The 57,671-nt window shown below is 71.7% G+C and carries 44 protein-coding genes (1 of these 44 running past the window's edge); 28 read left to right on the top strand and 16 right to left on the bottom strand.

Annotated elements, in window-relative coordinates; genetic code table 11:
* On the top strand, nt 1–2,289 hold the 3' portion of the coding sequence (locus tag H0H10_RS18070) for a helix-turn-helix transcriptional regulator (RefSeq protein ID WP_188182086.1). Its footprint begins 804 nt before the window's first position; only the last 2,289 of its 3,093 coding nucleotides appear in the window; its start codon lies beyond the left edge, outside the window; it ends in the stop codon at nt 2,287–2,289.
* 9 nt (nt 2,290–2,298) lie between these two features.
* Here H0H10_RS18070 and H0H10_RS18065 read toward each other — a convergent pair whose 3' ends face one another.
* Both H0H10_RS18065 and H0H10_RS18060 read right to left on the bottom strand, forming a co-directional pair.
* Entirely contained in the window at nt 2,299–3,447 is a 1,149-nt protein-coding gene (locus H0H10_RS18065; protein WP_188182026.1) for a PQQ-dependent sugar dehydrogenase, read from the bottom strand.
* Nucleotides 3,448–4,215: 768 nt separating this feature from the next.
* Nucleotides 4,216–5,214, bottom strand: coding sequence for an aldo/keto reductase (locus tag H0H10_RS18060; RefSeq protein ID WP_188182025.1), 999 nt, complete (start codon nt 5,212–5,214; stop codon nt 4,216–4,218).
* Nucleotides 5,215–5,290: 76 nt separating this feature from the next.
* Between H0H10_RS18060 and H0H10_RS18055 the strand changes: the two genes are divergently transcribed.
* The 6 genes from H0H10_RS18055 to serA all read left to right on the top strand — a co-directional run bounded on the left by H0H10_RS18055 (nt 5,291) and on the right by serA (nt 15,318).
* A complete protein-coding gene (locus H0H10_RS18055) occupies nt 5,291–6,232 on the top strand; it encodes a 2-hydroxyacid dehydrogenase (protein WP_188182024.1) in 942 nt (313 codons plus the stop codon).
* A 392-nt stretch (nt 6,233–6,624) separates the two neighbouring features.
* A complete protein-coding gene (locus H0H10_RS18050; protein WP_188182023.1) occupies nt 6,625–9,705 on the top strand; it encodes a putative bifunctional diguanylate cyclase/phosphodiesterase in 3,081 nt (1,026 codons plus the stop codon).
* 243 nt (nt 9,706–9,948) lie between these two features.
* Nucleotides 9,949–11,796 carry an acetolactate synthase large subunit gene (locus H0H10_RS18045; RefSeq protein WP_188182022.1) on the top strand — a complete coding sequence of 616 codons (1,848 nt, stop codon included), beginning with the start codon at nt 9,949–9,951 and terminating at the stop codon, nt 11,794–11,796.
* Between the two features lie 20 nt (nt 11,797–11,816).
* Nucleotides 11,817–12,341 carry an acetolactate synthase small subunit gene (gene ilvN, locus H0H10_RS18040; protein WP_010048631.1) on the top strand — a complete coding sequence of 175 codons (525 nt, stop codon included), beginning with the start codon at nt 11,817–11,819 and terminating at the stop codon, nt 12,339–12,341.
* Between the two features lie 121 nt (nt 12,342–12,462).
* Nucleotides 12,463–13,461, top strand: coding sequence for a ketol-acid reductoisomerase (ilvC, locus tag H0H10_RS18035; RefSeq protein ID WP_188182021.1), 999 nt, complete (start codon nt 12,463–12,465; stop codon nt 13,459–13,461).
* A 267-nt stretch (nt 13,462–13,728) separates the two neighbouring features.
* Nucleotides 13,729–15,318, top strand: a complete 1,590-nt coding sequence (serA, locus tag H0H10_RS18030) for a phosphoglycerate dehydrogenase (protein ID WP_188182020.1) — start codon at nt 13,729–13,731, stop codon at nt 15,316–15,318.
* Between the two features lie 63 nt (nt 15,319–15,381).
* On the opposite strand, the gene H0H10_RS18025 is transcribed toward serA, so the two are convergent.
* Nucleotides 15,382–16,947: an MFS transporter gene (locus H0H10_RS18025; protein ID WP_188182019.1), complete on the bottom strand. Its 1,566-nt coding sequence runs from the start codon at nt 16,945–16,947 to the stop codon at nt 15,382–15,384.
* Nucleotides 16,948–17,013: 66 nt separating this feature from the next.
* On the opposite strand from H0H10_RS18025, the gene H0H10_RS18020 reads away from it, so the two are divergent.
* Nucleotides 17,014–17,601, top strand: a complete 588-nt coding sequence (locus H0H10_RS18020; protein ID WP_188182018.1) for a TetR/AcrR family transcriptional regulator — start codon at nt 17,014–17,016, stop codon at nt 17,599–17,601.
* Here H0H10_RS18020 and H0H10_RS18015 read toward each other — a convergent pair.
* The gene (locus tag H0H10_RS18015) at nt 17,582–18,817 is read right to left on the bottom strand and encodes a PucR family transcriptional regulator (RefSeq protein ID WP_188182017.1); all 1,236 of its coding nucleotides are present in this window, start codon (nt 18,815–18,817) and stop codon (nt 17,582–17,584) included. The two genes, H0H10_RS18020 and H0H10_RS18015, sit on opposite strands and share 20 nt — an antisense overlap.
* Before the next feature lie 173 nt (nt 18,818–18,990).
* Between H0H10_RS18015 and H0H10_RS18010 the strand changes: the two genes are divergently transcribed.
* Both H0H10_RS18010 and pruA read left to right on the top strand, forming a co-directional pair.
* Nucleotides 18,991–19,917 carry a proline dehydrogenase family protein gene (locus tag H0H10_RS18010; protein ID WP_188182016.1) on the top strand — a complete coding sequence of 309 codons (927 nt, stop codon included), beginning with the start codon at nt 18,991–18,993 and terminating at the stop codon, nt 19,915–19,917.
* A 50-nt stretch (nt 19,918–19,967) separates the two neighbouring features.
* Complete coding sequence (pruA, locus tag H0H10_RS18005; protein WP_188182015.1) at nt 19,968–21,599, top strand: L-glutamate gamma-semialdehyde dehydrogenase; 1,632 nt, start codon at nt 19,968–19,970, stop codon at nt 21,597–21,599.
* A gap of 69 nt (nt 21,600–21,668) precedes the next feature.
* Here the strand turns inward: pruA and H0H10_RS18000 are convergent, their stop codons facing one another.
* Nucleotides 21,669–21,875: a DUF5988 family protein gene (locus H0H10_RS18000; protein ID WP_188182014.1), complete on the bottom strand. Its 207-nt coding sequence runs from the start codon at nt 21,873–21,875 to the stop codon at nt 21,669–21,671.
* Nucleotides 21,876–22,199: 324 nt separating this feature from the next.
* On the opposite strand from H0H10_RS18000, the gene H0H10_RS40545 reads away from it, so the two are divergent.
* From H0H10_RS40545 to H0H10_RS17955, 10 genes are all read left to right on the top strand, one after another.
* Complete coding sequence (locus H0H10_RS40545) at nt 22,200–22,331, top strand: hypothetical protein (protein ID WP_262506273.1); 132 nt, start codon at nt 22,200–22,202, stop codon at nt 22,329–22,331.
* Nucleotides 22,332–22,405: 74 nt separating this feature from the next.
* Nucleotides 22,406–23,449, top strand: a complete 1,044-nt coding sequence (locus tag H0H10_RS17995) for a 3-isopropylmalate dehydrogenase (protein ID WP_188182013.1) — start codon at nt 22,406–22,408, stop codon at nt 23,447–23,449.
* Nucleotides 23,450–23,708: 259 nt separating this feature from the next.
* On the top strand, nt 23,709–24,797 hold the full coding sequence (locus tag H0H10_RS17990; RefSeq protein ID WP_188182012.1) for a branched-chain amino acid aminotransferase: 1,089 nt from the start codon (nt 23,709–23,711) through the stop codon (nt 24,795–24,797).
* A gap of 217 nt (nt 24,798–25,014) precedes the next feature.
* A complete protein-coding gene (gene ureA / locus H0H10_RS17985) occupies nt 25,015–25,710 on the top strand; it encodes an urease subunit gamma (RefSeq protein WP_188182011.1) in 696 nt (231 codons plus the stop codon).
* Nucleotides 25,707–27,419: an urease subunit alpha gene (locus H0H10_RS17980; protein WP_188182010.1), complete on the top strand. Its 1,713-nt coding sequence runs from the start codon at nt 25,707–25,709 to the stop codon at nt 27,417–27,419. Before ureA ends, H0H10_RS17980 begins: the two co-directional genes overlap by 4 nt.
* Before the next feature lie 20 nt (nt 27,420–27,439).
* Entirely contained in the window at nt 27,440–28,477 is a 1,038-nt protein-coding gene (locus H0H10_RS17975; protein WP_188182009.1) for an agmatine deiminase family protein, read from the top strand.
* A gap of 9 nt (nt 28,478–28,486) precedes the next feature.
* On the top strand, nt 28,487–29,086 hold the full coding sequence (locus H0H10_RS17970) for a TetR/AcrR family transcriptional regulator (protein WP_188182008.1): 600 nt from the start codon (nt 28,487–28,489) through the stop codon (nt 29,084–29,086).
* Between the two features lie 134 nt (nt 29,087–29,220).
* Nucleotides 29,221–30,486 (top strand): TolB family protein, encoded by a 1,266-nt coding sequence (locus H0H10_RS17965; RefSeq protein ID WP_188182007.1) that lies wholly within the window; start codon nt 29,221–29,223, stop codon nt 30,484–30,486.
* Nucleotides 30,487–30,789: 303 nt separating this feature from the next.
* The gene (gene cimA / locus H0H10_RS17960; RefSeq protein WP_188182006.1) at nt 30,790–32,394 is read left to right on the top strand and encodes a citramalate synthase; all 1,605 of its coding nucleotides are present in this window, start codon (nt 30,790–30,792) and stop codon (nt 32,392–32,394) included.
* Between the two features lie 133 nt (nt 32,395–32,527).
* The gene (locus H0H10_RS17955) at nt 32,528–33,874 is read left to right on the top strand and encodes a hypothetical protein (RefSeq protein WP_188182005.1); all 1,347 of its coding nucleotides are present in this window, start codon (nt 32,528–32,530) and stop codon (nt 33,872–33,874) included.
* An 18-nt stretch (nt 33,875–33,892) separates the two neighbouring features.
* Here H0H10_RS17955 and H0H10_RS17950 read toward each other — a convergent pair whose 3' ends face one another.
* A complete protein-coding gene (locus H0H10_RS17950; RefSeq protein WP_188182004.1) occupies nt 33,893–35,065 on the bottom strand; it encodes a Cmx/CmrA family chloramphenicol efflux MFS transporter in 1,173 nt (390 codons plus the stop codon).
* A 331-nt stretch (nt 35,066–35,396) separates the two neighbouring features.
* Between H0H10_RS17950 and H0H10_RS17945 the strand changes: the two genes are divergently transcribed.
* Complete coding sequence (locus tag H0H10_RS17945) at nt 35,397–35,945, top strand: cysteine hydrolase family protein (RefSeq protein WP_188182003.1); 549 nt, start codon at nt 35,397–35,399, stop codon at nt 35,943–35,945.
* Here H0H10_RS17945 and H0H10_RS17940 read toward each other — a convergent pair.
* Nucleotides 35,932–36,531 (bottom strand): YceI family protein, encoded by a 600-nt coding sequence (locus H0H10_RS17940; RefSeq protein ID WP_188182002.1) that lies wholly within the window; start codon nt 36,529–36,531, stop codon nt 35,932–35,934. The genes H0H10_RS17945 and H0H10_RS17940 overlap by 14 nt on opposite strands.
* 134 nt (nt 36,532–36,665) lie before the next feature.
* Nucleotides 36,666–38,147, bottom strand: a complete 1,482-nt coding sequence (gene hpnR, locus H0H10_RS17935; RefSeq protein WP_188182085.1) for a hopanoid C-3 methylase HpnR — start codon at nt 38,145–38,147, stop codon at nt 36,666–36,668.
* 214 nt (nt 38,148–38,361) lie between these two features.
* On the opposite strand from hpnR, the gene H0H10_RS17930 reads away from it, so the two are divergent.
* The 3 genes from H0H10_RS17930 (at nt 38,362) to H0H10_RS17920 (ending at nt 42,678) form a co-directional block, all read left to right on the top strand.
* Nucleotides 38,362–40,722 carry a polysaccharide lyase 8 family protein gene (locus H0H10_RS17930; protein ID WP_373566852.1) on the top strand — a complete coding sequence of 787 codons (2,361 nt, stop codon included), beginning with the start codon at nt 38,362–38,364 and terminating at the stop codon, nt 40,720–40,722.
* Between the two features lie 154 nt (nt 40,723–40,876).
* Nucleotides 40,877–42,460 (top strand): acyl-CoA carboxylase subunit beta, encoded by a 1,584-nt coding sequence (locus H0H10_RS17925; protein ID WP_188182000.1) that lies wholly within the window; start codon nt 40,877–40,879, stop codon nt 42,458–42,460.
* Between the two features lie 23 nt (nt 42,461–42,483).
* Nucleotides 42,484–42,678 carry an acyl-CoA carboxylase subunit epsilon gene (locus tag H0H10_RS17920; RefSeq protein WP_188181999.1) on the top strand — a complete coding sequence of 65 codons (195 nt, stop codon included), beginning with the start codon at nt 42,484–42,486 and terminating at the stop codon, nt 42,676–42,678.
* A 243-nt stretch (nt 42,679–42,921) separates the two neighbouring features.
* Here H0H10_RS17920 and H0H10_RS17915 read toward each other — a convergent pair whose 3' ends face one another.
* The 8 genes from H0H10_RS17915 to H0H10_RS17880 form a co-directional block, all read right to left on the bottom strand.
* Entirely contained in the window at nt 42,922–43,503 is a 582-nt protein-coding gene (locus tag H0H10_RS17915) for a GTP-binding protein (protein ID WP_026243582.1), read from the bottom strand.
* The gene (locus H0H10_RS17910) at nt 43,484–44,056 is read right to left on the bottom strand and encodes a DUF742 domain-containing protein (RefSeq protein WP_188181998.1); all 573 of its coding nucleotides are present in this window, start codon (nt 44,054–44,056) and stop codon (nt 43,484–43,486) included. Before H0H10_RS17910 ends, H0H10_RS17915 begins: the two co-directional genes overlap by 20 nt.
* A 94-nt stretch (nt 44,057–44,150) precedes the next feature.
* On the bottom strand, nt 44,151–44,564 hold the full coding sequence (locus H0H10_RS17905) for a roadblock/LC7 domain-containing protein (RefSeq protein ID WP_004983065.1): 414 nt from the start codon (nt 44,562–44,564) through the stop codon (nt 44,151–44,153).
* Nucleotides 44,565–44,574: 10 nt separating this feature from the next.
* Nucleotides 44,575–47,808: a sensor histidine kinase gene (locus H0H10_RS17900; RefSeq protein WP_188181997.1), complete on the bottom strand. Its 3,234-nt coding sequence runs from the start codon at nt 47,806–47,808 to the stop codon at nt 44,575–44,577.
* A 388-nt stretch (nt 47,809–48,196) separates the two neighbouring features.
* Nucleotides 48,197–48,772, bottom strand: a complete 576-nt coding sequence (locus H0H10_RS17895) for a GTP-binding protein (protein ID WP_188181996.1) — start codon at nt 48,770–48,772, stop codon at nt 48,197–48,199.
* On the bottom strand, nt 48,753–49,151 hold the full coding sequence (locus H0H10_RS17890; protein ID WP_188181995.1) for a DUF742 domain-containing protein: 399 nt from the start codon (nt 49,149–49,151) through the stop codon (nt 48,753–48,755). The genes H0H10_RS17895 and H0H10_RS17890 overlap by 20 nt, the downstream gene beginning before the upstream one ends.
* A gap of 112 nt (nt 49,152–49,263) precedes the next feature.
* Nucleotides 49,264–49,677: a roadblock/LC7 domain-containing protein gene (locus H0H10_RS17885; protein WP_003973453.1), complete on the bottom strand. Its 414-nt coding sequence runs from the start codon at nt 49,675–49,677 to the stop codon at nt 49,264–49,266.
* A gap of 9 nt (nt 49,678–49,686) precedes the next feature.
* Entirely contained in the window at nt 49,687–53,475 is a 3,789-nt protein-coding gene (locus H0H10_RS17880) for a sensor histidine kinase (RefSeq protein ID WP_188181994.1), read from the bottom strand.
* Nucleotides 53,476–54,074: 599 nt separating this feature from the next.
* On the opposite strand from H0H10_RS17880, the gene H0H10_RS17875 reads away from it, so the two are divergent.
* The 4 genes from H0H10_RS17875 (at nt 54,075) to H0H10_RS17860 (ending at nt 57,512) form a co-directional block, all read left to right on the top strand.
* A complete protein-coding gene (locus tag H0H10_RS17875) occupies nt 54,075–54,263 on the top strand; it encodes a hypothetical protein (protein ID WP_188181993.1) in 189 nt (62 codons plus the stop codon).
* 169 nt (nt 54,264–54,432) lie between these two features.
* Entirely contained in the window at nt 54,433–55,209 is a 777-nt protein-coding gene (locus H0H10_RS17870) for a fumarylacetoacetate hydrolase family protein (RefSeq protein ID WP_188181992.1), read from the top strand.
* Nucleotides 55,202–56,686 carry a glutamate--tRNA ligase gene (gene gltX / locus H0H10_RS17865; protein ID WP_188181991.1) on the top strand — a complete coding sequence of 495 codons (1,485 nt, stop codon included), beginning with the start codon at nt 55,202–55,204 and terminating at the stop codon, nt 56,684–56,686. The genes H0H10_RS17870 and gltX overlap by 8 nt, the downstream gene beginning before the upstream one ends.
* A gap of 94 nt (nt 56,687–56,780) precedes the next feature.
* Entirely contained in the window at nt 56,781–57,512 is a 732-nt protein-coding gene (locus tag H0H10_RS17860; protein ID WP_188181990.1) for an HAD family hydrolase, read from the top strand.
* The last annotated feature ends 159 nt before the right edge of the window (nt 57,513–57,671 follow it).

The raw sequence follows: 57,671 nt of genomic DNA, 5'->3' as shown, positions 1-57,671 counted from the left end.
GGGTGCCGCACCGGACTCACCGACTCCCTGCGCGACCTGCTCCTGGTCCGGGTCGAGGCGCTGCCCGAGAGCGCGCAGCGGGTCGCCCGGATCGTCGCCGAGGGCGGCTCCACCGTGGAGTACCGGCTGCTCGCCGCCGTCGCCCGGCTCGCCGAGGACGACCTCATCGAGGCCCTGCGCGCCGCCGTCAACGCCAACATCCTCACCCCCGCCCCCGACGGCGCCGGGTACCGCTTCCGCCACTCCCTGGTGCGTGAGGCCGTGGCCGACGACCTGCTGCCCGGCGAACGCTCCCGGCTCAACCGGCGCTATGCCGAGGCCCTCGACGCCGATCCGACGCTCGTGCCCGCCGACGAGCGCGTGATGCGCCTGGCCAGCTACTGGTACCACGCGCACGACCCGGCCAAGGCCCTGCCCGCCGTCCTGGACGCCTCCGTCGAGGCACGCCGCCGCCATGCCTACTCGGAGCAGCTGCGGTTGCTGGAGCGGGCCATGGAGCTGTGGGACTCCGCCCCCGACGACGTCCGCGCCACCCTGCGCCCCGTCGACTACACGGAGGTCTACCCTCCCTGCGGCTGCGACCCGGCCACCGCACCCCTGCGCTACCTCGACCTCATGGCCGAGGCCGCCGTCGCCGGACGGCTGTGCGGAGAGCGGGAACGCGCGCTGAAGATCACCAAGCGGGCGCTGCGCCTGCTGGAGGACGAACAGGACACCGGCCCGGCCGCCCAGTCCGCCCCGGCGGGGGGAGACCCCCAGCGCGCCGCCTGGTTCTGGACCCAGCGGTCCCTGCTGGTCCAGGCGCAGGGCCGGGGCGACGGCTGGCGGGAGCTGGGCATCGCCCAGGAACTCGTCCGCGGCCTGCCGCCCTCGGAGGTGCACGCCGAGGTGCTGGCCATGGCCGCCAACTGGTCCATGCTCCACAACCCCGGACCCGACGCGGTGACCGCCGCCGAGCGCGCCGTGGAGTACGCGCGCATGGTGGGCGCCTCCGACATCGAACTCAACGCCCGGCTCACTCTGGGCGGCCTCATGGTCGACGCGGGCCACATCGACGCGGGACTCGCCGAGATGTACCAGGTCAGGGATCTGGTGGTGGCGCAGGGACGGTCCGCCGTGGTGGCCCGCAGTCATGTCAACCTGCCCTCGGTCCTGGAGAGCGTCGGACGCTCCGAGGAGGCGGTCGGCATCCTGCGCGAGGGCATCGACCTCACCCGGCGGATGGGCCTGCTGGAATCCGAGGCATGGGTGTGGGGCAACCTCGCCGAGTCGCTCATCTCACTGGGCCGCTGGAACGAGGCGATCGAGGCGGCGGCCGCGGCCGGGGCCCCGGGCCGGGGAGCGGGACCACGCGGTGGCGCCTGTCTCAAACGCGCCGCCGTCGCCCTCGCCCGGGGCGAGGTGGCCGACGCCGCCCGGCTGCTCGCCGAGGCCCGCGCCGCCTACGGCACCCACGACCCCATGCCGCAGCACAGGCTGCCGCTGACCACCCTCGCCATCGGCATCGCCGCGGCCGAGGGCCGCCTCCTCGACGCCCGCGCCGAACTCGCCCGCGCCCTGGACGCGGGCTTCCCGCCCGGCACCCAGCGCTACGGCTGGCCCCTGCTGCTGTCCGCCGCCGAGGCCGAGGCCGACGCACGCGGTCTGCCCGCCGCCGAAGAGGGCCGCGCCGACGTGCTCGAACGCCTCGCCAAGGCCGCCAAGTCGCTCACGACGGGGGCCCCGGTCTGGCTCGCCCACGAGAAATGGGTCCGCGCCGAACTCCACCGCGCCGAGGGCCGCGACACCCCGCGGACCTGGTCGGAGGCGGTCACCGCCTTCGAGTGCCTGGAACGCCCTCACGAACTGGCCCGCGTCCGGCACCGGCTGGCCGCCGCCCTCCTGGCGACCGGCGGGGAGGACGAACGGGCCCGCGCCACGGAACTGCTCCGCCTGGCCCACGCCGTCGCCGCCCACCTCGGCGCCCGTCCGCTCGCCGACGCCGTCACCCTGCTCGCCCAGCGGGCCCGGCTCGCACTGAGCCATGTCCCCGAGCCGGTCGCCGCCCCCACCGACCCGGCCGAGGCACTGGGCCTCACCAGCCGGGAACGCGATGTGCTGCGCCTGGTCTCCGACGGCCGCACCAACCGCCAGATAGCCGAGGAGCTGTTCATCTCGCCGAAGACGGCCAGCGTCCACGTCTCGAACATCCTGGCCAAGCTCGGCGTCTCGGGCCGCGGCGAGGCGGCGGCGGTGGCGCATCGGCTCGCACTGTTCAGCGGGCGGTCCCCGCTCGTGCAGGACGAGTGACGGCGCCGCCTACGTCACCTTGAGCTCCAGAATCCGGTCGTCCGCCTCCTTCGCATCGCCCCGGCCGTCCGTGTTGCTGGTCGTGAGCCACAGCTTGTCGCCACCCGCCGCGACCACGGTGCGCAGACGGCCGTACTCGCCCTCCAGGAAGGCCTGCGGGTCGGCCGCGGCCTCCGTGCCCTTCAGGGGGATGCGCCACAGTCGCTCGCCCCGCAGGCCCGCCATCCAGACGGAACCCTCGGCATGGGCGATGCCGCTGGGCGAGGCCTCGGCCGTGCCCCACTGGGCCAGCGGGTCGTGGAACCCGTCGCCGCCGGACCTGCCCTCCGCCTCCGGCCAGCCGTAGTTGTCACCCGGCTTGATCGCGTTCAGCTCGTCCCAGGTGTGCTGGCCGAACTCCGAGGCGAACAGCCGCTGCTCGGCGTCCCAGGCCAGTCCCTGCACATTGCGGTGACCGTAGGAGTACACCGGGGAGTCCGGGAACGGGTTCCCCGGTGCCGGCTCGCCCTCCGGCGTCAGGCGCAGGATCTTGCCGCCGAGGGAGTCCCTGTCCTGGGACAGCTCCCTGTCGCCGCTCTCGCCGGTGCCCGCGTACAGCATCTTGTCCGGGCCGAAGGCGATCCTGCCCCCGTTGTGGATGACGCCCTTGGGGATGCCCTTGAAGATGGTGTCCGGAGCGCCCAGTTGCTCACCGGACGGCTTCTTCGCGTCGTACAGCATGCGGACGATGCGGTTGTCGGAGGCCGAGGTGAAGTAGGCGTAGACCATGTGGTCCGAGGCGAAGTCGGGGGAGAGCGCGATACCGAGGAGGCCGCCCTCTCCGGCGGGCGACACTCCGGGCACCTCGCCCAGCTCGGTCTTCTTCCCCGTTCTCTCGTCGACCCGTGTGATCGTGCCCTCGTCGCGCGAGGAGACCAGCAGGCCGCCGTCCGGCAGCGGGGCGAGGCCCCAGGGGCTGTTCAGACCGGTGGCGACCGTGCGGACCACCTTCACGGAGCCCTTGGCCGGGGGTGTCTCCGTGGCCGGCGACCGTGCGGGCGGGGACTGCGCCGCCGTACGGCTCGGGGCGGCGCTCCCGTTCGCGCCCGGTGTCTCTCCGTCGTCGGAGGAGCAACCGGCGGTCAGCAGGAGCGTGGCGGTGGCCAACACGGCCGTCACGGCTCGACGTTGCACGATCTTGGTCCCTTCGACGCGGTGGCTTCCACTTGTCTTACACCGCCCGAGCCTTCCCGGTTCCCGACCACCGACCCCCGAATCCCGCGAAGCCGCGACCCGCACGGGGGAGCGGCCCCTCCCCGGGCGCCGGACGGGACCGGCGTGGACCCGGTGCGCGCTGCGGCCCTCGGCCGGGGCGCCGCGGTCCTTGTGTGTGGTGCGGTCCTCGGCCCGGCGCCGGCCGGGACCGGCGTGGACCCGTTGCACGGTGCGATCACAGACCCGGCGTCCGACGGGCCCGGCCCGCCCCGTCACTCCCTCGGCCCCCGGCCGGGGAGGACCTGGCCGAACTCGGCCTGCCCCCGGACGGAGCGGGCCGAGCCGGAGCTACGCGGCCCTCGGACGGAGAGCGGCGCCCTCGACACAGCACCGGACGGCGACCGGCGTGGGCCCGCGACCGGGACAGACGGGTGTGGGCCCGCTAGCGGAATACCTGCGTGGTCCGTGAACGGGACCAGCCCGGCGTGGGCCCGCGATCGGGTCGGCCCGCTGTGGCCGGCGAGCGGGATACCTGCGTGGTCCGTGAACGGGACCAGCCCGGCGTGGGCCCGCGATCGGGTCAGCCCGGCGTAGACCTGCGAACGGGGTACCCGCGTGGTCCGCGACCGGGTCAGCCCGGCGTGGGCCCGCCCGCGGGGCAAACCCGCGTGGACCGCCGACCGGACCGTCAGCGATCTCGGCCGGGCAGGACCCGGGCGTCCGTCCGGGCCGTCACTCCCACGACCCCTGTGCCGCCGGCAGGCCGCGCACCTCCGCCAGGTCCTGCGGCGTCAGCCGCAGCGCGGCCGCCCCGGCGTTCTCCGCCACCCAGCGCTCGTGCTTCGCGCCCGGCACCGGGACCACGTGCCGTCCCTGCGCCAGCACCCAGGCCAGCGCCACCTGGGCCGGCGTGACGTCGTCGCCGTGCCGGGCCGCGATCCGGCGCAGTCCGGCCACGATCGGCTGGTTGGCGGCCATCATCTCGGCGGTGAACCGGGGGTGCCGGGCGCGCAGGTCCTCCGGTTCGAAGCCCTGGCCGGGCGTCAGCGTGCCGGACAGGAACCCGTTGCCCAGCGGCATCGCGGCGAGCAGGCCGACCCCGCGCGCCTCGCACCACGGCAGCAGCGACTGCAGCGCCTCCGGCGACCACACCGACAGCTCGGCCTGCACCGCGCTCACCGGGAAGACCTGCTGCACCCGCTCCAGCTGCCGGATCGTCGCGTCGTGCAGCCGCGCCCCCGGCCGCCGGGCCGACCGCGCGCCGACCGCGCAGAGCCCCAGCGCCCGTACCTTCCCGGCCCGTACCAGCTCGGCCATCGCGCCCCAGGTCTCCTCCACGGGCACCTCGGGATCGGCGCGGTGCAGCTGGTACAGGTCGATGACGTCCGTCTGCAGCCGGCGCAGGGAGGCGTCGCAGGCGCGCCGCACATAGCCGGGGCGGCCGTTGGCCACGATGTGCTGGTCGCCGACCAGGAGACCGACCTTGGTCGACACGAAGGCGTCCGAGCGTCGCTCCTTCAACACCCGCCCCAGCAGCAGCTCGTTGGTGAACGGGCCGTACATGTCCGCCGTGTCCAGCAGGGACGAGCCCACGTCGAGCGCCCGGTGCACCGCCCTGAGCGACTCGTCACCCCGTTGCCGCGACGCGCTGTACGCCCAGCTCATCGGCATGCACCCCAGGCCGACGGCCCCCACCGCGAGTGCCGCCGCGCCGATCGTCCTGCGCTCCACCTGGTCGTGACCCTCCCTCTTCAGGTCACCCAACCTAACCTCTGCGCCTCCGCGCCCCTGACATAGCCTCCTGACCATGACTGCTGACGTGTGGCTGCCCATCCCGCCGGACGAGATCGACGGGCTCCCCGAGGGTCTCGCGTACCGCTTCTGGGACGGTGCCGAGGACTTCCCCGCGGACCCGGCCGACTGCGCGTACTACGTCGTCCCCTACATGAAGCCCGCCGGGATCGGAGTGCGCCCGCTGCCGCAGATGGGCTCCGTACAGGTCGTGCAGACGCTGTCCGCGGGCATCGACCACGTGCTGCCGGGACTGAAGCACCTGCCCGCCGGCGTGCGCCTGTGCAACGCGCGCGGGGTGCACGAGGCCAGCACCGCCGAACTCGCCCTCACGCTCATCCTCGCGTCGCTGCGCGGCGTCCCCGACTTCGTGCGGGCGCAGGACAGAGGGGAGTGGCTGGGCGGGTTCCGGCCCGCACTGGCCGACCGGAACGTGCTCATCGTGGGATACGGATCGATCGGCGCGGCGATCGAGGACCGGCTCGTGCCCTTCGAGGTCGCGCGGGTGGCGCGCGTCGCGCGCTCCGCTCGCACCACGGCGCGCGGTCCGGTGCACCCGCTCACCGAACTGCCCGCCCTGCTCCCGGAGGCGGACGTCGTCGTCCTCTCGACGCCGCTCACCGAGAGCACCCGCGGCCTGGTGAACGGCGACTTCCTGGCCCGGATGAAGGACGGTGCGCTGCTCGTCAACGTCGCCCGCGGCCCCGTCGTCGACACCAAGGCCCTGCTCGCCGAACTGGAGAGCGGCCGCATCACCGCCGCCCTCGACGTCACCGATCCCGAACCGCTGCCCCCGGGCCACCCGCTGTGGCAGGCTCCGGGAGTACTCGTCAGCCCGCACGTCGGCGGGCCGACGTCCGCCTTCCTGCCGCGCGCGAAGCGGCTGCTGGTGGACCAGTTGAACCGCTTCGTGAACCGGGAGCCACTGCGCAACGTGATGCTTACGACGGGCGAGTAATCCATTTCGGCACCCTCCGCGACCCTCCGGATGCGGTGGGTGCCCGCATTCCCCCTGGTCGTCACGGAGCGTAGAGAACCTATGTCCCTGAGTGACGGAACTGGTGTATCGTCCCGACAGGGGCTGCGCCGCGGAACGCTCGGCGCCGGGGATGGACACTGCAGACTGTGAGGGGGGCGACAGGCGATGCACGGCCTATGGACGAGCGATCCGACGCGGCGGAGCCGCCGGCGACGGCCCTGGCGCGCGGCCGCGCACACACGCGGTCGGCACGGCGGCCACCACAGCCACCACAGCCATCACCAGCGCAGGCAGGGTGTCCGCAGGAGGCATGCCCACCCGGTGCACCGGGACCCGCGGGACCCGGGAGCGGCGCGGAGCGGGAGGTACCGGTGAGTCCGCCGCCCCCCGCGCCCACCCTCGACAAAGCGCTGCTGCGGACCCGGAAGGCGCCGGGACCGCTGCCGCCCCGCCGGTCCGCCGCCTCCGCCGGACCGGCCCTGTGCCGCCAGCTCGCCCTGGCCCTCGTCTGCGCGGGGTACGCCGTCGGCTCCGCGCTCGGCTGGGGTTCGGAGCACCTGGCCAGGATCATGGGCGACTTCGGCCTCAGCGCCGCGGCCGCCGCCGCGGCCGTGTCCTGCTTCCTCTACGCCCGCTGCCACCGGGTCCCCTTCCGGCCGGCCTGGCTGCTGTTCGCCCTCTCCTCGGCGATGGCTGCCCTGGGCAACCTGGTCTGGGGGTGGTACGAGGTCGTCCTGGGACGGCCCGTGCCCAGCCCCAGCTACGCGGACCTGTTCTTCCTCTGCTTCGCGCCGCCCGCCATCGTGGGGCTGCTGGTGCTGGCCAAACGCCCGGTGACGAAGGCGGGTTGGGTCTGCCTCGTCCTGGACGCCTCGCTGATCGGCGGCTCGCTGCTCACGCTCGCCTGGAGCCTGGCGCTGGCGCAGGCGGCGCAGGCCGACGGTTCGAGTGTGGCCCACACGGCGCTGTCGCTCGCGTACCCGCTGCTCGACATCGCCCTGATCAGCATGGTGCTCGCGCTGCACTTCAGGCGTTCGCCCGCGCACCGGTCCGCGGTCAACACCGCGATCGGCGCGCTCGCCCTGACGGTGATGTGCGACGCCCTGTTCACCTCGCCGCTGCTGCACAGCAGCTACCGCTCGGGTCAGTTGCTGGACGCGGGCTGGTTCGCCGGCTCGCTGCTGCTCGCCTACGCCCCCTGGGCCGGGTGCCGGCAAGGCCGGCCCGCGGACGACCACCCGCACGCGCGCGCGGTCCACGAGTACCTGCCCGGACCGCGCACCGCCGGCCCGCACCCGGTGCCCGCACAGGGCGGGGAGCACAGCCGCTATGCGGCCGCCCGGCCCATCGCCGGCTCACTGGCCGCGCTCACCCCGTACCTCGCCGCCGCGGTCTGCACCCTGGGGATCCTCTACAACGTCCTCAACGGCCGCAGCGTCGACCGCGTCGTGCTGCTCACCGGCGGCACGGTGGTGCTCGCGCTGGTGATACGCCAGGGCATCATGCTGCTCGACAACATCACCCTCACCCAGGAACTGGCCCAGAAGGAGAACCACTTCCGCTCCCTGGTGCAGGGATCCAGCGACGTCATCATGATCGCCGCGCCGAGCGGCGTCCTCCGGTACGTCTCCCCGGCCGCCGCCGGGGTCTACGGACGCCCCGCCGAGGAACTGGTCGGCAGCGAGCTGGCCGGTCTCATCCACCCGGAGGACCTCGGCTGCGTGGTGCACGAGGTGCGCCGCTTCCTCGCCGCCAGCCCGGTCGAGGAGCCCACCACGCGCATCGAGTGCCGTTTCCGGTCCGGCGACGGCGGCTGGCTCAATGTCGAGTCGACGGTCAACCGCCACCAGGGCGGCCTGATCTTCAACAGCCGGGACGTGACCGAGAGAGTGCGCCTGCAGGCGCAGCTCCAGCACAACGCCGAGCACGACCCGCTCACCGACCTGCCCAACCGCGCCCTGTTCACCCGGCGCGTCCAGCAGGCCCTGTCCGGCCGCCGCGCCTCCGACCGGGGCTCGGCGCTGCGCGGTACGGCGGTCCTCTTCATCGATCTCGACGGCTTCAAGGCCGTCAACGACACGATCGGGCACCAGGCCGGGGACGAACTGCTGGTCCAGGCCGCCCGCAGACTCCAGGAGGCGGTCCGCAAGGGCGACACCGCGTCCAGGCTGGGCGGGGACGAGTTCGCCGCCCTGATCGTCGGGGACGGCGCCCGGGACCGGGCCGCCCGCGAACGGCACATCCTGGAGCTCGCCGACCGCCTCAGGGTGACGCTGTCGCAGCCGTACCTCATCGACGGCAACGATGTCCGTGTCAACGCCTCCATCGGGGTCGCCTTCGCCGAACCCGGCCTCGGCGCGGGCGAACTGCTGCGCAACGCCGACCTCGCCATGTACCGCGCCAAGGCGGGCGGCAAGGGACGCGTGGAGCTGTACAAGCCGCAGATGCAGCAGGACGTCGTACGCAAGGCCGAGCTGGCCACGCGGTTGCGCGCCGCGCTGCACGACGGCGAGTTCGCGCTGCTGCACCAGCCGGTGGTGTCCCTGGCGGACGGCCGGATCACCTCCGTCTGCGCCCAGGCGCGCTGGCGTTCCTCCCAAGGGGTGCTGTTCACGCCCGCCGAGTTCCTGCGCGTGGCCGAGGACGGCGACAAGACCGCCGAACTGGACCGCTGGATGCTGGAGGAGGCCGTCGAGCAGGCCGCCGAACGGGCGGCGGCGGGACTGCCGGTGCCGGTGGCCGTCCGTGTCGGCGCCCGCCGGCTGCTGGACCGCTCCATGCCGCTCGGCTCCGTGGAGGCCCTGCTGACCCGGTACGGGCTGCCGCTCGGCTCCCTGGTGATCGAGCTCGCGGACACCGACCCCCGGGTCGGCCTGGACGAGCTGGAGCGGAGGCTGAACGCCCTCCGGCGGGTCGGCGTCCGGATCGCGCTCGACGGCTTCGGCAGCGGCTACGCGGCGATCACGGCCCTCAGACGGCTCCCCGTGGACGTCCTCAAGCTCGACCGCGGCCTGGTCGAGGGCGTCGTCGAGTCGGCGCGGCTGTACAAGATCACAAGTGGTCTGCTCCGCATCGCCACCGACCTCGGGCTGAAGTCCGTGGCCGACGGGGTGGACCTGCCCGAGCAGGTCGTCGCCCTGCGCGCGATGGGCTGCACGCACGGACAGGGCATGGCCTTCTCCGGGCCGCTGGACGAGTACCGGCTGCGCAGAGCGCTCGGCACCGGCCACTACCCGGTGCCGCACGGCCCGGCGGCACCGGCGTTCGCGGGCGGCGGCACGGGCGTCTACTCCAACGGCGTGACGTCCGGCGTGGCGGCCGGCGGCACCAAGGGAGTGGGCAACGGGACGGCCGGCGGGGTCGCCAACGGCGCAGGCACGGGCCTGCCCGCCGTCCTGGGAGGCAGTACGGCCCTCCGCTCACATGATGAGACTCCCGTCCCACCCACTTGACAGTGAGTGCGTGCCGGGGGGAGGGTCAGTGCCATGCGCACCCGAATTCTCGTACTTGGAAAGCGCGTCGGCTGAAGCTGGTGACGTCCGGACCGACCCGGACTCCCAGCGACCCACACCCGGCGCGCTCCCCTCGCTTGCCTTATGGCACGAGGGGTTTTTTGTTGCACCAGCACCTGCCGTACCGCGGTCGCACACCGCGCAAACTTCGCAAAAACCCTCAGCATCGAGAAGAGAATGCCGATGACCGAGCAGGCCACCGGGGCCCATCACCCGCAGCCGCGGCCCCGATCCGGAGGACAGCAGTCCGCGCCCGAGCACGTCACGGGAGCGCAGTCCCTCATCCGCTCTCTCGAGGAGGTCGGCGCCGACACGGTATTCGGCATTCCCGGCGGCACGATCCTTCCGGCGTACGACCCGCTGATGGACTCCACCAAGGTGCGCCACGTCCTGGTCCGCCACGAGCAGGGCGCCGGCCACGCCGCCACCGGCTACGCGCAGGCCACCGGCAAGGTGGGCGTCTGCATGGCGACCTCCGGCCCCGGCGCCACCAACCTGGTCACCCCGATCGCCGACGCCAACATGGACTCCGTGCCGCTGGTCGCGATCACCGGGCAGGTGGTGTCCTCCTCGATCGGCACGGACGCCTTCCAGGAGGCGGACATCGTCGGCATCACCATGCCGATCACCAAGCACAGCTTCCTGGTCACCAAGGCCGAGGACATCCCCCGGGTGATCGCGCAGGCGTTCCACATCGCCTCCACCGGCCGCCCGGGCCCGGTGCTGGTCGACATCCCCAAGGACATCCTCCAGAAGAAGACCACCTTCTCCTGGCCGCCGGTGATGGACCTGCCCGGCTACCGCCCGGTGACCAAGCCGCACGCCAAGCAGATCCGCGAGGCCGCCAAGCTCATCACCTCCGCCAAGCGGCCCGTCCTCTACGTCGGCGGCGGCGTGCTCAAGGCGCAGGCCACCGCCGAGCTGAAGGTCCTCGCCGAACTCACCGGAGCGCCCGTCACCACCACCCTGATGGCGCTCGGCGCGTTCCCCGACAGCCACCCGCTGCACGTGGGAATGCCGGGCATGCACGGTGCGGTCACCGCCGTCACCGCGCTGCAGAAGGCCGACCTGATCGTCGCCCTCGGTGCCCGCTTCGACGACCGCGTCACCGGCAAGCTGGACAGCTTCGCCCCGTACGCCAAGATCGTCCACGCCGACATCGACCCCGCCGAGATCGGCAAGAACCGCGCCGCCGACGTGCCGATCGTCGGCGACGCCCGCGAGGTCATCGCCGACCTGATCCAGGCGGTGCAGAAGGAGCACGGCGAGGGCAACAAGGGCGACTACACCGCCTGGTGGAAGGACCTCAGCCGCTGGCGCGACACCTACCCCCTCGGTTACGACCAGCCCGAGGACGGTTCGCTCTCCCCGCAGGCGGTCATCGAGCGCATCGGGCAGCTGGCGCCCGAGGGCACGATCTTCGCGGCGGGCGTCGGCCAGCACCAGATGTGGGCCGCGCACTTCATCCAGTACGACAAGCCCGCCACCTGGCTGAACTCCGGCGGCGCCGGAACCATGGGCTACGCCGTCCCGGCCGCCATGGGCGCCAAGGCCGGCGCGCCCGACCGGACCGTCTGGGCGATCGACGGCGACGGCTGCTTCCAGATGACCAATCAGGAGCTCACCACCTGCGCCCTGAACAACATCCCCATCAAGGTCGCCATCATCAACAACGGCGCCCTCGGGATGGTCCGCCAGTGGCAGACCCTGTTCTACAACCAGCGCTACTCCAACACGGTGCTGCACTCCGGTCCCGACGACATCAACCCGGAGGCCCGGGGCACCCGGGTCCCCGACTTCGTGAAGCTGTCGGAGGCCATGGGCTGCTACGCCATCCGGTGCGAGGACCCCGCCGACCTCGACAAGGTCATCGAGGAGGCGAACTCGGTCAACGACCGGCCGGTCGTCATCGACTTCGTCGTCCACGAGGACGCCATGGTGTGGCCGATGGTCGCCGCCGGCACCTCCAACGACGAGATCATGGCCGCCCGGGACGTCCGCCCCGACTTCGGCGACAACGAAGACGACTGAGCGAGAGAGACCAAGAGACCATGTCCAAGCACACGCTCTCCGTCCTGGTGGAGAACACGCCCGGCATCCTCGCCCGGATCGCCGCCCTGTTCTCCCGCCGCGGCTTCAACATCGACTCGCTCGCCGTCGGCGTCACCGAGCACCCCGACATCTCCCGCATCACCATCGTCGTGGGGGTGGAGGACCTGCCGCTGGAGCAGGTGACCAAGCAGCTCAACAAGCTCGTCAACGTGCTCAAGATCGTCGAGCTGGAGCCCTCGCAGGCCGTGCAGCGCGAACTCGTCCTGGTGAAGGTGCGCGCGGACAACGAGACGCGCTCCCAGATCGTCGAGATCGTCCAGCTGTTCCGCGCCAAGACCGTCGACGTCTCCCCGGAGGCCGTGACGATCGAGGCCACCGGCAGCGGCGAGAAGCTGTCCGCCATGCTCAAGATGCTGGAACCGTACGGCATCAAGGAGCTGGTCCAGTCAGGCACGATCGCGATCGGCCGCGGCGCCCGTTCGATCACGGACCGCTCGCTGCGCGCGCTCGACCGCTCCGCCTGACGAGGGAGACGGGCGGCCGGCCGGACGTACCGGCCGCCCGTATTCCGAGATCCTGAAACTTCCCTTCCCCTCACCGGCATACGGTGGGACGCAACACCTGCACACAAGGAGAGAACCCAAAGTGGCCGAGCTGTTCTACGACGCCGACGCCGACCTGTCCATCATCCAGGGCCGCAAGGTCGCGGTCATCGGTTACGGCAGCCAGGGCCACGCCCACGCCCTGTCGCTGCGCGACTCCGGCGTCGACGTGCGCGTCGGTCTGCACGAGGGCTCCAAGTCCAAGGCCAAGGCCGAGGAGCAGGGCCTGCGCGTGGTGAGCCCGTCGGAGGCCGCCGCCGAGGCCGACGTCATCATGATCCTGGTCCCGGACCCGATCCAGGCCCAGGTCTACGAGGAGCACATCGCCAAGAACCTGAAGGACGGCGACGCGCTGTTCTTCGGCCACGGCCTCAACATCCGCTACGGCTTCATCAAGCCCCCGGCCGGCGTGGACGTCTGCATGGTCGCCCCCAAGGGCCCGGGCCACCTGGTGCGCCGTCAGTACGAGGAGGGCCGCGGCGTTCCCTGCATCGCCGCCGTGGAGCAGGACGCCTCCGGCAACGCCTTCGCGCTCGCCCTGTCCTACGCCAAGGGCATCGGCGGCACCCGTGCCGGCGTCATCAAGACGACCTTCACCGAGGAGACCGAGACCGACCTGTTCGGCGAGCAGGCCGTGCTCTGCGGCGGCACCGCGGCGCTGGTCAAGGCGGGCTTCGAGACCCTGGTCGAGGCCGGCTACCAGCCGGAGATCGCCTACTTCGAGTGCCTGCACGAGCTGAAGCTGATCGTCGACCTCATGTACGAGGGCGGCCTGGAGAAGATGCGCTGGTCGATCTCCGAGACCGCCGAGTGGGGCGACTACGTCACCGGCCCGCGGATCATCACCGACGCCACCAAGGCCGAGATGAAGAAGGTCCTCGCCGAGATCCAGGACGGCACCTTCGCCAAGAACTGGATGGACGAGTACCACGGCGGCCTGAAGAAGTACAACGAGTACAAGAAGCAGGACTCCGAGCACCTGCTGGAGACCACCGGCAAGGAGCTGCGCAAGCTCATGAGCTGGGTCGACGAGGAGGCGTAAGCCGCCCGCCCGAAGGGGCCGGAGCATGTTGCTCCGGCCCCTTCGGCGAACCCCGGGTAACGTCGTATGTGCGGCGTTGTCCAACCCGTCCAGCCACGGACGGGTGATCCTTCCGTAGCGGCGTAAGACGACGCCCTCGGCGCCACTACACTGCTGCACAACATACGCGTCAGGCCCACAGCGTCGTGCGTCTTCCACGCGGCTAGCAACCCTCCACCGCCTGCGGCCGTCGGGACGGCCGTCCGCATTGGACTTGTGAGGACTCACGTGAGCTCGAAACCCGTCGTACTCATCGCTGAAGAGCTGTCGCCCGCGACCGTGGACGCGCTTGGCCCGGACTTCGAGATCCGCCACTGCAACGGCGCGGACCGGGCCGAACTGCTCCCCGCCATCGCCGACGTGGACGCGATCCTGGTCCGTTCCGCCACCAAGGTCGACGCCGAGGCCATCGCCGCCGCCGGCAAGCTGAAGGTCGTCGCGCGTGCCGGCGTCGGCCTGGACAACGTCGACGTCTCCGCCGCCACCAAGGCCGGCGTGATGGTCGTCAACGCCCCCACCTCCAACATCGTGACCGCCGCCGAGCTGGCCTGCGGTCTGCTCATCGCCACCGCCCGCAACATCCCGCAGGCCAACGCCGCGCTGAAGAACGGCGAGTGGAAGCGCAGCAAGTACACCGGCGTCGAGCTGGCCGAGAAGACCCTCGGTGTCGTGGGCCTGGGCCGCATCGGCGCCCTCGTCGCGCAGCGCATGTCCGCCTTCGGCATGAAGGTCGTCGCCTACGACCCCTACGTGCAGCCCGCGCGGGCCGCGCAGATGGGCGTCAAGGTGCTGTCGCTGGACGAGCTGCTGGAGGTCTCCGACTTCATCACCGTCCACCTGCCGAAGACCCCCGAGACCCTCGGCCTGATCGGCGACGAGGCGCTGCGCAAGGTCAAGCCGAGCGTCCGCATCGTCAACGCCGCGCGCGGCGGCATCGTGGACGAGGAGGCGCTGTACTCGGCGCTGAAGGAGGGCCGCGTCGCCGGTGCCGGGCTCGACGTGTACGCCAAGGAGCCCTGCACGGACTCGCCGCTGTTCGAGTTCGACCAGGTCGTCTGCACTCCGCACCTCGGCGCCTCCACCGACGAGGCGCAGGAGAAGGCCGGCATCGCCGTCGCCAAGTCGGTGCGCCTCGCCCTCGCCGGTGAGCTGGTCCCCGACGCGGTCAACGTCCAGGGCGGTGTCATCGCCGAGGACGTCAAGCCGGGCCTGCCGCTCGCCGAGCGCCTCGGCCGCATCTTCACCGCGCTCGCCGGCGAGGTCGCCGTCCGCCTCGATGTCGAGGTCTACGGCGAGATCACCCAGCACGACGTGAAGGTGCTGGAGCTCTCCGCACTCAAGGGCGTCTTCGAGGACGTCGTCGACGAGACCGTGTCGTACGTCAACGCGCCGCTGTTCGCCCAGGAGCGGGGCGTCGAGGTCCGCCTGACCACCAGCTCGGAGTCGGCCGACCACCGCAACGTCGTCACCGTGCGCGGCACGCTCTCGGACGGCGAGGAGGTGTCGGTGTCCGGCACGCTGGCCGGCCCGAAGCACCTGCAGAAGCTCGTCGCGGTCGGCGACTACGACGTCGACCTCGCGCTCGCCGACCACATGGTGGTGCTGCGCTACGAGGACCGTCCGGGTGTCGTCGGCACCGTCGGCCGGATCATCGGCGAGGCGGGCATCAACATCGCCGGCATGCAGGTCGCCCGCGCGACGGTCGGCGGCGAGGCGCTCGCGGTGCTCACGGTCGACGACACGGTGCCCGCCGGGGTGCTGGCCGAGGTCGCGGCGGAGATCGGCGCGACGTCCGCCCGGTCGGTCAACCTGGTCTGAGGTGACCGTCGCTCCGGGGGCTGCCGCCCCCGGGGCCCGCTTCGGCCCTGAACGGGCCTCGTCCTAGACGCCGGACGGACTGACTCGGTCGGCCTGTCCGGCGTTTTCCGTGTCCGCAGCCTTGCGCACCCGGATCCCGCGCAGTCCCTTCGCCGCCAGTCCCGCGGCAGCGGCGAGCACCACCGCCCCCGCGATCGCCGCCCCCTGCATCCCGCTCGTGAATGCCTCCCGTGCCGCCGTCGCCAGGGCGTCTCCCGCGCGCCCCGGGAGTTCGGCGGCGACGGCGAGTGCGCCGCCCAGGGTCTCCTGGGCCGGGGCGGGGGCCGAGGCCGGGATCTCGTGGCGGTAGACGGCCGTGCCGATGGAGCCGAGGGCGGCCATGCCCATGGCGCCGCCGAACTCCGTGCCGGTCTCCAGCAGGGAGGAGGCCGACCCCGCCTTCTCCACCGGCGCCGAAACCAGGGCCAGGTCCGTGACCAGGGACATCACGACCACGATGCCGGCGGCCAGGACACCGCACCCGGCCAGCACCAGCCACAGGGAGTCCGTACCGGCGAGCGCCAGCAGGCCGTAGCCGGCCGCAGCGGTCACGAACCCGCCCGTCACCACGTACGCACGCTCGGCGCCCCGCTGGACGAGCTGCGCGGCGACCGGTGCGGCGGCACCGATCAGCACCGACGGCAGCAGGCTCCACAGCGCGGCCTCCAGCGCGCTCTTGCCGAGGACCGACTGCAGGTACTGGGTGGTGAAGTAGGCCGAGCCCATCATCCCGAACGCCGACACCGTGTTGAGGACGACCGCCGGGGTGAAGCCGTGCCCGCGGAACAGCGCGGGGGAGATCATCGGCGAGGCCACCGTGCGCTGGCGGTGCACGAACAGCGCCGCGAACAGCAGGCCGACGGTGATGGAGACGACGTAGCGGACGTTCCAGCCCTCCGAGGGCAGCTCCTTCAGGCCGTAGACGACGGGGAGCACGGCCGCCATGGAGAGCGGGATGCCGAGCAGGTCGAAGCGGCCGGGGGCGGGGTTCCGGGACTCCGGGAGCAGGAGCGGGCCGAGGAGCAGCAGCAGGGCCATCGCGGGCAGGTTCACCAGGAAGACCGAGCCCCACCAGAAGTGCTCCACGAGCACGCCGCTCATCACCGAGCCGAGTGCGACGCCGGCGGTCATCACCCCGGACCACAGGCCGATCGCCTTCGCCCGCTGGACGGGGTCGGTGAACATCGTGCGGACCAGCGCCATCGTCGACGGCATCAGGGTCGCGCCGCCGATGCCGAGGAGTGCGCGGGCCGCGATCAGGGTCTCGGCGCTGTGCGCGTAGGCCGCGAGCAGGGAGGCGGTGCCGAAGGCCGCCGCGCCGATCAGCAGGAGCCTGCGGCGGCCGATGCGGTCGCCGAGCGCGCCCATCGTCATCAGCAGGCCCGCCAGCACGAAGCCGTAGATGTCGAAGATCCACAGCTGCTGGGTGCCGGTCGGTTCGAGGTCCGCGCTGATCTGCGGGATGGCGAAGTAGAGGACGGAGACGTCCATGGAGACCAGCAGCAGCGGGAGCATCAGCACGCCGAGCGCGGTCCATTCGCGGCGCCCGGCACGGGTCGGGTTCGTTGTCATGCCGGTGACTGTACGCATGTCTTATACGACTGTCTAGAACAAGCGTATAAGACGCGTGTACAGGCAGGTGGGTAGGCTGGCGCCATGGGACACCGTGAGGATCTGCTCGAGGGCGCCAAGCGCTGCCTGCTCGACAAGGGCTTCATGCGCACGACGGCGCGTGACATCGTCAAGGAGTCGGGGACCAACCTGGCGTCCATCGGCTACCACTACGGGTCCAAGGACGCGCTGCTCGCCCAGGCGTACATCTCGTTGGTGGCGGACACGGGCGACGCCTTCGAGGGCGATGTGGACGGCAGCGAGCCCGGCTCCCTCGAACGCTTTCAGCAGGTGTGGACGAACATCATCGGCACCATGAAGGATCCAGGCTCGGTCTGGCGGCTCAGCATGGAGGCCCTCGCCTTCGGCGACCGGCTCCCCGAGGTCCGCGACCACCTGGCGGCGCTCCAGCGGGAGGCCGGGCGCGGGCTGATCCCGCTGCTGATGGGCGGCCGTGAGGAGGACGTGTCCGACGAGACCGCGGACACCCTCGGCATGTTCTACGTGACCCTGATGACGGGCCTCATCGCCCAGTGGACCTTCGATCCGAAGTCGGCGCCCGGCAGCGAGCAGCTGACGGCCGGTCTGCGCCAGGTGGTCGAGGCCGCCCGGGCTACAGGCGGTGCGCCTTGAGCGCCATGTGCAGCAGCAGCCGGTCCTCGCCGTCGTCCAGGTCCAGGCCCGTGAGCTGCTCGACCCGGGACAGCCGGTAGTACAGGGTCTGGCGGTGGATGCCCAGTGCGGCGGCCGCACGGCCGGCCTGGCCCGCGCAGTCGAGGTACACCTCGGCGGTGCGGGCGAGTTCGCGGTGGGCGGGGGGCAGCAGCGCCCTGACGGCGGGGTCGTGGGCTGCCTGTGCGGGCAGGGCGGTCAACAGCCGGAACGGACCGATGGACGCCCACTCGGCCACCGGACCGAGCCGGCTCTCCGCGAGCGCCGCCCGGGCCGCCCCCGACGCCTCCCGCCAGGCCGCCCCCAGCTCCGCCAGCCCGGTGCGCGGGGCCGCGATCCCGGCCGCGGCGCCGGGTGCCCCGCCCGTCCCGCGCGCCCGTTCCAGCAGCCGCCCCGCCGCCGAGGTCGCCGGAGTCAGCACCTCCGCCGAGCGCAGCCGGACCAGCAGCGCCAGGGACTGGACCGCCGCCCCCGTCACGCCGCGCGCAGCGGAGGAGCCGCTGTCCCACGGCACCGTGCACAGGGCCGTCGCCCCCGGAACCGTGCGGACCGAGGGCGCGTCCTCCGGGTCGGCGGAAGGCCAGGGGGTCACGCACACCACCGTGTGCAGGCTGTCGGCGCGTGAGCCGAGGGCGGTGCGCAGCTCGGCGACCGCCATGTCCCGCTGCCAGTCCCGCTCCGCCGTCAGCACCGCCCGCAGCTCCCTGCTGAGGTCGGCGCCGTGCTGCGCCTCGTCCGCGAGCAGCGCGCCGATCCGGGCCGTGACGTCCATGGCCGCCGCCAGCTGGCGGTCGGTGGGGCCCGGGTCGGTGTCCAGCAGCCAGACGTAGCCGAGGACGACGCCCCGGTGGCGTACCGGCAGGCAGGTGCGCCCCCGGTACACGCCGGCCTCCGGGGTCGGCGGGATGCGGACCGGGCCGGTCGCGCGCGCGATGCCGAAGCCCTCGAACCAGGCCCGGACGGCCGCCGTCGAGCGGCGGGTGAGGATCGAACGGGTGCGCACCGGGTCCAGGGCCGACGGGTCGAGGTCGCCCTCGCTGTCGTAGGCGCCGAAGGCGATCAGCTCGAAGTGGCGGTTCTCCAGGGTCGCGGGCGCGCCCAGCAGCTCCGAGATCTCGTCGACCAGCTCCTGGTAGTCGCCCTTGAATTCCGACGTCACCCGGGCATTCTGCCCCATTCACCCAGCGCCTTCATACACCTGTCTGAGATCTGCGGCACGGATGCGTGACAGCTGTCGATGGCTGACGATCGGGGGGATCCTTAGATTTCACGGTGGTTCTCCGTGCCGTCCCGAAAAACCCGGTCTTCGCGGCGCGGCCTCGTGTTGTTCTGCAAGGTGGAGGTGCCCCCGTGCTGGGTCCCGTGATTCTCGCCGCGTCGCGCAGCGACAAGATGCGACGTCTGGTCTCGGCCGCGCCGGTGACCAAACCGGTCGTCGACCGTTTCATCCCCGGCGAGACCGTCGACGAGATCCTGCCGATCATCCGGCGCCTGACCGAGCAGGGCCTGGAGCTGACGATGGACGTCGTCGGCGAGGACATCACGAAGCCCGAGCAGGCCGAGGCGGCCCGGGACGCGTACCTGGAGCTGATCGACCGGCTCAAGCCGCTGGACCTCGGCACGCGCGCCGAGATGTCGGTGAAGCTGTCGATGTTCGGCCAGGCGCTGGACGGGGGCCACGAGCTGGCCCTGAAGAACGTCCGCCCGGTCGTCGAGGCCGCCGCCGAGATCGGCACCACGGTCACCCTCGACGCCGAGGACCACACCACCCTCGACTCGATGTTCGCCATCCACGAGGAACTGCGCAAGGACGTCCCGCAGACCGGCTGCGTGATCCAGGCGTACCTCTTCCGCACCGAGGCCGACGCGCGCCGGCTCGCCGACAGCGGCAGTCGCGTACGGTTGGTGAAGGGCGCCTACAAGGAGCCCGCCGAGGTCGCCTACCAGCAGAAGCAGGAGATCGACAAGGCGTACGTGCGGATCCTGCGGACGCTGATGGAGGGCGAGGGTTACCCGATGATCGGGTCCCACGACCCGCGCCTGATCTCCATCGCCCAGGAACTCGCCCGGCGCGCCGGGCGCAAGCTCGACGAGTACGAGTTCCAGATGCTGTACGGCATCCGCAGCGACGAGCACCTGCGACTGGCCGCCGAGGGCCACCGCATGCGCGTCTACACGGCCTACGGCACCGACTGGTACGGCTACTTCATGCGCCGTCTGGCGGAGAAGCCGGCGAACCTGCGCTTCTTCGTCCGCTCGATGGTCAGCAAGGGCTGAGCCCGCACCCCAGCTCGAAACACCGCTCAAGTCAAGGAGTCCCGGAACCCATGGACGCTGTGACCCAGGTCCCCACCCCCGTCAACGAGCCGGTGCACGGCTACGCCCCCGGCTCGCCCGAGCGTGCCCGTCTGGAGGCCAAGCTCAAGGAGCTGGCCGACAACCCGATCGACCTGCCCTGCACCATCGGCGGCGTCAAGCGGATGGGCGGCGGCGAGCGCTTCGACGTCGTGCAGCCGCACAACCACAAGGCGCGCCTGGGCACGTACGCGAACGCCACCCAGCAGGACGCCCAGGACGCGATCGACGCCGCCCTGGCCGCCGCCCCGGCGTGGCGCGCGATGTCCTTCGACGACCGCGCGGCGATCATCCTGCGCGCCGCCGAGCTGCTGGCCGGCCCGTGGCGCGAGACCATCGCCGCCTCCACCATGCTCGGCCAGTCCAAGACGGCCCAGCAGGCCGAGATCGACAGCCCCTGCGAGCTGGTCGACTTCTGGCGCTTCAACGTCCACTACGCCCGCCAGATCCTGGCCGAGCAGCCCCCGGCCAACTCGCCGGGCGTGTGGAACCGCCTGGACCACCGCCCGCTGGAGGGCTTCGTCTACGCGATCACGCCGTTCAACTTCAGCGCCATCGCGGCCAACCTGCCCACCGCCCCGGCGCTCATGGGCAACGTCGTGGTCTGGAAGCCGTCCCCGACCCAGACCCACGCCGCCGTGCTGCTGATGGAGCTGCTGGAGGAGGCCGGTCTGCCCAAGGGCGTGATCAACCTCGTCACCGGTGACGGCATCGAGGTCTCCAAGGTCGCCCTGGAGCACCGCGACCTCGCGGGCATCCACTTCACCGGCTCGACCAAGACCTTCCAGCACCTGTGGAAGACGGTCGGCAACAACATCGAGAAGTACCGCACCTACCCGCGCCTGGTCGGCGAGACCGGCGGCAAGGACTTCCTGGTCGCCCACCCGAGCGCGGACCGCGCGGTGCTGAAGACCGCCCTGACCCGCGGTGCCTTCGAGTACCAGGGCCAGAAGTGCAGCGCCACCTCGCGCGCGTACATCCCGGCGTCGATCTGGAACGACGGCTTCAAGGAGGAGTTCGCCGCCGAGATCGACTACCTCACCATGGGTGACGTCACCGACCTGTCGAACTTCATCGGCGCCGTCATCGACGAGCGGTCCTTCGCCAAGAACAAGGCCGCCATCGACCGCGCCAAGGAGGACGACACCTGCACGATCGTCGCGGGCGGCTCCTACGACGACTCGGTCGGCTACTTCGTCCGCCCGACCGTCATCGAGTGCACCGACCCGGAGAACGAGGTCTTCCGCACCGAGTACTTCGGCCCGATCCTCGCCGTGTACGTCTACGAGGACGACAAGTACGACGAGATGCTGACCCAGATGGAGTCGGTCTCCGACTACGCCCTCACCGGCTCGGTCATCTCCAACGACCGCGCGGCGGCGGCGTACACGATGGAGAAGCTGCGCTACGCGGCCGGCAACTTCTACATCAACGACAAGTCGACCGGTGCCGTCGTCGGCCAGCAGCCCTTCGGCGGCGGCCGTGCCTCCGGCACCAACGACAAGGCCGGCGCCCCGCAGAACCTGATGCGCTGGACCCTGACCCGCGCCATCAAGGAGACGCTGGTCGCCCCGACCGACTACACCTACCCGCACATGGGCTGACACCCCGACGCACCCCGGACGGGCCAGGTCTTCGGACCTGGCCCGTCCGCGTGCTTCCGGGCCCAGGGCCTAGCCGGGCATCTCCGTCCGCTCCCACCACTCGTACACCCGGAGCCTGCCCTCCGGTGTGTCCGCGTGGCGGTCGGTGGGCCTGAAGTGCTCGTAGCCGTTGCGCAGCTCGATCTTCAGGTCCTCTCCGGGCGTCGTGATCGGGACGACCCGTTCGGGCAGGTCCTGCGGGCCGCCCTCGAGAAGTGCCTTGGCCGTGTCGCTCATGCCCTCACCGTTCCCTCGGCCGGAGCCCGGTGCCACACCCCGCGCGGAGGATCAGTCGTGTGGGCTAGGCCGCGAAACCGCAGGTCGGCGCCGTGTGACCCACTCCACCGTCTCAGATAGTAGGAAGCCCAAGTAATTGTGCAGACAGGAGCGCGCCGCTCCCTTAGTTTTGTAGGAGCCGAACGTCTCGCTCGATCAAGCGAATGGCGGTCGTGAGCCGGGCCCCGTGCAGGCAACCCCTGCGGCCCGTGGCTCCCCGCCCCTTCCGGCGTCTCGTAATCCCCTTTCCGCACTCCACATCTGTGTCGAAGGAGTCGATTCCCCATGGCCGAGACGACCGTCCGCCGCCGAGTCCGTCACATCTCCCGCACCGGCGACTCCGACCGCAAGAACGCCGCCGCCGCCCTCCAGCGCGCCCTCGACCGCCGCGACAACGGCGGCGAGACCGGCCACTGACGGGCGCGACACATGCGGTGTCCGGATGGCGGACGCCGCATGTCATCCCGTGGGACGAGGAGTAGGGTGCCGCCATGTCTCGCAGCATCAATCTCGCAGTGATCCCCGGTGACGGCATCGGCCAGGAAGTCGTGGCCGAAGGTCTCAAGGTCCTCTCCGCCGTCCTTCCGCAGGATGTGAAGCTGGAGACCAAGGAGTACGACTTCGGCGCCAAGCGCTACCACGCCACCGGTGAGACCCTCACCGACGCCGACCTCGACGCCCTCAAGGCGCACGACGCGATCCTGCTCGGCGCCATCGGCGACCCGTCGGTGCCCTCCGGCGTCCTGGAGCGCGGCTTCCTGCTCAAGCTCCGCTTCGCCTTCGACCACCACGTCAACCTGCGCCCGAGCAAGCTCCTGCCCGGCGTGGCCACCCCGCTCGCCGGCCAGCCGGAGATCGACTTCGTCGTCGTCCGCGAGGGCACCGAGGGCCCGTACACCGGCAACGGCGGCACCATCCGCAAGGGCACCGAGCACGAGGTCGCCACCGAGGTCTCCGTCAACACGGCCTACGGTGTCGAGCGCGTGGTCCGCGACGCCTTCGCCCGCGCGCAGGCCCGCCCCCGCAAGAAGCTCGCGCTGATCCACAAGAACAACGTGCTGACCTTCGCCGGCCACCTGTGGACGAACGTCTTCAACAAGGTGGCCGAGGAGTACCCCGAGGTCACCACCGAGTACATGCACGTGGACGCGGCGACGATCTACCTCGTCACCCAGCCCGAGCGCTTCGACGTGATCGTCACCGACAACCTCTTCGGCGACATCATCACCGACCTCGCCGCGGCCGTCTCCGGCGGCATCGGCGTCGCCGCGAGCGGGAACATCAACCCGTCCGGCGAGTTCCCCTCGATGTTCGAGCCGGTGCACGGCTCCGCGCCCGACATCGCCGGCCAGGGCAAGGCCGACCCCACCGCCACGGTCCTGTCCGTCGCCCTGCTGCTGCGCCACCTCGGCTACGACGCCGAGGCGACCCGGATCGAGGACGCGGTCGCCGCCGACCTCGGCGAGCGCGGCGACAAGCCCGCCCGCAGCACCTCCGAGATCGGCGACGCACTCGCCGTACGAGTAGCCGGCTGACCCCGGCGCACTCGAAATCCAACCTTTCGAAGCCGCCGGGTCCGAAAAACAAGGCACCCGGCGGCTTTCTCCTGCGTCCGCCAGGTGCGACCATCGAACCCTGGGCCGCATTCACCCCGTTTCATCCGTCGCTGCCCGCGCGCGATAATCGAACGCGAAGCCGCGACATGAGGGAATGCTCGGACGTCCTAGCACTGGCCACCGGCCGTACGGGCGTGACCGCGGCCCGTCACAACCGACCGGTGAAGGACATCTACCCATGACGACGCCCACGATCGAGCTCAAGCCCTCCGCCAACCCGCTCTCCGCCGCAGAGCGCGAGGCGATCCTGGCCAACCCCGGGTTCGGCCGCCACTTCACCGATCACATGGTGACGATCAAGTGGACGGAGGGCCGCGGCTGGCACGACGGACAGCTCGTCCCGTACGCCCCGCTCTCCCTCGACCCGGCCACCATGGTCCTGCACTACGCGCAGGAGATCTTCGAGGGCCTGAAGGCCTACCGCCGGCCCGACGGATCCGTCGCCACCTTCCGCCCGGAGAAGAACGCCCAGCGCTTCCAGTCCTCCTCCCGCCGGCTCGGCATGCCGGAACTGCCGGTCGAGACGTTCATCGAGGCGTGCGACGCGCTGGTGAAGCAGGACCAGGACTGGGTGCCGGCGCACGGCGGGGAGGAGTCCCTCTACCTCCGTCCCTTCATGATCGCGACCGAGGTCGGCCTCGGCGTGAAGCCCGCCAACGAGTACCTCTTCATCGTCATCGCCTCCCCGGCCGGCGCCTACTTCCCCGGTGGCGTCAAGCCGGTCTCCATCTGGGTCTCCGAGGACCGCGTCCGCGCCGTCCCCGGCGGCATGGGCGACGCCAAGACCGGCGGCAACTACGCCGCGTCCCTGCTCGCCCAGGCCGAGGCCGCCACCAAGGGCTGCGACCAGGTCTGCTACCTCGACGCCATCGAGCGCAAGTGGGTCGAGGAACTGGGCGGCATGAACCTGTACTTCGTGTACGGCAACAAGATCATCACGCCGTCCCTCACCGGCTCCATCCTGGAGGGCGTCACCCGCGACTCCCTCCTCACCGTCGCCCGCGACCTCGGGTACGAGGCGGAGGAGGGCCGCGTCTCCGTCGACCAGTGGCAGCGCGACTCGGAGAACGGCACCCTCACCGAGGTCTTCGCCTGCGGCACGGCGGCCGTGATCACCCCGGTCGGCACGGTCAAGCGCGCCGGCGCCGAGTGGCAGCAGAGCGGCGGCGAGCCCGGCGAGGTCACGCAGCGCCTGCGCCGTGCCCTCCTCGACATCCAGCGCGGCACCGCCGAGGACGTGCACGGCTGGATGCACACGCTGGCCTGATCTTCGCGAACGGCCGTCGGGGCCGCTTCGGACACCGTGTCCGAAGCGGCCCCGACGCGTTTCCCGGGCCGAGTCGGGCCGAGCCCCCCGACGATTTGAGCGTTGCTCAATGTGACATCCGCCAAGCTCTTCCTACATGGTTTCCGTCCTGGAGACCGGAGGTTTAGAGTCATGCTCTAAATCCTCGAAAGCGAGGAAGGCAAGGAGGTGCCGCGACGTGAGACTGACCCCCACGGAACGCGACCGGCTGCTGCTCTTCGGGGCGGCCGAGCTGGCCCGCGCCCGCCGCGCCCGGGGACTGAGGCTGAACGTCCCCGAGGCGACCGCGCTGATCGCGGACACCGTCTGCGAGGCCGCCCGCGACGGAGCACGGCTCGCGGAGGCGATCGAGCGCGCCCGGTCGGTGCTCGGCCCGGACGACGTGCTGCCGGGCGTCGCCGACGTGGTCACCGAGGTCCATGTCGAGGCGGTCTTCGACGACGGCTCGCGGCTCGCGGTCGTCTCCGACCCCATCGGGGGCGGACTCGGCGAGGACGCGCCGGGGGCGCTGCTGCCGGGACCCGACCACGCCGAGCCCGAGGCGGCGCTGCGGCTGACGGTCACCAACACCGCGACCGTGCCCGTCTCCGTCACCTCCCACTTCCACTTCTTCGAGGCCAACCCGCGCCTGGACTTCGACCGCGAACGCGCCTACGGCACGCGCCTCGCCGTCCCCGCCGGGTCCTCGGTGCGGTTCGGGCCGGGGGAGAGCGCCGAGGTCGGCCTCGTACCCATCGGCGGGCGGCGCGTCGCTATCGGGTTCGCCGGTCTCGTCGACGGACCGCTCGACGCGCCGGGCGCCAAGGAAGAGGCCCTGCGCCGCGCGGCGGCCTGCGGATATCTGGGAGTCACGCCGGAAGGAGGCGAGCGATGAGCCGCTCGAAGGGACGCGAGATCAGCGAGTCGGTCCACATCGACCCCCACGCCTACGCCGCCACCCACGGCCCGCGCGCCGGGGACCGCCTCCGCCTCGGCGACTCGGGCCTCGTCATCCGCGTCGAGTCCGACGCCCAGCGCCCCGGCGACGAGTTCCTGGCCGGCTTCGGCAAGACCGCCCGCGACGGACTGCACCTCAAGGCCGCCGCAGTACGGGAGACCTGTGACGTCGTCATCAGCAACGTCGTCGTCATCGACGCGGCCCTCGGCATCCGCAAGGTGTCCATCGGCATCCGCGAGGGCCGCATCCACGCCATCGGCCGGGCCGGGAACCCCGACACCCTCGACGGGGTCGACGTCGTGGTCGGCACGGGTACGTCCATCGTCTCCGGCGAGGGGCTCATCGCCACGGCCGGCGCGGTCGACACCCACGTGCACCTGCTGTCCCCGCGCATCATGGAGGCCTCGCTGGCCTCCGGCGTGACGACGATCATCGGGCAGGAGTTCGGCCCGGTGTGGGGCGTCGGCGTCAACTCGCCGTGGGCGCTGAAGCACGCGTTCAACGCCTTCGACGCCTGGCCGGTCAACATCGGCTTCCTGGGCCGGGGTTCGTCCTCCCACGACGCCCCGCTGATCGAGGCGCTGGCCGAGGGCGGCGCCTCGGGCTTCAAGGTGCACGAGGACATGGGCGCCCACACGCGGGCCCTCGACACCGCGCTGCGCGTCGCCGAGGAGCACGACGTCCAGGTCGCCCTGCACAGCGACGGGCTGAACGAGTGCCTGTCGGTGGAGGACACGCTCAGGGTCCTGGAAGGGCGGACCATCCACGCCTTCCACATCGAGGGCTGCGGCGGCGGACACGTCCCCAACGTGCTGAAGATGGCCGGCGTCCCCAACGTCATCGGCTCCTCCACCAACCCCACCCTGCCCTTCGGCCGGGACGCGGTCGCCGAGCACTACGGCATGATCGTCTCCGTCCACGACCTGAAGACCGACCTGCCGGGCGACGCCGCCATGGCCCGCGACCGCATCCGCGCCGGGACCATGGGCGCCGAGGACGTGCTGCACGACCTGGGCGCGATCGGCATCACCTCCTCCGACGCGCAGGGCATGGGCCGCGCCGGCGAGACCGTCCGCCGTACCTTCGCCATGGCCGGGAAGATGAAGGCCCAGTTCGGCGCCGACGGGGACGACGACAACGAGCGCGTGCTGCGCTACATGGCCAAGCTCACCATCAACCCCGCCATCGCCCACGGTCTGGCCCACGAGGTCGGCTCCATCGAGGTGGGCAAGCTCGCCGACATCGTGCTGTGGCGCCCGGAGTACTTCGGTGCCAAGCCGCAGCTCGTGCTGAAGTCCGGCTTCCCGGCGTACGGCGTGGTCGGCGACCCCAACGCGGCCACCGACACCTGCGAACCCCTCGTGCTCGGCCCGCAGTTCGGGGCCCACGGCGCCACGCCCGCGGACATCTCCGTCGCCTTCGTCGCCCAGGCCGCCCTCGACCAGGGCGGCGACACGATGCCGACCCGCCGCCGCAGGGTCGCCGTGCGCGGCACGCGCGGCATCGGCCCGGCCGACCTGCGCCTGAACTCCCGTACCGGACAGGTCGACGTCGACCGGCGCACCGGCCTGGTCACCCTCGATGGCGAGCCGCTGCGCTCCGACCCGGCCGACTCGGTCTCCCTCAACCGCCTGTACTTCCTGTGACGGACCAAAGGACCCCCCGTATGAACACGCCTGCCGCCGACGGCTTCCGCATGCCCCCCGAGTGGGCCCCGCACGAGCGCACCTGGATGGCGTGGCCCGGCCCCAACCCCACCTTCGACGACCCCGAGGACCTGGCCGCCTCGCGCCGCGCCTGGGCGTCGGTCGCCCGCGCGGTGCGCCGCTTCGAGCCGGTCACGGTGGTGTGCGGCCCCGGCCAGTCGGCCGAGGCACAGGCCTTGCTCGGCCCCGGCGTCGACACCGTCGAGCGCGAGCTGGACGACGCCTGGATGCGCGACATCGGCCCGACGTTCCTGACCGACGGCCGGGAACTCGCCGCCGTCGACTGGACGTTCAACGGCTGGGGCGCCCAGGACTGGGCCCGCTGGGAGCACGACGCGAAGATCGGCGCGTACGTGGCCGACCTCGCGGGCGCCCGGACGTACGCCTCCCGGCTCGTCAACGAGGGCGGCGGCATCCACGTCGACGGCGAGGGCACGGTGCTGCTCACCGAGACCGTGCAGCTCGGCCCCGAGCGCAACCCCGGCTGGACCAGGGAGCAGGTCGAGGCCGAGATCCACGCCCACCTCGGCACCAGCAAGGCGATCTGGCTCCCGCGCGGCCTGACCGCCGACTACCCCCCGTACGGCTACGGCACCCTGGGCCACGTCGACATCGTCGCCGCCTTCGCCGGCCCGGGCGTCGTCGTCGCCCACCACCAGCCCGACCCGGCCCACCCCGACCACGAGGTGACGAAGGAGGCCATCGGCATCCTGAAGTCCGCCACCGACGCCAGGGGCCGCCGCCTGGAGGTCGTCGAGGTGCCCGCCCCGACCGTGCTGGAGGCCGACGGCCACTGGGCCGACTACTCCTACATCAACCACTACCTCTGCAACGGCGGCGTCGTGCTCTGCGGCTTCGACGACCCGCGCGACGAACTCGCGGCCGGCATCTTCCGCCGGCTCCACCCGCAGCGCACGGTGACCCTGGTCGACGCGCGTACGATCTTCGCGGGTGGCGGAGGCATCCACTGCATCACCCAGCAGCAGCCGAGGATCTAGGAGCAGCACATGGCCGGTGGGCGCAGACAGGCGCCGCCGCGTGAGGACGTCCTCGCCGCCGCCATGGAGATGATCGCCGAGCGCGGCCTGGAGAAGCTCACCATGGCGGCGCTCGGCCGCGAGGTCGGCATGAGCAGCGGCCATCTGCTCTACTACTTCCGCTCCAAGGACGAACTGCTGCTGCAGACCCTGGAGTGGAGCGAGGGCCGCCTCGGCGCCGAACGGAGCCGGCTGCTCGCCCGCCCCGGCCCGGTCCGCGAACGCCTCGACGCCTACGTCGACCTCTACGTCCCCGCCGGCCACCGCGACCCGCACTGGACGCTGTGGCTGGAGGTGTGGAACCGCTCGCAGAACGCCGACGACGACGCCCGCGACCGGCAGGCCGCCATCGAGGGCGCCTGGCACCGCGACCTGGTCGCCCTGCTCGCCGAGGGCGTCTCGCGCGGCGAGTTCCGCCCCGTCGACCCCGACCGCTACGCGACCCGGCTGCGCGCCCTGCTCGACGGTTTCGCCATCCACGTGGCGATCGGGCTGCGCGGCACGGACCGGGACCAAGTCCTCGCCCATGTAAGGGAGTTCCTCGCACAGTCCCTCCTCGCGGACGCCTGACCCCGCGCCCGGGTTGTACGCAATACGGGCGATTGACCCCATGGCGTGCGATGCGGTTGTCTCGGGTGAGCCCTCGGCGCGGGGCCGGGGGGACAGGCGTCAACGGGGAAACAGGGGGAATCGTGCTCAGAACCATGCGTGGAGCGTCCGTCGCGGTGCTCGCGGGGGCGATGGTCGCGCTGTCGGCGACCTCGGCGGCACCGGCGCCGGGGCCGGGGACCGAGAGGGTGACGCTGGCGGCGACGGGGGAGCAGGGCGACGGCGACTCGTACGGCCCGCAGCTCAGCTCCGACGGCCGGTTCGCCGTCTTCTCGGGATACGCGTCCAACCTGGTGCCCGGCGACACCAACGCGCTCGCGGACGTCTTCGTGCGCGACCTGCGCAAGGGCACCGTCGAACGGGTCAACGTCGGCCCGGACGGCGCGCAGGCCGACGGCGACTCCTCGGCGCTCGCCGTCAGCTCCGACGGACGGTACGTCCTGTTCCGCTCCCAGGCCCGGAACCTGGTCGACTGGGAGACCCCGCCCGCGGACGCGGGGGCGTACGACATCTACCTGCACGACCGGCGCACCGGCACCACCGAGCGGATCAGCGTCGGCCTCGACGGGGGTTCCGCCTACGCGGGCGGTGCCGTCATGTCGGCCGACGCCCGCTACATCGCCTTCAACGCCAAGGCCGACCGGATGGAGCAGGACCCCGGCGACCTGTTCGGAGCCGTGTACGTCCTCGACCGGCGCACCGGCGCCGTGGAGCGGATCAGCAACCGCGACCGGCCGTCCAACCCCGCCCTGCTGCAGGCCATCAGCGCCGACGGCCGCCACGTGGCGTACACCCAGATGGTGCCGCGCAGCTCGAACGGCGCCACCTGGGTCCACGACCGCCGCACCGGCACCGAGGAGCGGGTCAACGTCAGGGCGGACGGCACCCCGGCCGAGCGGTACGCGCTGCCCGCCTCGCTCTCCGCCAACGGCCGGACCATCGCCTTCCAGTACTGGGGCGACGACCTGGTGCCCGGCGAGACCCCCGGCGACGACACCCATCTGTACGTCCGCGACCTGCGCACGGACGTCACCCGGCGCGTCGAACCCGGTCCGGCCGGCGAGGAGGGGCCGCGCCAGCCCGTGCTCAGCCCGGACGGCCGGTACCTGGCCTACCAGGCGGATCCCCGGTCGGCGGACGGGCGGCTCGGACCGGCCAACGTCTACCTCCGCGACCTGCGCACCGGCACCACCCGTACGGTCAGCGAATCCGTCGCCGGGGGCCCGGTGACCGACGCGTCCGTGTCGGTGTCCTGGGTGAGCGCGGACGCCCGGCGCATCGGCCTCGGCAGCGACTCCGCGCAACTGGTCCCGGGCGACACCAACGGCCACTACGACGGCTTCGTGCGCCGCCTGCGCTGAACGCCCTCTGTTCGCATCCTGAGACGGACGGTGAGCACGGGGACGGACTGTGCCAGACTGCCCCCGTGCTCTCGTTCGCCATGATTATTGGCAGCAGGCGCGCCGGTCCGCAGTGACCGCCACGTACGACCAGGTACGGGCGGACACCGTCGTCCTCGACCCGCGCGCAGACCTCTCGCACCCGCGAGAGGTTTTTCGTTTTCCTGGCCCACCCCCAGCCGGGAAGGGAGCGCGAGGGATCATAGGGGCGGTGGAGCCGGTCATTCCGGTAGACCGAGATCCCATATCAGGAGCCTTCAGATCATGACCGCACCCAGCGAACTCGACGATTCCTTCCACGTCTTCGACACCACGCTGCGCGACGGCGCGCAGCGCGAGGGCATCAACCTCACCGTCGCGGACAAGCTGGCCATCGCACGGCACCTGGACGACTTCGGCGTGGGCTTCATCGAGGGGGGCTGGCCCGGCGCGAACCCGCGGGACACCGAGTTCTTCGCCCGCGCCCGGCAGGAGATCGACTTCCGCCACGCCCAACTGGTCGCCTTCGGCTCCACCCGCCGCGCCGGCACCACCGCGGCCGAGGACCCGCAGGTCAGGGCACTCCTGGAGTCCGGCGCCCAGGTGATCACCCTGGTCGCGAAGTCCCACGACCGGCACGTCGAGCTCGCCCTGCGCACCACCCTCGACGAGAACCTGGCGATGGTCCGCGACACCGTCTCCTTCCTGAGGGAGCAGGGCCGCCGGGTCTTCGTCGACTGCGAGCACTTCTTCGACGGCTACCGTGCCAACCCCGAGTACGCGAAGGCGGTCGTCCGCGCGGCCTCGGAGGCCGGCGCCGACGTCGTCATCCTCTGCGACACCAACGGCGGCATGCTCCCGGCGCAGATCCAGGCCGTGGTCGCCACGGTGCTGGCCGACACCGGCGCCCGGCTCGGCATCCACGCCCAGGACGACACCGGCTGCGCGGTGGCCAACACGCTGGCCGCGGTGGACGCGGGTGCGACCCACGTCCAGTGCACGGCGAACGGCTACGGCGAGCGCGTGGGCAACGCCAACCTGTTCCCGGTGGTGGCGGCCCTGGAGCTGAAGTACGGCAAGAAGGTCCTCCCCGAGGGACACCTGCGCGAGATGACCCGCATCTCGCACGCCATCGCCGAGGTCGTGAACCTCACTCCCTCCACCCACCAGCCCTACGTCGGCGTCTCCGCCTTCGCGCACAAGGCGGGCCTGCACGCCTCCGCCATCAAGGTCGACCCGGACCTCTACCAGCACATCGACCCCGAGCTGGTCGGCAACACCATGCGGATGCTGGTCTCCGACATGGCGGGCCGGGCCTCCATCGAGCTCAAGGGCAAGGAACTCGGCATCGACCTCGGCGGCGACCGCGAACTGGTCGGCCGGGTCGTGGAGCGGGTGAAGGAGCGGGAGCTCAAGGGCTACACCTACGAGGCCGCCGACGCCAGCTTCGAACTCCTGCTGCGCGCCGAGGCCGAGGGCAGGCCCCTGACGTACTTCGACGTCGAGTCCTGGCGGGCGATCGTCGAGGACCGCCCCGACGGCACCCACGCCAACGAGGCCACCGTCAAGCTGTGGGCCAAGGGCGAGCGCATCGTCGCCACCGCCGAGGGCAACGGCCCGGTCAACGCCCTGGACCGGGCGCTGCGCGTGGCCCTGGAGAAGATCTACCCGCAGCTCGCCAAGCTGGAGCTGGTCGACTACAAGGTCCGCATCCTGGAGGGCAAGCACGGCACCCAGTCCACCACCCGCGTCCTGATCTCCACGAGCGACGGGGCGGGGGAGTGGTCCACGGTGGGTGTCGCGGACAACGTGATCGCCGCCTCCTGGCAGGCCCTGGAGGACGCCTACGCGTACGGGCTGCTGCGAGCCGGCGTGGAGCCGGCGAAGTAGCGGAGGCAGAGGCCGCGGGCAGCGGCGGAAGAGGCAGAGGGCCGGCTCCCGTCCCCGGGCCGGCCACCTGCAACCGTGTCCCTTTGTCCCCCATCCGGGTACTTTTTGTCCCGCATCGGGTACTTTCGAACGTATGAAGGGTGTGCGCACCGCATTTCTCGTACGCCTGCTGGTCCTGCCGATCGTGGCCGCACTGGCGGTGCTGACGGCCGGTGCGCCGGGCGCGCACGCGGCCACCGACGTCTCCGAGATCGCGGCGGCACTGCGCCAGAGTCCCGTGTACGTCGACCCGGCCGCCTCCGGCCAGCTGTCGCGGGCGGACGCAGAGGCGCTCGCCGACAAGATCGAGGACGCCGACAAACCCGTCTTCGTGGCGGTCCTGCCCGAGGGCTACCCCACGGACAACCTCTTCCAGAACCTCCGTACGGAGACCGGTGTCACCGGCCTGTACGGCATCCGGCTCGGCGACCGCTTCGACGCCCGCGCCGACAGCAGCGTGCTCAGCCGCCAGGGAGTGTCCAACCTGGTCACGGCCGTGCAGGACGCGGGTGACCCCAAGGCCCAGCTGAACGACTTCGTCGACGACGCGCTGCGCAGCGTGCGCGGCTCGGCCCCGGTGTCCTGGGACCCCGGTGCCGACTCCGTCCCGACCGGCGCGCTGATCGCCACGGGCGCGGTGCTGGTGGCCGGCGGCGCGGGCGCCTACGCGCTGGTGCGCCGCAACCGCCGCCGCCACGAGGAGGAGCAGCGGCAGGCGCTGGAGCGGCTGCGGGTGGTGGTGGACGAGGACATCACGGCGTTCGGCGAGGAACTGGACCGGCTGGACTTCCACCCGGCGGAACCCGGCGCGGACGACGCGATGCGCGCGGACTACGAACGGGCCCTGGACGCCTACGAACAGGCCAAGACGTACATGGCGGACGCCCGCCGGCCGGAGGACGTCCGCGCCGTCACCCAGGCGGTGGAGGACGGCCGGTTCTCGCTGGCGCAGCTCGCCGCCCGCAGGGAGGGCAGGCCGCTGCCCGAACGCCGCCCGCCCTGCTTCTTCGACCCGCGCCACGGCCCCTCCGTCGCGGACGCCACCTGGACGCCACCGGGCGGCACCACCCGCGAGGTGCCGGTCTGCGCCGCCGACCGCACCCGCCTGGCCGAGGGACGGGACCCCGAGATCCGCGAGGTGGACACCGACCACGGCCGCCGCCCGTACTGGGACGCGGGACCCGCGTACGGCCCCTGGGCCGGCGGCTACTTCGGCGGCGGCATCCTGCCCGGCCTGCTGGTGGGCACGCTGCTGGGCAGCATGATGGCCACCCCGTCCTACGCGGCCGACTACGGTGCCGGCTACGGCGACTTCGGCGGCCACCAGGGCGGTGACGTCTCCGGCGCGGACTTCGACACCGGTGACTTCGGCGGCGGCTTCGGCGACTTCGGCGGCGGCGGGTTCGGCGGAGGCGGCGGTGACTTCGGAGGCGGGTTCTGACCGCGCGCCCCGCCGGCCTCAGCGCACCAGGGCCCGGCCCCGCACCCGGGTCCCGCCGCGCCGAAGGCCCACGGCCGCCGTGCCGAGGGCGAGGGCGACGAGCCCGGCGCTGACCCACAGGGGCGACCGGTAGCCCAGTCCCGCACCGATCGCCGTACCCCCGGCCCAGGGGCCCAGCGCGGCGCCCACGTTGAACGCGGCGGTGGCGAAACCGCCGGCCAGGGTGGGGGCGCCCGGCGCCGAGTAGAGCGCCTGCGCGATCAGGGTCGAGCCGACGCCGAAGGACAGCGCACCCTGCACGAGCACGAGGCCGAGCGCGACGACCGGACGGCCGGCGCCGAGCGCCAGGGCGGCCCACCCGGCGCACAGGGCGGCCCCGCCCGCCGCCAGCACCGCCACGGGCCACCGGTCGGCGAGCCGCCCGCCGACGCTCACCCCGATGAACGACCCCACTCCGAACAGCGCCAGCACGCCGGGGACCCATCCGGCACCGAGCCCGGTGACATGGGTGGCCAGGGGGGCCAGATAGGTGAACGTGCAGAAGGTCGCCCCGTTCACCAGTGCCCCGAGCAGCAGCGTGACCAGGAGGCGCGGGCTGCGCAGGGCCTCCAGCTCGCCCCGCAGCGGGGGAGGGGCGGCATCGGCGGCCCCGCCCGGCACCGACCGGGCGACGGCCAGGACGGCGGGCACGGACAGCAGGGCCACCGCCCAGAACGCGGAGCGCCAGCCCCACACCTGCCCGAGCAGCGCCCCGGCGGGCACCCCGACCACGCAGGCCAGCGTGACCCCGCCCAGCAGTGTGGACGTGGCCCGGCCCTTGGCCTCCGGAGCGACCATGCCCGTGGCGGTCACCAGGGCGACGGCGAGGAAACCGGCGTTGGCCAGCGCCCCGACCAGCCGTGTGGCGAGCAGCACCTCGAAACTGCCGGTGACGGCACCGACGACATGTACGGCGAGGAAGACGGCCAGGAACCCCAGCAGGGCCCCGCGCCGCGACCACCGCCGGCCGAGGCCCGCCATCAGCGGTGCGCCGACGACCATTCCCACCGCGAAGGCGGAGGTCAGCGCCCCCGCCGCCGGCACGGTGACCTGTAGATCCCTCGCGATGTCCGGCACCAGCCCGGACAGCATGAACTCGGACGTTCCCTGGGCGAACACGGCAAGGCCCAGCAGAAGAAGAGCGAACGGCATGAAGAAACTCCGCACCCCGAAGTCGACGTCTGACACGACACGGCGGACGGCCGTCCGGCGGCGATCACGACGCGACGACTCCGGGTACGCGCGGAGCGCGCCCGTCAGCCCGGCATCACGAACAGCCACCGGAGGACCGGTGGCCGGAGTCTGGATGCCTCGGGGCTGTTCACGGTGGCAGGGTATCCGGCTCCCGGCGGCCGGGCCACGGATTTCCGGCCGGGAGGGGCCGGACGGGCCGGCCGAGGGGCCGCGGCGGCCGTCCGTGCGGCGCGGACGCACCGGCGGAAACCGGCGGCGGGTGCAGGTGGCGCGCGGCTACGGTGAGCCCATGCCGCACACGACCGCTCTCCTCGTCATCGACATGCAGAACGCCCTGGTCGCCATGGCGCACCGGGCCGGCGAGACCGTCGCCGCGATCGCGGGGCTGAGCGAGCGGGCCCGGGCGGCCGGCGTACCCGTGGTGACGGTGCGGCAGCGGGACGAGGAACTGGTGCCCGGGACCGAGGGCTGGCAGGTGGTGCCGGAGCTGGCGCCCCGGGAGGGGGAGCCGGTCGTCGACAAGACGACGCCGGACAGCTTCCTGGACACCGGCCTCGACGGGATGCTGCGGGCGCTCGGTGTCACCGAGGTGATCGTGACCGGGTTCGCCACGGAGATCTGCGTGGACACCACGGCGCGGCAGGCGCTGAGCCGCGGCTACGACCTGGTCTACGTCGCCGACGGGCACACCACGTCGCGGCGCGGCGCGGCGGACGCCGGCCTGGTTCCCGCGGACCGCTCGATCGCCCAGTACAACACGATCTACCGGACGATCGGCTGGCCCGGCCGCCGTATCCGGGTCCGGGCCGCCGCCGACGTGGAGCTCACGCCTGCCTGATCGCCGAGATGTCGAAGTTCAGCTTGATCTTGTCGGACACCAGCATGCCGCCCGTCTCCAGCGCCGCGTTCCAGGTCAGCCCCCACTCCGAGCGCAGGATCTCCGCCTTGCCCTCGAAGCCGACGCGCTCGTTGCCGAAGGGGTCCTTCGCGGAGCCGTTGAACTCCAGGTCGATGGTGAGGGGCTTGGTGGTGCCGAGGATGGTCAGGTCGCCGGTGATGCGGTAGTCGTCGCCGCCCAGGGCCTCGGCGCGGGTGGAGCGGAAGGTCATCGTCGGGAACTCGTCCGTCTTGAAGAAGTCCGCGCTCTTGAGGTGACCGTCGCGGTCCGCGGAGCCGGTGTCGATGCTGTCCATGACGACGTCGAGGGAGGCCGTGGACCGGGACGGGTCGGTGCCGTCCAGGTGCAGCGAGCCGCTGAAGTCGAGGAACTTGCCCTTGACGTTGGTGACCATGGCGTGGCGGGCGACGAAACCGAGCGTCGTGTGGGACGGGTCGATCGTGTAGTCGCCGGTCAGCGCGGCGAGGCCGGGGCTGACGGCGGCGGGGACGGTCTCGGTGGTTTTGCTGCGGCCGAAGATGCCCATGACGTGCTCCTGAGGGGACGGGGGCATGGCCGGAACGCCACGCCCGCTGAAGTTGAATGTTCAACCAATCGAACGCGCTCGACTGTAGCGGCATTCCGTTCAACATTCAACATCGCCCGTGGTGTGCGTCACAGTCAAGAGCGGTGCGGCGGCGAGGTCCTGGTGTGGACGTACAGCCGGCGCCGGTCGCCGACGTCGATGGGCTGCGGCAGCGGAAGCTCGTACCGCACCGGCATGCCGTGGTCGGCGAGCTGCCGGCGCGGGTTGTAGACCCGGTTGAACTTCCACAGCATCCGGGCGAAGTTGGTCTGCCCCCGCAGCAGGTTGCGGCCGAGGACGCGCGCCGCGCCGAACGCCGTGCGCAGGCCCAGGTGCTTGCGGTTGATCACGGCCTGGGTGCGGACCAGCTCCTCGTAGAAGCGCTCCAGCGGCAGCGTGGTGGGGACCACGGCGTGCTGGATGTCGAAGAGGCGGTAGTCGCGGGTGGTCAGCCGGCGCGACTCGGTGTGCCAGATCTCCGTACCGGGATAGGGGGTCATCACGGTGAAGTGCACGATCTCGGGGACCGAGAGCGCGAACTCCCGGACCACGCGGAAGCGCTCCTCGTCCCAGGCCGGATCGACGATGAGGTTGATGGCGACCTGGATGCCCATGCGGCGGGCCGCCTCCAGCGCCCGGAAGTTCTCGTCGGGGCTGACGCGCTTGCGGAACAGGTCCAGTCCCTCGGCGTCGATGGCCTCCATGCCCAGGAACATGTAGCGCAGGCCCAGCCGCGCCCACCGCTCGAAGACCTCGGGGTGGCGCAGCAGCACGTCGCTGCGCGTCTCCAGGTAGTACTGCTTGCGGATGCCGCGCCGCTCCACCTCGGCGGCGATCGCGTCGCCGTGCTCGGGCCGGATGAAGGCGACGTCGTCGACGATGAACACGTTGGGCTCGCGGATGCGCGCCAGGTCCTCGGCCGCGGCCTCGGGGGACGCCTTGCGGTAGCTGCGGCCGTAGAAGGTCCAGGCGGAGCAGAACGAGCAGTCCCAGGGGCAGCCGCGGGTGAACTCGATGGACGCGCACGGGTCCAGTTCGCCGATGAAGTACCGGCGGCGGTGCCGCATCAGGTCGCGGGCCGGGAGCGGGGAGTCGATGCCGTGCAGCATCAGCGGCGCCGGGCCCCGCCCGGCGGCGGTGACGATCCCGGGCACGCCGTCCACCCCGCCGTCGCGGACCGCCTCCAGCAGCGGCGCGATCGCCGGCTCGCCCTCGCCCCGGACCACCGCGTCCACCGTGCCCGCCGCCTGCTCCAGCACGTTCTCGGCGACGAAGGAGACGCTGTGCCCGCCCAGGAAGACGAAACAGCCCGGGGCGGCCCGCTTCACGTTCGCCGCCAGTTCGATCGCCTCCGGGATGTTCGCGAGGTAGTTCAGGGAGATGCCGAGGGCCTCCGGCCGGAACGACCGCACCTCCTCGCGCAGCGTCGCCCGGCCGAGCACCTGGAGGTCCACGACCCGGACCTCGTGCCCCGCCTCGCGGGCCGCCCCCGCCACCCGTTCCAGGCCGAGGGGTTCGAGCCGCAGGAAGATCTCGGAGTACATCAGCGCGCTGGGGTGGACGAGCAGCAAACGCATGGTCACCTCGTCACGGGATCGGCGGCGCACCGGAACGAAGGGGAACCGGAACGAACGGGACGTCTGCTCCCTTCGTATCCGGCGGGCCCGCGCACCGCACGGCCCGTACCGCCGCCTGGCGGCACCGGGCGCCCGCACGGGTGGCGCGTTCCCGTCGCCGTCGTCCCGCGGATGCTGTTCCGCATCTCCTGCCGACGTGATAGACGCCATGAACATGACCTCACTGCGGCCTCCGCGACGTCCCGCCGTCCCACCCTCCCGCCGTGCCGTCCTGCTCGCGGCGGCCCTGTCCGCCACCCTCACCCCGGCCCTCGCCCCGCCGGCCACGGCCGCCGCCGAACCTGCCGCCGACCCCTACGACACCCTCCGCGGACGCTGGCTCGACATCGCCCTCGGCACCGGCTACGACCCGGCCGCCGAACCGTACGCCTCCCGCCTGGCCCGGACCGGCGAACTCGCCCGCGGCTTCGCCGCCACCATGGCCCCGGCCCCCACCTCGCTGTGGCCCGGTCACCCCTTCGACCCGCCGGCCGGCATCACCTTCGCCTACGGCCGCCTGTGGACCATGGCCCAGGCGTACGTCCAGCAGGGCACCGGCAGCACGGGCGACGAAGCCCTGCTCGCCGACGTCCTGCGCGGCCTCGACCACCTCTCCGCCACGGTCTACCACCCGGGCACGACCCGCTACGGCAACTGGTGGGAATGGCAGATCGGCAGCCCCCGCCTCCTCATGGACATCACCGCCGCCCTGTACGACCGCCTCGGCGCCGACCGCGTCGCCGCCGCCTGCGCCGCCGTCGACCACTTCGTTCCCGACTCCGCGCTCGGCGACTACACCGGCACCTCCACCGGCGCCAACCGCGTCGACCTGTGCCGCTCCGTCGCCCTGCGCGGCATCCTCGGCCGGGACCCCGCCAAGATCGCCCTGGCCCGCGACGCGCTCTCGCCGGTCTTCCCGTACGTCACCGAGGGCGACGGCCTCCACGCCGACGGCTCGTTCGTCCAGCACACCTGGGTCGCCTACTCGGGGACGTACGGCCAGGTCCTGCTGGACGGACTCGGCCGCCTGTTCACGCTGCTCGCCGGATCGGAGTGGGAGGTCACGGACCCCGCCCGGCAGATCGTCCTGGACAGCGTCGAGCACGCCTACGCCCCGCTGATCCACGACGGGCTGGTCATGGACGCCGTCAACGGGCGCGCCATCAGCCGCGGCCTCCTCAAGAGCGACGACCTGCACGTGATGCGCAGCGACCACTTCCACGGGCAGCAGCTCATCGCGGCCATGGCGATCCTCGCCGGCGGCGCGAGCGACGCCGAGCGGCGGCGCTGGTACGCGCGGATCAAGGGCTGGATCGAACGGAATACCGTCGCCCCGGTCCTGACCGCCCCGCAGTACGGGGTCGCCGACCTGGCCCGGCTGCGGGCGATCGCCGCCTCACCGGTCGAGGCCGCGCCCGAACCCACCGGGCACCGGCTCTTCGCGGCCATGGACCGCGCCGTGCACCGCGGCACCGGCTTCACCGCCGGCCTCGCCATGGCCAGTGACCGCATCACCCACTACGAATGCGGCAACGGCGAGAACCCGCGCGGCTGGCACACCGGCGCCGGGATGCTCTCCTGGTGGGCGCACGGAGCCGGGCCGGACCAGTACACGGACTGGTTCTGGCCGACCGTCGACTGGTACCGCCTGCCCGGCACCACCGTCTCCACCCGGCGGCTGCCCGACCGGGCGGGCGGCGAATGGGGCGCGCCCAGGCCCGGCGTGCGCTGGGTCGGCGGCACGACCGACGGCGAGTACGCGGCGGTCGGGCAGCATCTCAAGGGGCTCGGCTCGACCCTCGAAGCCCGCAAGTCCTGGTACTTCCTCGACGACGCGGTGATCTGTCTGGGCGCCGGGATCACCTGCGCGGACGGCGTCCCGGTCGAGACGGTCGTCGACAACCGCAACTTGGGGGAGGGCGGCACCGCCGCCTTCGTACGCGGACCGGGCTGGGCCCACCTGGAGGCTCACGGCGGCTGGGTCGTGCCCGAGGGCGACCTGCGCACCCTGCGTGAGGACCGCACCGGCGCCTGGTCCGACATCAACGCCACCAGCACGACCGAGCGCCGCACCCGGCGCTGGCAGACCCTCTGGCTCGACCACGGCACCGACCCCGTCGACGCCGGCTACGTCTACGTCCTCATGCCGGGCGCCTCCCGGCGGGCCGTCGCCCGGCGCGCCGCGGACCGCCGCTGGATGTCCGTCCTCGCCAACGACGCCCGCCGCCAGGCGGTCGCGGTCCCCGCGCTCGGGCTGACCGCCGCCAACTTCTGGCAGGCCGGCACCGCCGGCCCCCTCACCGCGACGGCCGGCGCGAGCGTGCTGGTCCGCCGCCGGGGGCGTACCGCTACGCTCTGCGTGAGCGAGCCGCCGCGCACGGGGGAGCCGCTGGAGATCGTCTGGGACCACCCGGTGCGGGGGACGGTACGGGCCGACGAGACGGTCGAGATCCTCGCGACGGGCCGCCGACTGCGCCTCCGTGTCACTCCAGGGACGGTATGTACCACCCATGAATGTGAGGTGATTCTCAGCTGACGGCTTTGTGCGACCCCTACAAGCATCCGGGCCTCTGAGCAGTCGAAACGCCTGCATGCCGCTGTGGTTCTGTTCAGTGGTACCAGGAAAACGCGCCGGAGACTGTACGGAGTCGACGGCTCGCTTTCCGCGGTCTGCTTCGTAAGGTCACTACATGACCGTTTTGGATGAGGCGCCGGGTGAGCCGACGGATGCGCGCGGGCGAGTGGCCGAGCTGCACGAGATCCGTGCGCAGGCACTGGCCGGTCCCAGCGAGAGGGCGACCGAGGCGCAGCACGCCAAGGGCAAGCTGACCGCGCGGGAGCGCATCGAACTCCTCCTCGACCCGGACTCCTTCCGGGAGGTCGAGCAACTGCGCCGGCACCGGGCGACCGGTTTCGGACTGGAGGCCAAGAAGCCGTACACGGACGGTGTGATCACCGGCTGGGGCACGGTGGAGGGCCGTACGGTCTTCGTCTACGCCCATGACTTCCGGATCTTCGGCGGCGCGCTGGGCGAGGCCCACGCCACCAAGATCCACAAGATCATGGACATGGCCATCGCCGCGGGTGCGCCGCTGGTCTCCCTGAACGACGGCGCCGGCGCCCGCATCCAGGAGGGCGTCAGCGCCCTCGCCGGCTACGGCGGCATCTTCCAGCGCAACACCAAGGCGTCGGGTGTGATCCCGCAGATCTCGGTGATGCTGGGCCCGTGCGCGGGCGGCGCGGCCTACAGCCCCGCCCTGACGGACTTCGTGTTCATGGTCCGCGACACCTCCCAGATGTTCATCACCGGCCCGGACGTGGTCAAGGCGGTGACGGGTGAGGAGATCACCCAGAACGGCCTGGGCGGTGCGGACGTGCACGCGGAGACGAGCGGTGTCTGCCACTTCGCGTACGACGACGAGGAGACCTGCATCGCCGAGGTGCGCTACCTCCTGTCGCTCCTGCCGCAGAACAACCGGGAGAACCCGCCGCGGGTGGAGAGCACCGACCCGGTGGACCGCCGCAGCGACGTCCTGCTGGACCTGGTCCCGGCGGACGGCAACCGGCCGTACGACATGGCGAAGGTCATCGAGGAGATCGTCGACGACGGCGAGTACCTGGAGGTCCACGAGCGCTGGGCGCGCAACATCATCTGCGCGCTGGCCCGCATCGACGGCCAGGTCGTCGGCATCGTCGCCAACCAGCCGCAGACCCTCGCCGGCGTCCTCGACATCGAGGCCAGCGAGAAGGCCGCCCGCTTCGTGCAGATGTGCGACGCGTTCAACATCCCGATCATCACTCTTTTGGACGTCCCCGGCTTCCTGCCGGGCGTCGACCAGGAGCACGGTGGAATCATCCGGCACGGCGCGAAGCTGCTGTACGCCTACTGCAACGCGACGGTGCCGAGGATCTCGCTGATCCTGCGCAAGGCGTACGGAGGTGCCTACATCGTCATGGACAGCCAGTCGATCGGCGCCGACCTCACCTTCGCGTGGCCGACGAACGAGATCGCCGTGATGGGAGCGGAGGGCGCGGCCAACGTCATCTTCCGCCGCCAGATCGCCGAGGCCGAGGACCCCGACGCCATGCGGGCCCGCATGGTCAAGGAGTACAAGGCCGAGCTGATGCACCCGTACTACGCGGCCGAGCGCGGCCTCGTCGACGACGTCATCGACCCCGCCGAGACCCGCGAGGTGCTCGTCAGGTCCCTGGCGATGCTCCAGACCAAGCACGCCGACCTGCCCTCCCGCAAGCACGGCAACCCGCCCCAGTGACCCGGACAGGGAGATCGACACCCATGACCACGCCCGACATCCGCGTCGAGAAGGGCCACGCCGAGCCCGAGGAGGTCGCCGCCATCACGGCCCTCCTCATGGCCCGTGCCGCCGCCCGCCCCGCCGAGATCGCCCCGGCCCACGGCGGCCGCGTCCGTGCCGGCTGGCGCCGCCTGGAACGCGAGCCCGGCTTCCGCGCCCCGCACAGCTGGCGCTGACCGCAGCAACGCGAAGAGGCCCCTCCGCCAAGGAGGGGCCTCTTCGCGTGATGCCGGCGAGGGCAACGCCCCCAGGGGCGCGGGCGCGAGCAATCCACGACGACCGCACCCGGCAATGCAACAGCCCCCGGCAGCCCAGTGGCCGCAGGGGGCGTCGCGCAACCCGGCGCTACGGGGTGCCGCCTGCGCGCACCCGTGCCGCCCCAGGCGGCACGACTGCCCGCAGGCTCCGCGCGCGGAGCGCTAGCGCAGGCGGGCCATCAGCGCGTGCTCCACGAGAGTGATCAGCGTCGACTTCGCGTCGGCCCGATGCCGCGCGTCCGTCGTGATGATCGGCGTGTCGGGACCGATCTGCAGGGCCTCCCGGACCTCGTCCGGGTTGTACGGCTGCTGGCCGTCGAAGCCGTTCAGCGCGATGACGAAGGGCAGGCCCGAGTTCTCGAAGTAGTCGACGGCGGGGAAGCAGTCGGCGAGCCTCCGCGTGTCGACCAGGACCACCGCGCCGATGGCGCCGCGCACCAGGTCGTCCCACATGAACCAGAACCGGTCCTGGCCGGGCGTACCGAACAGGTACAGGATCAGGTCCTGGTCGAGCGTGATGCGGCCGAAGTCCATGGCGACCGTGGTGGTCGTCTTGTCCCCGGTGTGGGTGAGGTCGTCGATGCCCGCAGACGCGGATGTCATCACGGCCTCGGTGCGCAGCGGGTTGATCTCCGAGACGGCGCCGACGAACGTGGTCTTGCCCACGCCGAAGCCGCCAGCCACCACGATCTTCGCGGACGTGGTGGAGCGGGAAGGCCCTCCGCTAGAGCTTGCGAAGTCCACTGAGCACCCTTTCGAGCAGTGTCACGTCTGGCTGGCCGCCGGCGTTCTCGTCGCCGCCGGGCTGATGGATGGCGACCAGTCCCGCCTCCGCCAAGTCGGCGACGAGGATCCTGGCCACGCCGAGAGGGATCGTCAGGAGGGCCGAGATCTCGGCCACCGACTTGATTTCCCGGCAGAGGTGGCAGATCCGCTGATGCTCGGGCAGCTGGCCCTGCATCTGGTGCGGCTGCGCGGTGGTGTGCACCAGCGCCTCGATGGCGAGCTGGTACCGCGGCCTGGTGCGGCCGCCCGTCATGGCGTACGGACGCACCAGGGGGTTGTTCGACGCCCCGGCGGGCGCCGGCTCTGGGGTGCGGCGCTGCGGCTGCACGGGCTGGATGCGCGGGGCCTGCGGCTGGTCGTACGGCGAAGGGCCGGGGCCCTGTGGCGCGTACGGCTGCCGGTGGCCGGGGACGGAGGGGAAGCCGTACGGGTTTGCCGAGCCGTCGCTGTGGCCCTGTGCGGGGCCGTACGACCAGTTGCCCGAAGACGGACCGCCTGGGGGTGTTGCCACTTTCTCCTCCTCCGACTGTGCCTGGCACCCATCACTGTGGAGCCGCGTCCCGAAACCTTACGGCCACGGGACGCCAAAACGCACCGTCTGCCCGTTAGTTGAGAAGGCTCCCCTGGAGCTCCGCGCGCAGGTCCGGCGTCAGGACCGTACCGGCGCGGTCCACCAGAAGGGCCATCTCGTACCCAATGAGGCCGATGTCCGCCTCCGGGTGTGCAAGAACCGCGAGCGAGGAACCGTCGGAGATGGACATGATGAAGAGGAATCCCCTCTCCATCTCCACAACCGTCTGGTTCACGCTGCCGCCCTCGAAGATGCGCGAGGCACCGGCGGTCAGCGAGGTCAGACCGGAGGCGACGGCCGCGAGCTGATCGGCGCGGTCGCGCGGGAAGCCTTCGGACATCGCCAGAAGGAGTCCGTCGGCGGAGACCACCACCGTGTGGGACACCCCCGGGGTGTTGTCCACGAAGTTGGTGATCAACCAGTTCAGGTTCTGTGCCGCCTGGCTCATCGGGCTCACACTAACGCTCCTGGTTGTAGGTGCTGTCAGGACCGAAGCCCTGGCCGTTCGTTTCACTGCCTGCGGTGCGGCCCCGTTGGACACCGCGCCGCAGGTTGCTCAGCCTGCCCCGGACGTCCTCCGGGGCGCGGGAGACCTGGGGGCCTCCCTGGGGGGTGGTTTCGGCGGAGCCCTCGACCAGGTTGGCCCTGGGCACCCGCCGCGGCAGACCGGAGGAGGTCACTCCGCCCGCCTTGGGCTTCCTCAGCTGCGAGGCCTGCTGCCAGCGCTCGTCGTTGGCCGAACGCCAGTCGCCGTCGTCGCCCGCGGCGGAAGCCGGCGCCTCGTGGTTCCCGTGCCGCCCCGCCTCGCCCGTGCCGCCGGCGGTGGATCCGCGGCGGGGAAGCCCGGCGTCGGTCAGCTCGTGGACGGCGGAGGGGCCCGGACCCGGACGGTCGAAGCCTACGCGGTCCGGCTCGCTCACGTCAGCGGCCTGCGTGGATTCCGCTTCCTGGGCTTCCGCAGGGTACTGGGTCGGGTAGCCGTTCTGGTAGCCGTTCTGCTGCGGCCAGTCGTCCTGGTGACGGCGCTGCTCGAAGGCAGAGTACGTCTCCTGGCCGCCGGCGCCCGCCGTCGCGTGCTCCTCCTGGCCCGGCTCCGCATACGAGGGCTCGGGGTAACCGCCGGCCGCCGGGTAGCCGTCGCTCTGCGGCAGGCCGCCGTCCGGCGCGAAGTACTGCTCGTCGTACGCCTGCTGCTGCGGCTCCTGGTACGCCGTCTGCTGGTCGTACGCGGCGGGCTGCTGCTCCGGGTAGCCGCCCTGACCCTGGTCGTAGCCCTGCCCGCCGGCGAACTGGTCGGCGTACCCGGCCGTCTCGTCGGCCCCGGGGCCGTTCTGGCCCGCCGGCGCCTGCGGCTGGGGCTGCGCCTGGGCCTCCAGGGCCGCGCGGCGCTCCTCGCGCATCAGGGACCGGCCGACCGGGTCGAGCTCGCGTATGTCGTCGGGGACGTCGGCGTAGCGGCTGTCGTCGAAGCCCAGCTCGGCGGCGGTCCGCAGCGGCTGCTGCTGGCCGAAGTCCTCGCCCTGGAACTTCTGCTCGGGGATGATCTGCGAGACGGTGAACTCGTCGCGCTGCACCTGCTGCTCGCCGCCACCGCCGTGGGTGATGGCGTCCGGGAGCATGACCAGGGACGTGGTGCCCGCCTGCTCGCCGGAGGGGCGCAGCTGGACGCGGATGCCGTGCCGGTCGGACAGCCGGCCGACCACGAACAGGCCCATGCGCTGCGAGATCGCGGCGTCCACGGTGGGCGGGTTGGCCAGCTTGTGGTTGATGTCCGCGAAGTCCTCGGCGGTCAGGCCGATGCCCTTGTCGTGGATCTCGATCATCACACGGCCGTCGGGCAGCCGGGTGGCGGTGACGCGGACCTTGGTCTGCGGCGAGGAGAACGTGGTGGCGTTCTCCAGGAGCTCGGCGAGCAGGTGCACGAGGTCGGTCACGGCGCGGCCGTGGATGTCGGCCTCCGGGACGCCGGACAGCTCGATGCGCTCGTACTGCTCCACCTCGGAGGAGGCGGCGCGCAGCACGTCGACCAGCGGGACCGGCTGGTCCCAGCGGCGGCCGGGCTCCTCGCCGGCGAGGACCAGCAGGTTCTCGCCGTTGCGGCGCATGCGGGTCGCGAGGTGGTCCAGGCGGAAGAGGTTCTCCAGCTGGTCCGGGTCGGCCTCGTTGTTCTCCAGGTCCGTGATCAGGGTCAGCTGGCCCTCGATCAGGGACTGGTTGCGGCGGGAGAGGTTGGTGAAGATCGCGTTGATGTTGCCCCGCAGCAGCGCCTGTTCGGAGGCGAGCCGGACGGCCTCGCGGTGCACCTGGTCGAAGGCGCGGGCGACCTCGCCGATCTCGTCGGTCGAGGAGATCGGGATCGGCGCGACCCGGGTGTCGACCCGGCCGGGGTCGGTGCGGGAGAGCTGGTCGACCAGCATCGGCAGACGCTGCTCGGCGATGCCGAAGGCGGCGTTGCGCAGCTGCCGCATGGAGCGGCTCATCTGGCGGGCCACCATGCCGGCCAGGATGAACGCGGCGAGCAGCGCGACCACGACGATGGCACTCGTGATGTAGGTGTCCTGCTCGGCGTCGTCGGCGATGGCGGCGGCCTCGGCGACCGCCTTGTCGGCCATGTCCGCCTCGATCGTGCGGTAGGCGTCGAACTTGAGGGTGTTGACCGCCCACCAGTTCTCGGGCGTGATGCCCTGCTGGGCCAGTGCCGCGCGAGCGCTGGTGTCCGTGGAGTCCAGCTGGGCCAGCTCCGAGACCATCGTGGTGGGGTTGGACGGCGGCGGCACGTAGTCCGGGTCCTTGGCCGCGGCCTCCTTGGCCATGGCGGCGCCGTCGGACTTGACCTTCTTCTCCGCGTCCTCGAGCTTCTGCGCGTCCGCCTCGGTGCCACCGCCGAGGTACTCCTCGACGGCGATGCCCTCCAGGTAGGCGTAGGAGGACAGGGCGACGCGCTGGCTGGCGAGGTGGCTGGGCTCCGGTCCCGGCTTGACCAGCATGTGCATGCCGATGGAACGCTCCAGCGACAGCGCGGCCTTGGTCAGCGAGATGGCGTAGACGGTGCGGCCGTAGGAGGTGATGTTGCCGGTGCCGAGGCCGAGCTCGTTGGCGAACTCCATCAGGGGGTGGGCGACCTCGACGTAGCCCTCCTCCGTCTGAACGCCCTTGAGCTTGGAGGTGTAGGCGGCGGCACGCAGCGTCTGGAGCTTGGGCTCCGTCTCGCGGAACAGCTTCAGACGCCGCTCCAGGCCGGGCTTGGCCGGCATGTTCTGCGCGGCCTCGTCGAAGGTGTCGGCGGCGGCGTCCGTGGCCTGGCGGGCCTTGGCGACGGCGGAGTCCTTCTGTCCCTTGCCCTGCAGCAGCGGGGCGGCGGAGACGTCCCGCTCGTTGTAGAGGGCGTTGGCGTAGCTGAGGGAGGCCTGGACCAGGCGTGCGGTGCTCTCGGCGTCCTCGGCGTCCTGCCAGGTGTCGATCGAGCTCTTCACCTGGAAGCCGCCCATGACGAGGCCGACCAGCACGGGTATGAGCAGGATCGCGTTCAGCCGGGTGGTCACCCGCCAGTTGCGCGGGGAGAGACGGCCGCCGCTCTGGGCAGGCGCGGCCGTCGGTTCCGAACCGGGCACGGGGGCGGGCGCCGCTGTGCGCGGCGGCGGGGTGAAGTTGCCCCGGGCCGATGGCTCGGGACTGTTCTTGCTTCGCCTCACTCGACCAACAACCTCTCGGCGGTCGGCACCTTCGTCGTGCCGCAGTGTCTCAGAGCCCAGTCCGTCATCGAGTACGCGCTACTGCTGAGTACGTCTTTGACCATTGGGCAGTTCTGGCATTCCAGCACGACGACCTGCGCTCTTCCAAACACTGGAACGCGGGGATTACACGTGATGTAAGCCCCAGATAAAACGGTCATAAAGAGCGAGGCCCGTCAAAAGACGGGCTGTTCGTGCGCGCAGCGACACCGATTGACCGCGACGCGTGTCGGTACCACCCGATTCCTCTGCCGAAACGTTATGAACACCGGAGCCGACCGTGTCAAAGGACACAGTCGGTTCCGCCGCATCTACGGCAACTGCCGTATCCCGCCTACCGACTTGGGTGTCACCTCAGCCGTGCCATCAGCGCATGCTCCACCAGCGTGATCAGCGCACTCTTGGCGTCGGCCCGGTGCCGGGCGTCGGTGGTGATGATCGGGGTGTCGGGGCCGATCTGCAGCGCCTCGCGCACCTCGTCCGGGGTGTACGGCTGCTGGCCGTCGAAGCCGTTGAGGGCGACGACGAAGGGCAGGCCCGAGTTCTCGAAGTAGTCCACGGCCGGGAAGCAGTCGGCCAGCCGCCGGGTGTCGACCAGGACCACCGCGCCGATGGCGCCGCGCACCAGGTCGTCCCACATGAACCAGAACCGGTCCTGGCCGGGCGTACCGAACAGGTACAGGATCAGGTCCTGGTCGAGCGTGATGCGGCCGAAGTCCATGGCGACCGTGGTGGTCGTCTTGTCCCCGGCGTGCGTGAGGTCGTCGATCCCGGCGCTGGCGGAGGTCATCACGGCCTCGGTGCGCAGCGGATTGATCTCGGAGACGGCGCCGACGAACGTGGTCTTGCCCACGCCGAAGCCGCCGGCCACCACGATCTTCGCGGAGGTGGTCGCCCGACCCCCGTCAGAGCTTGCGAAGTCCACTGAGCACCCTTTCGAGCAGTGTCACGTCCGGCGCACCGCCGTTGTTCTCGTCGCCGCCCGGCTGGTGGACGGCCACGAGTCCGGCCTCGGCGAGGTCCGCCACCAGGATCCGGGCCACGCCCAGCGGCATCGACAGCAGAGCCGACACCTCGGCCACCGACTTCACCTCACGGCACAGGTGGCAGATGCGCTGGTGCTCGGGAAGCAGCCCCATGAGCGCTGCCGGATCGGCCGTCGTGCTGATCAGCGCCTCGATGGCGAGCTGATAGCGCGGCCTCGTCCGGCCGCCGGTCATCGCGTACGGACGTACCAGCGGCTGGTCGCCCTCGTCCTCGTACGGCTCCGCGTACGGATCATGAGAGGCGGTGGGCGGGGTCATGAATCCTCCGGGCGGGACAGCAAGTCGGTCAGTCGTGACCGTCTGACGAGGCCGGTGGGGGGATTGTGGCGGCCGGACGGTGATTTGGTGAGACGGGTGGTGCCGGGGCCGGTCAGTGGAGCAGACTTCCCTGTAGTTCGGCGCGCAGGTCGGGCGTGAGCACCGCGCCCGCGCGGTCGACGAGGAGTGCCATCTCGTAGCCGACGAGGCCGATGTCGCACTCCGGATGGGCGAGGACGGCCAGGGAAGAGCCGTCCGAGACGGACATGAGGAAGAGGAACCCGCGTTCCATCTCCACGACCGTCTGTGCCACGTTGCCGCCCTCGAAGATCCGGGACGCCCCGGCGGTCAGTGAGGTCAGCCCCGAGGCGACGGCCGCCAGTTGGTCGGCGCGGTCGCGCGGGAAGCCCTCGGACATCGCCAGAAGGAGTCCGTCGGCGGACACGACGACGGTGTGGGACACCCCCGGGGTGTTGTCCACGAAATTCGTGATCAACCAGTTGAGGTTCTGTGCCGCCTGGCTCATCGGGCTCAACTAACGCTCCTGCTGGTGAGTGGGCCGCGGGTAGCTGCCGGTCTGGTTGCTGCCGGCCTGACGGCCCTGTGCGATTCCCCGACGGAGATTGGTCAGCCGGCCGCGCACGTCGTCGGGCGCGCGCGAGACCTGCGGACCGCTCTGGTGCGACTGCTGCTGAGCCGTGCCCGGGACCAGGTTGGCCCGGGGCACCCGGCGCGGCAGGCCGGAGGTGGTGACCCCGCCCGCGGCCGGCTGCCGGACGCGCTCGGCCTGCCGGACGAGGTCGTCGTTCGGCGAGCTGCGCCAGGCGGAGGTGGTGCTCCGCTGGGGCGCGGAGGGGGACTGCTGTGCCGCGGGGGCCTGCGGCTCCTGGGCGTTGCCCTGCGTCCTCGCCGCACGGTCGCCGTGGAACCAGTTGGTCTCCAGCGTGTCGTACAGCGGGGTGCGCCCGTCACCGGGGCCGGACGCCGGCGGCAGGGCCTCGGGCTCCTGGCGCACGGGGCGGCGCTGCGGGGCCGGGGCCTGCGGGGCGCCGAAGTCGCCGCCGTGCTGGGCGCCGTTGACCTGCGGACGCTCGAACTGGCCGGTGGCGGACGGGTTGTGCCGGTCCGGCAGGGCGTGCTGCCCGGTGGAGCCGTTGTCGTACGCCTGCGGGGCCGCGAACTGACCGGTCGTGGCCGGGTCGTTGGGCACGCCCTGCCCGCCGAAGATGTCCTGGCGGACGAACTGCCCGTTGTCCGCCTGCGGAGCGGGCGGCGCGGCGGGGGCGAACCGGTCGCCCTGCGGGGCGTTCGTCCCGGGACGGCCGTAGTGCTCGGGGCCGGCCTGGGCGAACTGGCCCGTGTTCTGCGGGGCGGCGGGAGGTGCCGGGGCGTCGAAGTCGGGGCGGGCGAACTCGGCCGTGGAGCCGGGGCCCTGGTGCTCGTCGAACCGGGGGACCGCCGGAATCTCCGCGGTCGAACCCGGGCCCTGCCGGTCGTCGAAGCGCGGCGTCCGGTCGGTCCGGGAGGAGTCCGGCTCCTCGTGGCCGCGCGGGGTGTCCAGCGAGGCGCGCGGCACGGGCGGCTGCGCGTTCTCGTCGCTCCAGCTGGGCACGCGGGGCTGCGGGTTGCCGCCGGGCAGCTCGGCCCGCGGGCCGCCGCGCGGCGGAAGCTGCGGACGACGGTCCTGTCCGGCCTCGCCGTTGCCGTTGTTCCTGCGCCTGCCGCGCTGCGGGGACGGGGACGGCCCACGACCGCCGCCGAAGGCGTCCTGGCCCTGCGGCGCGTTGTTCTGCGGTGCGTTGCCCTGCGGCGCGTTCATGCCCGCGGCCTGCAGGCCCTGCGGGGCACCCGGCGCCTGACCGGCACCGGCGGGAGCGGGGCGGCCCTGCTGAGGAGCGGCCGGGGCCTGCGGTCCGCGCGCTCCTCCCGGAGCACCCGGACGGCCGCCCGCGTCGCGCCCGGGCAGCGCGGCCCGCGGGCCCTGACCGGCGCCGAGCCGGCCGCCGCCCGGTGCACCGGCGCCGAGGGCGCCGCCACCGAGACCACCGCCACCACCGAGGCCACCGCCCTGGCCGCCGCGCCGGGCCGCCGCGGCACCGGCCGCGGCCTGCGCGGCCGCCGGACCGCCGCCGCCCACGGCCGGCTGACCCGGCTTGGGCTGCGGCTTGCGGCCGCCCTGGGCGACGTCGACGGGCAGCATGACCAGCGCGGTCGTACCGCCGGAGTCGGACGGGCGCAGCTGGATGCGGATGCCGTGCCGCTGCGACAGACGGCCGACCACGAACAGACCCATGCGGCGGGAGACGGAGACGTCCACGGTGGGCGGCGAGGCGAGCCGCTCGTTGATCGCGGCGAGGTCCTCCGGCGACAGGCCGATACCGGTGTCGTGGATCTCGATCAGCACGCGGCCGTCGGGCAGCGCGTGACCGGTGACCTTGACCTTGGTCTGCGGCGAGGAGAACGACGTCGCGTTCTCCAGCAGCTCGGCGAGCAGGTGCACGAGGTCGTTGACGACCCGGCCGGCCACCTCGGTGGTCGGCACGGCGGCCAGCTCGATGCGCTCGTACTGCTCCACCTCGGAGGCGGCGGCGCGCAGCACGTCGACCAGCGGGACCGGGCGGGTCCAGCGGCGGCCGGGCTCCTCACCCGCGAGGACGAGGAGGTTCTCACCGTTACGGCGCATGCGCGTGGCGAGGTGGTCGAGCTTGAACAGCGAGGAGAGCTGGTCCGGGTCGGCCTCGCGGGACTCCAGCTCGGAGATCAGCGACAGCTGGCGCTGGATCAGACCCTGGGAGCGGCGCGAGAGGTTGGTGAACATCGCGTTGACGTTGCCCCGCAGCAGGGCCTGCTCGGCGGCGAGGCGGACCGCCTCGCGGTGCACGTCGTCGAAGGCCGCGGCCACCCGGCCGATCTCGTCCCGGGAGTGCACGCCGACCGACTCCACGGAGGTGTCCACGTCCTGCGGGTCGGTCTCCGAGAGCTGCTTGACCAGCTCGGGCAGACGGTCCTGGGCGACCTTGGTCGCGGTCTCCTCCAGGCGGCGCAGCGAGCGGATCATGGACCGGGCAACGACGAAGGCGCCGACCAGCGAGACGCCGAGCACGATCAGGATCAGCGCACCGGAGATGATGGCTTCCTGCTCGGAGGCGCTGCGCAGCTCGCGGGCCTTCTGCTCCATGTCCTCGAGCAGCGTGTGCTCGATGTTCTTCATCTGCTGGATCTTGGTGGAGCTGTCGTCCAGCCAGTCCTGGTACGACCGCTTGTCCAGCCCCTCGAGACCGTCCTGGCTGCTGAGCGCACGGCCGGCGTAGGTGTCGGTGGCCTCGATGGTCGGGTTGCCCTGGGAGATGGGCTTGAGGAGTTCCTCGGCGCCGTCGCCGTAGATGCTGCTGAAGCTGCGGATCTCGGACTTCTGGCTCTGCAGCGCGGACTCGGCGTACAGCCGGTCGTTCTCGGAGATGTTGCCGCGCGTGGTGTTGCTCGCCGGCAGGGCCGCCGCGATGACCGCGCGCTGGATGGACGCGTACTCCTTGGCCGACGAGAACGCGGCCAGGGCGCGCGTGCGCTGGATCATCTCCGGGTTGCTGGTCGCCTCCGCCATGTCCTGGGAGAGGTCGAGCAGGTGGGTGATCAGGCGGTGGTAGGCCTCGACGGTCTGGGTCGAGTTCTCCTCGGCCTGGTAGGCGCTGCTGCGGATCTTGTTGAGGTCGTTCAGGTCGCTCGCGAGGCCGACGAGGCTGTCGCGGACGCCGACGAGGTTGCCTTCCTTGCTGGCGCTGTCGATCTCCTCGGAGCTGTCGAGGAAGTTCTTCAGGGCCCGGTCGGTCTTCTCCCGGTCGCCCTTCACGGAGATCGCGCTGGCCTTCGAGCCGTGCGCGAGGGGGCCGGCGGACTGGTCGCGCTCCTCCTGGAGCGCGGCGGCCAGTTCGGTGGCCTGCTTGGTCATGTCCGTCAGCAGCTTCATGTTGTCGAGCTGCTGGATGTCGTCCATGGACTGGCTGATGCGCATCGCGCCCAGCGAGGTGGCCGCGACCACCGGGAGCGCGAGCAGCGACACCAGACGGGTGGAGATCCGCCAGTTCCGCAGGGCTATTCGCGGGCCGGGGCCGGTCGGGCCCTTGGGCGGCTTCGCCGCCGACGCCGGGGCCGAGGCGGTCGGGGCCCCAGCCGGACCGGGGCGTCCGGGGCGCTCCGCGCTGTCGCCGGACGGAGCCTGGCCCGGGTTCTGGGCGTGCTGGGGCGAGGAGCTGACGGCCGTGGGGCCGGTCCCGCCGTGCTCCGGCTCCGCCGAAGCGCTGCCATCCCTCTTGAAACGTCCCTGCACTAGCGTCGCAACCTCTGGACCAGGCGCCCCTCCGCACGAACGGCGGGACACGGTGTCGGCGTCATAGGGGCGCCCTGAATACGCCCCCGTGGTGGTCGTGAGTGACCGGCGCTGGCTCCCCCTTCGTGCCGCCGCTCGGCGCTTGTCTGCGCCCCCTGTGCGCCGGCTCGATCCTGCGGCGGTCCGTGGAATTCCAGCACAGTGCCGGATCTCCAACAAGGCCCGTGGGTCAGGCCGTGGCGTAGGTGACAGCACGTGAGGGCCGGGTCACGGGTCGTAGAAAATGATCACTCTCAAAACGGTCACATCCCCGCGAGTCGCCAATGCGCGACGGGTGTCCCAGTCGACATGATCAGGAGCGGAATGGGGGCTTCAGGGGGTCAATGTCCGTTTCGTTGGGGAGAACGGCGCGTCTGGATTGACCGGTTTGACCCTTGATAAGTGAGCAAACTCACACGGTGATCGCCGACTCTCCCCGCGTTCGACGGGAATCGCATGTTTAGCCTGACGCTTTACAGAGAAGGCAAAACCGACAACCCGCGCCCGCACGAGGGTCCTCGACCCCCTGGCGCCCGGACACGACAGGGTCTCGTTCAACCGTGAAGACGACGATGATGTTCCACAAGATCGCCAACCCGCGGCGCACGACGCTGGCACACCTGAAGGACGCCGACGAACTGCAGACGCCGGACCGGCCGGAGCACCCCGTCGAGCTCCCCGCCCAGACCGCCAACCCCCGGCGCACCGTCCTCATGGAGATCCCGGTCGCGGCCTCCGCCGCAGAGTAGTACGCCCCCGGGCCGCCGCCCGTTCACGCGGCGGCCGGGAGCGGGCACCACGGGCGCCCGCGCACGACCTGCCGCGGTACACGGCGGGTGATGCGCGAGGCGCCCGACCCCTGCCGCGTTAGCCTGGAGCGTCAGACTCCAGCCGCTTCAGCAAGGGGCCAAGCAACCCGTGCGCATCGCCAGGTTCTCCATCGACGGGAACGTCGCCTTCGGCGCGGTCGAGGGCGACCAGCCGGACGAGCTCGTCCTCGACATCATCAAGGGCATCCCCTACGCGGACTTCGAGCTCTCCGGCACCAAGGTGCCGCTGAGCAAGGTACGGCTCCTGCCGCCGGTGCTCCCCAACAAGGTCGTGGCCTTCGGCCGCAACTACGCCGAGCACGCCCGCGAACTCGGCAACGAGGTGCCCGAGGCCCCGTTCGCCTTCTTCAAGCCATCCACCTCGGTCATCGGCCCCGGCGACGACATCCAGTACCCCTCCTTCTCCGAGGAACTGCACCACGAGGCCGAGCTCGCCGTGGTCATCGGCCGCATGTGCCGCGAGGTCCCGCGCGAACGCGTCAAGGACGTGATCTTCGGCTACACCTGCGCCAATGACGTCACCGCCCGCGACGTGCAGCGCCGCGAGAAGCAGTGGGCCAGGGCCAAGGGCTTCGACTCCTCCTGCCCGCTGGGCCCCTGGGTGGAGACCGACCTGGACCCCGCCGACCTGACCATCCAGCTCACGGTCAACGGCGCGCAGCGCCAGCTCGGCCGCACCAGCGAGATGATCCACTCCGTCGAGGACCTGATCGTCAACATCTCCGAGGCCATGACGCTGCTCCCGGGCGACGTGATCCTCACGGGCACCCCGGCTGGGGTCGGCCCCCTCAACGTCGGCGACGAGGTCGCCGTCACCATCGAAGGCATCGGCACTCTCACCAACAAGGTTGTCAAGCGTGGCTAGCGCACCCGGCTCCCCAGTACGCGTCCGTTTCTGTCCGTCCCCCACCGGTAACCCCCACGTGGGCCTGGTCCGCACCGCCCTGTTCAACTGGGCGTTCGCCCGGCACCACGGCGGCACCCTGGTCTTCCGCATCGAGGACACCGACGCGGCCCGCGACTCCGAGGAGTCGTACCAGCAGCTGCTCGACGCCATGCGCTGGCTGGGCTTCGACTGGGACGAGGGCCCCGAGGTCGGCGGCCCCCACGCGCCGTACCGCCAGTCGCAGCGCATGGACATCTACAAGGACGTCGCCGCCAAGCTGCTCGACGCCGGCCACGCCTACCACTGCTACTGCTCCCAGGAGGAGCTGGACACCCGCCGCGAGGCCGCCCGCGCCGCCGGGAAGCCCTCCGGCTACGACGGCCACTGCCGCGACCTGAGCGCCGAGCAGGTCGAGGAGTACAAGGCGCAGGGCCGCGAGCCCATCGTGCGCTTCCGCATGCCCGACGAGCCGATCACCTTCACGGACCTGGTCCGCGGCGAGATCACGTACCTCCCCGAGAACGTCCCGGACTACGGCATCGTCCGGGCGAACGGCGCCCCCCTCTACACGCTCGTCAACCCGGTCGACGACGCCCTGATGGAGATCACCCACGTCCTGCGCGGTGAGGACCTGCTGTCCTCCACCCCGCGGCAGATCGCCCTGTACAAGGCGCTGATCGAGCTGGGCATCGCCAAGGAGATCCCCGCCTTCGGCCACCTGCCGTACGTGATGGGCGAGGGCAACAAGAAGCTCTCCAAGCGCGACCCGCAGTCGAGCCTGAACCTCTACCGGGAGCGCGGCTTCCTGCCCGAGGGCCTGCTCAACTACCTCTCGCTGCTCGGCTGGTCGCTCTCGGCCGACCAGGACATCTTCACCATCGACGAGATGATCGCGGCCTTCGACGTCTCCGACGTCAACCCCAACCCGGCCCGCTTCGACCTCAAGAAGTGCGAGGCGATCAACGGCGACCACATCCGCCTGCTGGAGGTCAAGGACTTCACCGAGCGGTGCCGCCCGTGGCTGAAGGCCCCCGCCGCCCCCTGGGCGCCGGAGGACTTCGACGAGGCCAAGTGGCAGGCGATCGCGCCGCACGCGCAGACCCGCCTGAAGGTCCTCTCCGAGATCACCGACAACGTCGACTTCCTGTTCCTGCCGGAGCCGGTCTTCGACGAGGCCAGCTGGACGAAGGCCATGAAGGAGGGCTCGGACGCCCTGCTGCGCACCGCCCGCGAGAAGCTGGACGCGGCGGACTGGACCTCCCCCGAGGCCCTGAAGGAGGCGGTCCTGGCCGCCGGCGAGGCCCACGGCCTCAAGCTCGGCAAGGCCCAGGCCCCGGTCCGCGTCGCGGTCACCGGCCGCACGGTCGGCCTGCCCCTGTTCGAGTCCCTGGAGGTCCTGGGCAAGGACAAGGCGCTGGCCCGCATCGACGCGGCACTGGCCAGGCTGGCGGCGTAACGCACGCACGTGACAGGGGCGGCACCCGGACCGGGGTGCCGCCCCTTCGCCGTTCCGCGGGACGCGGCCGGGGGCCGGGCGCTACCGTCGGATCATGAGCATTCGCGCCGTGGTCTGGGACGTGGACGACACCCTGTTCGACTACACGAGCGCGGACCGCGAGGGCATGCACGCCCACCTGCTGGCCGAGGGGCTGATGGCCGGGTACGGCTCCGTGGAGGAGGCGCTGGCCCGCTGGCGGGAGATCACCGACCTGCAGTGGGCCCGGTTCGCGGCCGGCGAGGTCGATTTCGTCACACAGCGGCGCGACCGCACCCGGGTCTTCCTGGACCGTGACCTCACGGACACCGAGGCCGACGACTGGTTCGACCGGTACCTGGCCCACTACGAGGCCGCCTGGGCCCTCTTCCCGGACGTCCTGCCCGTCCTCGACGCCCTGGCCGCCAGCCACCGGCACGCGGTGCTGTCCAACTCCAGCCTCACCGTCCAGGACCGCAAGCTGCGCGTCCTCGGCGTGCACGACCGCTTCGAGGCCATCCTGTGCGCCGCCGAGCTGGGCGTCTCCAAGCCCGAGGCGGGGGCCTTCCTCGCGGCCTGCGAGGCCCTCGGCCTCCCGCCGCACCAGGTGGCGTACGTCGGCGACCACCCGGAGATCGACGGACGGGGCGCCGCGGACGCCGGGTTGCTGTCGGTGTGGATCGACCGCGACGGGGCCCGCGCGACGGCCGGCCCGCCCGCCGGACCACGCCGTATCGCGTCCCTCTCCGAACTGCCCGCGCTCCTCGGTGTCGATACTCGTTTTGGAGCCCCGTCCACCTTCAGGTAATGTTCTTCCTGCGCCGCCGGGGAGCGGGCCGAAAGGCCGGGAACCGGAAGCGCAAAGCTAGAACGAGATCCCCTCAGGGGCTTGCGTTCCAGTGGCCTATGGTGTAATTGGCAGCACGACTGATTCTGGTTCAGTTAGTCTTGGTTCGAGTCCAGGTAG

It is taken from the genome of Streptomyces griseicoloratus, from assembly GCF_014534645.1.
Lineage (GTDB): Bacteria > Actinomycetota > Actinomycetes > Streptomycetales > Streptomycetaceae > Streptomyces > Streptomyces griseicoloratus.
Note: the sequence above shows the minus strand (reverse complement) of the source record. Positions and strands in the feature narration are given on the sequence as shown.

Excerpts from the sequence above, each read along its gene's own strand:
- H0H10_RS17920 (WP_188181999.1), top strand. The coding sequence starts at position 42,484 with ATGACCACGCCCGACATCCGCGTCGAGAAGGGCCACGCCGAGCCCGAG.
- cimA (WP_188182006.1), top strand. The coding sequence starts at position 30,790 with ATGACCGCACCCAGCGAACTCGACGATTCCTTCCACGTCTTCGACACC.
- H0H10_RS17965 (WP_188182007.1), top strand. The coding sequence starts at position 29,221 with ATGCGTGGAGCGTCCGTCGCGGTGCTCGCGGGGGCGATGGTCGCGCTG.
- hpnR (WP_188182085.1), bottom strand. The coding sequence starts at position 38,147 with ATGCGTTTGCTGCTCGTCCACCCCAGCGCGCTGATGTACTCCGAGATC.
- H0H10_RS17860 (WP_188181990.1), top strand. The coding sequence starts at position 56,781 with ATGAGCATTCGCGCCGTGGTCTGGGACGTGGACGACACCCTGTTCGAC.
- H0H10_RS17945 (WP_188182003.1), top strand. The coding sequence starts at position 35,397 with ATGCCGCACACGACCGCTCTCCTCGTCATCGACATGCAGAACGCCCTG.
- H0H10_RS18045 (WP_188182022.1), top strand. The coding sequence starts at position 9,949 with ATGACCGAGCAGGCCACCGGGGCCCATCACCCGCAGCCGCGGCCCCGA.
- H0H10_RS18015 (WP_188182017.1), bottom strand. The coding sequence starts at position 18,817 with ATGGGGCAGAATGCCCGGGTGACGTCGGAATTCAAGGGCGACTACCAG.
- H0H10_RS17990 (WP_188182012.1), top strand. The coding sequence starts at position 23,709 with ATGACGACGCCCACGATCGAGCTCAAGCCCTCCGCCAACCCGCTCTCC.
- H0H10_RS17885 (WP_003973453.1), bottom strand. The coding sequence starts at position 49,677 with ATGAGCCAGGCGGCACAGAACCTCAACTGGTTGATCACGAATTTCGTG.
- H0H10_RS18055 (WP_188182024.1), top strand. The coding sequence starts at position 5,291 with ATGACTGCTGACGTGTGGCTGCCCATCCCGCCGGACGAGATCGACGGG.
- H0H10_RS17970 (WP_188182008.1), top strand. The coding sequence starts at position 28,487 with ATGGCCGGTGGGCGCAGACAGGCGCCGCCGCGTGAGGACGTCCTCGCC.
- H0H10_RS17925 (WP_188182000.1), top strand. The coding sequence starts at position 40,877 with ATGACCGTTTTGGATGAGGCGCCGGGTGAGCCGACGGATGCGCGCGGG.
- pruA (WP_188182015.1), top strand. The coding sequence starts at position 19,968 with ATGGACGCTGTGACCCAGGTCCCCACCCCCGTCAACGAGCCGGTGCAC.
- H0H10_RS17890 (WP_188181995.1), bottom strand. The coding sequence starts at position 49,151 with ATGACCCCGCCCACCGCCTCTCATGATCCGTACGCGGAGCCGTACGAG.
- H0H10_RS18025 (WP_188182019.1), bottom strand. The coding sequence starts at position 16,947 with ATGCGTACAGTCACCGGCATGACAACGAACCCGACCCGTGCCGGGCGC.
- H0H10_RS17980 (WP_188182010.1), top strand. The coding sequence starts at position 25,707 with ATGAGCCGCTCGAAGGGACGCGAGATCAGCGAGTCGGTCCACATCGAC.
- H0H10_RS17930 (WP_373566852.1), top strand. The coding sequence starts at position 38,362 with ATGACCTCACTGCGGCCTCCGCGACGTCCCGCCGTCCCACCCTCCCGC.
- H0H10_RS18000 (WP_188182014.1), bottom strand. The coding sequence starts at position 21,875 with ATGAGCGACACGGCCAAGGCACTTCTCGAGGGCGGCCCGCAGGACCTG.
- H0H10_RS17950 (WP_188182004.1), bottom strand. The coding sequence starts at position 35,065 with ATGCCGTTCGCTCTTCTTCTGCTGGGCCTTGCCGTGTTCGCCCAGGGA.
- H0H10_RS17940 (WP_188182002.1), bottom strand. The coding sequence starts at position 36,531 with ATGGGCATCTTCGGCCGCAGCAAAACCACCGAGACCGTCCCCGCCGCC.
- H0H10_RS17955 (WP_188182005.1), top strand. The coding sequence starts at position 32,528 with ATGAAGGGTGTGCGCACCGCATTTCTCGTACGCCTGCTGGTCCTGCCG.
- ilvN (WP_010048631.1), top strand. The coding sequence starts at position 11,817 with ATGTCCAAGCACACGCTCTCCGTCCTGGTGGAGAACACGCCCGGCATC.
- H0H10_RS40545 (WP_262506273.1), top strand. The coding sequence starts at position 22,200 with ATGGCCGAGACGACCGTCCGCCGCCGAGTCCGTCACATCTCCCGCACC.
- H0H10_RS17995 (WP_188182013.1), top strand. The coding sequence starts at position 22,406 with ATGTCTCGCAGCATCAATCTCGCAGTGATCCCCGGTGACGGCATCGGC.
- H0H10_RS18020 (WP_188182018.1), top strand. The coding sequence starts at position 17,014 with ATGGGACACCGTGAGGATCTGCTCGAGGGCGCCAAGCGCTGCCTGCTC.
- H0H10_RS17905 (WP_004983065.1), bottom strand. The coding sequence starts at position 44,564 with ATGAGCCAGGCGGCACAGAACCTGAACTGGTTGATCACCAACTTCGTG.
- H0H10_RS17975 (WP_188182009.1), top strand. The coding sequence starts at position 27,440 with ATGAACACGCCTGCCGCCGACGGCTTCCGCATGCCCCCCGAGTGGGCC.